At 53.9% G+C, this 56,405-nt stretch carries 55 protein-coding genes and 2 tRNA genes (2 of these 57 running past the window's edge); 33 read left to right on the top strand and 24 right to left on the bottom strand.

The features are described from left to right. Both EL29_RS06415 and EL29_RS06410 read right to left on the bottom strand, forming a co-directional pair. Positions 1-829: the 5' portion of a translesion error-prone DNA polymerase V subunit UmuC gene (locus tag EL29_RS06415; protein ID WP_015700390.1), read on the bottom strand. The gene continues 434 nt to the left of window position 1, outside the view; 829 of the gene's 1,263 nt are visible here — the first part of the coding sequence; its start codon is at positions 827-829; the stop codon falls past the left edge of the window. 2 nt (positions 830-831) lie between these two features. Further along, the gene (locus EL29_RS06410) at positions 832-1,251 is read right to left on the bottom strand and encodes a translesion error-prone DNA polymerase V autoproteolytic subunit (RefSeq protein WP_028715087.1); all 420 of its coding nucleotides are present in this window, start codon (positions 1,249-1,251) and stop codon (positions 832-834) included. Between the two features lie 97 nt (positions 1,252-1,348). On the opposite strand from EL29_RS06410, the gene EL29_RS06405 reads away from it, so the two are divergent. After that, positions 1,349-1,573: a hypothetical protein gene (locus EL29_RS06405; RefSeq protein WP_028715086.1), complete on the top strand. Its 225-nt coding sequence runs from the start codon at positions 1,349-1,351 to the stop codon at positions 1,571-1,573. Positions 1,574-2,142: 569 nt separating this feature from the next. Next, positions 2,143-2,421 (top strand): helix-turn-helix transcriptional regulator, encoded by a 279-nt coding sequence (locus EL29_RS06400; RefSeq protein WP_014605934.1) that lies wholly within the window; start codon positions 2,143-2,145, stop codon positions 2,419-2,421. Between the two features lie 146 nt (positions 2,422-2,567). On the opposite strand, the gene EL29_RS06395 is transcribed toward EL29_RS06400, so the two are convergent. Further along, entirely contained in the window at positions 2,568-3,455 is an 888-nt protein-coding gene (locus tag EL29_RS06395; RefSeq protein ID WP_196492566.1) for a LysR family transcriptional regulator, read from the bottom strand. Between the two features lie 278 nt (positions 3,456-3,733). On the opposite strand from EL29_RS06395, the gene bla reads away from it, so the two are divergent. Together bla and EL29_RS06385 are read left to right on the top strand one after the other, a co-directional pair. Then, positions 3,734-4,615: a class A beta-lactamase gene (bla, locus tag EL29_RS06390; RefSeq protein WP_024471830.1), complete on the top strand. Its 882-nt coding sequence runs from the start codon at positions 3,734-3,736 to the stop codon at positions 4,613-4,615. Between the two features lie 240 nt (positions 4,616-4,855). After that, positions 4,856-5,647, top strand: coding sequence for a BPL-N domain-containing protein (locus tag EL29_RS06385; protein WP_013025636.1), 792 nt, complete (start codon positions 4,856-4,858; stop codon positions 5,645-5,647). Positions 5,648-5,753: 106 nt separating this feature from the next. Here EL29_RS06385 and EL29_RS06380 read toward each other — a convergent pair whose 3' ends face one another. Next, positions 5,754-5,978, bottom strand: coding sequence for a hypothetical protein (locus tag EL29_RS06380; RefSeq protein ID WP_014605937.1), 225 nt, complete (start codon positions 5,976-5,978; stop codon positions 5,754-5,756). Positions 5,979-6,653: 675 nt separating this feature from the next. On the opposite strand from EL29_RS06380, the gene EL29_RS06375 reads away from it, so the two are divergent. Together EL29_RS06375 and EL29_RS06370 are read left to right on the top strand one after the other, a co-directional pair. After that, the gene (locus EL29_RS06375; protein ID WP_014605938.1) at positions 6,654-6,911 is read left to right on the top strand and encodes a biofilm development regulator YmgB/AriR family protein; all 258 of its coding nucleotides are present in this window, start codon (positions 6,654-6,656) and stop codon (positions 6,909-6,911) included. Positions 6,912-7,274: 363 nt separating this feature from the next. Next, on the top strand, positions 7,275-7,463 hold the full coding sequence (locus EL29_RS06370) for a ferritin family protein (RefSeq protein WP_022622461.1): 189 nt from the start codon (positions 7,275-7,277) through the stop codon (positions 7,461-7,463). 47 nt (positions 7,464-7,510) lie between these two features. Here EL29_RS06370 and EL29_RS06365 read toward each other — a convergent pair whose 3' ends face one another. Beyond that, positions 7,511-8,479 carry a UV damage endonuclease UvsE gene (locus EL29_RS06365; protein WP_028715085.1) on the bottom strand — a complete coding sequence of 323 codons (969 nt, stop codon included), beginning with the start codon at positions 8,477-8,479 and terminating at the stop codon, positions 7,511-7,513. Positions 8,480-8,808: 329 nt separating this feature from the next. Here EL29_RS06365 and EL29_RS06360 point away from each other — a divergent pair, with 329 nt between their 5' ends. From EL29_RS06360 to budC, 6 genes are all read left to right on the top strand, one after another. Beyond that, complete coding sequence (locus EL29_RS06360) at positions 8,809-8,985, top strand: con-10 family general stress protein (protein ID WP_014605940.1); 177 nt, start codon at positions 8,809-8,811, stop codon at positions 8,983-8,985. 520 nt (positions 8,986-9,505) lie between these two features. Further along, positions 9,506-11,770 (top strand): catalase HPII, encoded by a 2,265-nt coding sequence (gene katE, locus EL29_RS06355; RefSeq protein ID WP_028715084.1) that lies wholly within the window; start codon positions 9,506-9,508, stop codon positions 11,768-11,770. Between the two features lie 473 nt (positions 11,771-12,243). Further along, positions 12,244-14,031, top strand: coding sequence for a malto-oligosyltrehalose trehalohydrolase (gene treZ / locus EL29_RS06350; protein ID WP_028715083.1), 1,788 nt, complete (start codon positions 12,244-12,246; stop codon positions 14,029-14,031). Beyond that, complete coding sequence (gene treY / locus EL29_RS06345) at positions 14,028-16,559, top strand: malto-oligosyltrehalose synthase (protein ID WP_028715082.1); 2,532 nt, start codon at positions 14,028-14,030, stop codon at positions 16,557-16,559. Before treZ ends, treY begins: the two co-directional genes overlap by 4 nt. A gap of 59 nt (positions 16,560-16,618) precedes the next feature. Then, positions 16,619-18,691, top strand: a complete 2,073-nt coding sequence (gene glgX, locus EL29_RS06340) for a glycogen debranching protein GlgX (protein ID WP_013025627.1) — start codon at positions 16,619-16,621, stop codon at positions 18,689-18,691. A gap of 136 nt (positions 18,692-18,827) precedes the next feature. Beyond that, complete coding sequence (gene budC / locus EL29_RS06335) at positions 18,828-19,592, top strand: meso-2,3-butanediol dehydrogenase (RefSeq protein ID WP_013025626.1); 765 nt, start codon at positions 18,828-18,830, stop codon at positions 19,590-19,592. Positions 19,593-19,813: 221 nt separating this feature from the next. On the opposite strand, the gene EL29_RS06330 is transcribed toward budC, so the two are convergent. After that, a complete protein-coding gene (locus EL29_RS06330; protein ID WP_014605943.1) occupies positions 19,814-20,089 on the bottom strand; it encodes a hypothetical protein in 276 nt (91 codons plus the stop codon). A gap of 721 nt (positions 20,090-20,810) precedes the next feature. Between EL29_RS06330 and EL29_RS06325 the strand changes: the two genes are divergently transcribed. Continuing rightward, positions 20,811-22,022 (top strand): diguanylate phosphodiesterase, encoded by a 1,212-nt coding sequence (locus EL29_RS06325; protein WP_013025625.1) that lies wholly within the window; start codon positions 20,811-20,813, stop codon positions 22,020-22,022. A gap of 229 nt (positions 22,023-22,251) precedes the next feature. Further along, on the top strand, positions 22,252-22,485 hold the full coding sequence (locus tag EL29_RS06320; RefSeq protein ID WP_006119000.1) for a DUF4060 family protein: 234 nt from the start codon (positions 22,252-22,254) through the stop codon (positions 22,483-22,485). 32 nt (positions 22,486-22,517) lie between these two features. On the opposite strand, the gene anmK is transcribed toward EL29_RS06320, so the two are convergent. Continuing rightward, on the bottom strand, positions 22,518-23,654 hold the full coding sequence (gene anmK / locus EL29_RS06315; protein WP_028715081.1) for an anhydro-N-acetylmuramic acid kinase: 1,137 nt from the start codon (positions 23,652-23,654) through the stop codon (positions 22,518-22,520). A gap of 284 nt (positions 23,655-23,938) precedes the next feature. On the opposite strand from anmK, the gene EL29_RS06310 reads away from it, so the two are divergent. Beyond that, entirely contained in the window at positions 23,939-24,406 is a 468-nt protein-coding gene (locus EL29_RS06310; RefSeq protein ID WP_029571416.1) for an outer membrane lipoprotein, read from the top strand. Between the two features lie 44 nt (positions 24,407-24,450). Here EL29_RS06310 and slyA read toward each other — a convergent pair whose 3' ends face one another. Continuing rightward, a complete protein-coding gene (gene slyA, locus EL29_RS06305; RefSeq protein WP_013025622.1) occupies positions 24,451-24,888 on the bottom strand; it encodes a transcriptional regulator SlyA in 438 nt (145 codons plus the stop codon). Between the two features lie 141 nt (positions 24,889-25,029). On the opposite strand from slyA, the gene EL29_RS06300 reads away from it, so the two are divergent. From EL29_RS06300 to EL29_RS06290, 3 genes are read left to right on the top strand one after another with little or no spacing between them, the layout of a single operon-like run. Then, positions 25,030-25,272, top strand: a complete 243-nt coding sequence (locus EL29_RS06300) for a DUF1656 domain-containing protein (RefSeq protein ID WP_013025621.1) — start codon at positions 25,030-25,032, stop codon at positions 25,270-25,272. A gap of 5 nt (positions 25,273-25,277) precedes the next feature. Further along, positions 25,278-26,135, top strand: coding sequence for an HlyD family secretion protein (locus tag EL29_RS06295; RefSeq protein WP_197665913.1), 858 nt, complete (start codon positions 25,278-25,280; stop codon positions 26,133-26,135). Then, a complete protein-coding gene (locus tag EL29_RS06290) occupies positions 26,132-28,132 on the top strand; it encodes an FUSC family protein (protein ID WP_028715080.1) in 2,001 nt (666 codons plus the stop codon). Before EL29_RS06295 ends, EL29_RS06290 begins: the two co-directional genes overlap by 4 nt. Here the strand turns inward: EL29_RS06290 and EL29_RS06285 are convergent, their stop codons facing one another. From EL29_RS06285 to EL29_RS06270, 4 genes are all read right to left on the bottom strand, one after another. Then, positions 28,133-28,600 carry a hypothetical protein gene (locus EL29_RS06285; RefSeq protein WP_014593614.1) on the bottom strand — a complete coding sequence of 156 codons (468 nt, stop codon included), beginning with the start codon at positions 28,598-28,600 and terminating at the stop codon, positions 28,133-28,135. Between the two features lie 136 nt (positions 28,601-28,736). Continuing rightward, the gene (sodC, locus tag EL29_RS06280; protein WP_014605947.1) at positions 28,737-29,255 is read right to left on the bottom strand and encodes a superoxide dismutase family protein; all 519 of its coding nucleotides are present in this window, start codon (positions 29,253-29,255) and stop codon (positions 28,737-28,739) included. Between the two features lie 81 nt (positions 29,256-29,336). Beyond that, on the bottom strand, positions 29,337-30,233 hold the full coding sequence (locus EL29_RS06275) for an aldo/keto reductase (RefSeq protein WP_028715079.1): 897 nt from the start codon (positions 30,231-30,233) through the stop codon (positions 29,337-29,339). Positions 30,234-30,301: 68 nt separating this feature from the next. Beyond that, positions 30,302-30,541: a DUF1289 domain-containing protein gene (locus tag EL29_RS06270; protein ID WP_071785158.1), complete on the bottom strand. Its 240-nt coding sequence runs from the start codon at positions 30,539-30,541 to the stop codon at positions 30,302-30,304. Between the two features lie 175 nt (positions 30,542-30,716). Here EL29_RS06270 and EL29_RS06265 point away from each other — a divergent pair, with 175 nt between their 5' ends. The 4 genes from EL29_RS06265 (at position 30,717) to rnt (ending at position 33,772) form a co-directional block, all read left to right on the top strand. Further along, positions 30,717-31,319: a TetR/AcrR family transcriptional regulator gene (locus EL29_RS06265; protein ID WP_022622467.1), complete on the top strand. Its 603-nt coding sequence runs from the start codon at positions 30,717-30,719 to the stop codon at positions 31,317-31,319. A gap of 46 nt (positions 31,320-31,365) precedes the next feature. Beyond that, complete coding sequence (locus EL29_RS06260) at positions 31,366-32,463, top strand: alkene reductase (RefSeq protein ID WP_014605951.1); 1,098 nt, start codon at positions 31,366-31,368, stop codon at positions 32,461-32,463. 110 nt (positions 32,464-32,573) lie between these two features. Continuing rightward, positions 32,574-32,981 (top strand): lactoylglutathione lyase, encoded by a 408-nt coding sequence (gene gloA, locus EL29_RS06255; protein ID WP_013025612.1) that lies wholly within the window; start codon positions 32,574-32,576, stop codon positions 32,979-32,981. 119 nt (positions 32,982-33,100) lie between these two features. Next, positions 33,101-33,772 (top strand): ribonuclease T, encoded by a 672-nt coding sequence (gene rnt / locus EL29_RS06250; RefSeq protein ID WP_013025611.1) that lies wholly within the window; start codon positions 33,101-33,103, stop codon positions 33,770-33,772. Between the two features lie 45 nt (positions 33,773-33,817). On the opposite strand, the gene EL29_RS06245 is transcribed toward rnt, so the two are convergent. Then, complete coding sequence (locus EL29_RS06245) at positions 33,818-34,153, bottom strand: Grx4 family monothiol glutaredoxin (protein ID WP_170934913.1); 336 nt, start codon at positions 34,151-34,153, stop codon at positions 33,818-33,820. 364 nt (positions 34,154-34,517) lie between these two features. On the opposite strand from EL29_RS06245, the gene EL29_RS06240 reads away from it, so the two are divergent. Beyond that, positions 34,518-35,339, top strand: coding sequence for a C40 family peptidase (locus EL29_RS06240; protein WP_014593610.1), 822 nt, complete (start codon positions 34,518-34,520; stop codon positions 35,337-35,339). A gap of 64 nt (positions 35,340-35,403) precedes the next feature. Here the strand turns inward: EL29_RS06240 and cydH are convergent, their stop codons facing one another. Beyond that, positions 35,404-35,493, bottom strand: coding sequence for a cytochrome bd-I oxidase subunit CydH (cydH, locus tag EL29_RS06235; protein ID WP_019105306.1), 90 nt, complete (start codon positions 35,491-35,493; stop codon positions 35,404-35,406). Between the two features lie 280 nt (positions 35,494-35,773). Here cydH and purR point away from each other — a divergent pair, with 280 nt between their 5' ends. After that, positions 35,774-36,799, top strand: a complete 1,026-nt coding sequence (gene purR / locus EL29_RS06230; protein WP_014605954.1) for an HTH-type transcriptional repressor PurR — start codon at positions 35,774-35,776, stop codon at positions 36,797-36,799. On the opposite strand, the gene punR is transcribed toward purR, so the two are convergent. Continuing rightward, positions 36,796-37,701, bottom strand: a complete 906-nt coding sequence (gene punR / locus EL29_RS06225) for a DNA-binding transcriptional activator PunR (protein WP_014593608.1) — start codon at positions 37,699-37,701, stop codon at positions 36,796-36,798. The two genes, purR and punR, sit on opposite strands and share 4 nt — an antisense overlap. Before the next feature lie 108 nt (positions 37,702-37,809). Here punR and punC point away from each other — a divergent pair, with 108 nt between their 5' ends. Both punC and cfa read left to right on the top strand, forming a co-directional pair. After that, positions 37,810-39,012, top strand: a complete 1,203-nt coding sequence (punC, locus tag EL29_RS06220) for a purine nucleoside transporter PunC (protein ID WP_013025605.1) — start codon at positions 37,810-37,812, stop codon at positions 39,010-39,012. 286 nt (positions 39,013-39,298) lie between these two features. Further along, entirely contained in the window at positions 39,299-40,447 is a 1,149-nt protein-coding gene (cfa, locus tag EL29_RS06215; RefSeq protein ID WP_024471835.1) for a cyclopropane fatty acyl phospholipid synthase, read from the top strand. Between the two features lie 291 nt (positions 40,448-40,738). Here cfa and EL29_RS06210 read toward each other — a convergent pair whose 3' ends face one another. After that, entirely contained in the window at positions 40,739-41,410 is a 672-nt protein-coding gene (locus EL29_RS06210; RefSeq protein ID WP_014593605.1) for a riboflavin synthase, read from the bottom strand. A 204-nt stretch (positions 41,411-41,614) separates the two neighbouring features. On the opposite strand from EL29_RS06210, the gene EL29_RS06205 reads away from it, so the two are divergent. From EL29_RS06205 to EL29_RS06185, 5 genes are all read left to right on the top strand, one after another. Further along, the gene (locus tag EL29_RS06205; protein ID WP_014593604.1) at positions 41,615-42,988 is read left to right on the top strand and encodes an MATE family efflux transporter; all 1,374 of its coding nucleotides are present in this window, start codon (positions 41,615-41,617) and stop codon (positions 42,986-42,988) included. A gap of 153 nt (positions 42,989-43,141) precedes the next feature. Then, positions 43,142-43,218, top strand: a tRNA-Val gene (locus tag EL29_RS06200). Between the two features lie 10 nt (positions 43,219-43,228). After that, positions 43,229-43,305 (top strand) — tRNA-Val (locus EL29_RS06195). 346 nt (positions 43,306-43,651) lie between these two features. After that, positions 43,652-45,064, top strand: a complete 1,413-nt coding sequence (gene pykF, locus EL29_RS06190) for a pyruvate kinase PykF (protein WP_013025600.1) — start codon at positions 43,652-43,654, stop codon at positions 45,062-45,064. A 306-nt stretch (positions 45,065-45,370) separates the two neighbouring features. Then, positions 45,371-45,607: a major outer membrane lipoprotein gene (locus EL29_RS06185; RefSeq protein ID WP_006118977.1), complete on the top strand. Its 237-nt coding sequence runs from the start codon at positions 45,371-45,373 to the stop codon at positions 45,605-45,607. 74 nt (positions 45,608-45,681) lie between these two features. On the opposite strand, the gene EL29_RS06180 is transcribed toward EL29_RS06185, so the two are convergent. Genes EL29_RS06180 through sufA form a run of 7 tightly spaced genes read right to left on the bottom strand, consistent with a single transcriptional unit; the run spans position 45,682 to position 52,300 of the window. Further along, positions 45,682-46,662, bottom strand: a complete 981-nt coding sequence (locus tag EL29_RS06180) for a L,D-transpeptidase family protein (RefSeq protein WP_028715078.1) — start codon at positions 46,660-46,662, stop codon at positions 45,682-45,684. Positions 46,663-46,718: 56 nt separating this feature from the next. Then, positions 46,719-47,135: a cysteine desulfuration protein SufE gene (sufE, locus tag EL29_RS06175; protein WP_014593602.1), complete on the bottom strand. Its 417-nt coding sequence runs from the start codon at positions 47,133-47,135 to the stop codon at positions 46,719-46,721. Between the two features lie 21 nt (positions 47,136-47,156). Beyond that, positions 47,157-48,380 carry a cysteine desulfurase SufS gene (gene sufS, locus EL29_RS06170; RefSeq protein WP_028715077.1) on the bottom strand — a complete coding sequence of 408 codons (1,224 nt, stop codon included), beginning with the start codon at positions 48,378-48,380 and terminating at the stop codon, positions 47,157-47,159. Next, a complete protein-coding gene (sufD, locus tag EL29_RS06165; RefSeq protein WP_015700416.1) occupies positions 48,380-49,657 on the bottom strand; it encodes a Fe-S cluster assembly protein SufD in 1,278 nt (425 codons plus the stop codon). Before sufD ends, sufS begins: the two co-directional genes overlap by 1 nt. Beyond that, the gene (gene sufC / locus EL29_RS06160; RefSeq protein ID WP_013025595.1) at positions 49,632-50,378 is read right to left on the bottom strand and encodes a Fe-S cluster assembly ATPase SufC; all 747 of its coding nucleotides are present in this window, start codon (positions 50,376-50,378) and stop codon (positions 49,632-49,634) included. The genes sufD and sufC overlap by 26 nt, the downstream gene beginning before the upstream one ends. 46 nt (positions 50,379-50,424) lie before the next feature. Beyond that, entirely contained in the window at positions 50,425-51,918 is a 1,494-nt protein-coding gene (sufB, locus tag EL29_RS06155; RefSeq protein WP_013025594.1) for a Fe-S cluster assembly protein SufB, read from the bottom strand. A 7-nt stretch (positions 51,919-51,925) separates the two neighbouring features. Next, entirely contained in the window at positions 51,926-52,300 is a 375-nt protein-coding gene (gene sufA / locus EL29_RS06150; RefSeq protein ID WP_024471838.1) for a Fe-S cluster assembly scaffold SufA, read from the bottom strand. 388 nt (positions 52,301-52,688) lie between these two features. On the opposite strand from sufA, the gene EL29_RS06145 reads away from it, so the two are divergent. Continuing rightward, complete coding sequence (locus EL29_RS06145) at positions 52,689-53,093, top strand: hypothetical protein (protein ID WP_019105314.1); 405 nt, start codon at positions 52,689-52,691, stop codon at positions 53,091-53,093. 31 nt (positions 53,094-53,124) lie between these two features. Here EL29_RS06145 and ydiJ read toward each other — a convergent pair whose 3' ends face one another. Next, a complete protein-coding gene (gene ydiJ / locus EL29_RS06140; RefSeq protein ID WP_019105315.1) occupies positions 53,125-56,178 on the bottom strand; it encodes a D-2-hydroxyglutarate dehydrogenase YdiJ in 3,054 nt (1,017 codons plus the stop codon). 208 nt (positions 56,179-56,386) lie between these two features. Here ydiJ and ydiK point away from each other — a divergent pair, with 208 nt between their 5' ends. Then, positions 56,387-56,405, top strand: partial view of an AI-2E family transporter YdiK gene (gene ydiK, locus EL29_RS06135; protein WP_014605961.1) — the beginning only. 1,082 nt of this gene lie beyond the right edge of the window; only the first 19 of its 1,101 coding nucleotides appear in the window; it begins with the start codon at positions 56,387-56,389; its stop codon lies off the right edge, out of view.

Genomic DNA, 56,405 nt, shown 5'->3' with positions numbered 1-56,405 from the left:
GTTTTTCGGCCGCACGTTCGGCGTAGGTGCAGACGGCCTGCCGCACCTGCGTATAGTCTGACAGGCGACTGCTGAAGGAGCGTGAGCACATAATCTGTTGTTTGGTGGGTTCGAGCGCCTCCAGATCCTGACAGGGTTCGCCGCGCAACTCTCTTACGGTGCGCTCCAGCACCACGCTGAAATTTTTACGAATCAGGCTGGTGCTCTGGCAGGCTAAATCATCTGCCGTTTTAATCCCCATTTCCTCAAGTCGCTGGCTGAGCCGTCTGCCAACGCCCCATATATCGGCGACCGGCACAAGTGAAAGCAACTTTTTCTGTCGATCTCTGTTGGACAAATCCAGAACACCGCCTGTCTTACTCCACTTTTTTGCGGCATGGTTAGCCAGCTTTGCCAGCGTCTTGGTGGGGGCAATGCCGACGCACACATTGAGATGAACTTCTTTTTTTATTCGGGTTTTGATCTCGCGGCCGAAGGTGTCGAGCGACATACAGTGACTGACGCCCGTCAGATCCAGAAAGGCTTCGTCAATGGAATAAATCTCTACCGAGGGCGCCATTTCCTCCAGCAGCGTCATCACTCTGGTACTCATATCCGCATAAAGGGCGTAGTTGGAACTAAAAACCTGCACGTTGTGACGGGCAATAATCTCCCGCATTTTGAAAAAGGGCACGGCCATCGTAATGCCCAGGGCTTTTGCCTCCGCATTGCGTGCAATCACACAGCCATCGTTGTTAGATAACACAATAATGGGCTTTCCTTTTAGATCGGGCCGAAACACCGTTTCACAGGAGGCATAAAAGTTGTTCACGTCTACCAGCGCAAACATGATTAATAAACCGACTTGATCACATAGGTCACCACACCAAACACTTCCAGCGCATCCTCCGTGCTAATCGCAATCGGTTTAAACTGCCGGTTCATCGGCATCAGTTGCAGACAGGGCTGAAGCTGAAGACGCTTAACGGTAAATTCCCCCTCGACAGAGGCGACCACGATATCGCCATGCGAGGCTCTTAGCGCGCTGTCCACCACCAGCATATCGCCGTCATTAATGCCTGCGCCGGTCATCGACTCTCCACTTACCCGTACAAAGTAGGTCGAACTGGGGTGCTGAACGATCAGCTTGTTCAAATCAATACGTTGCTCTACGTAGTCCTGAGCCGGCGATGGAAAACCACATGGCACCCGCTCCATAAACAGCGGCAACGCGAGTAACTCACTGACGTTTGCTGGCCTGATAAGCTCCACATTTACCTCCCCTTTCAAAATAACTGTATATAATTACAGTAATCGCGATCAACGGGTTTGATCAAGTGAAATGGCAAGGGTTTATATGAAGCGGTTGATGTGGATACAGATTTTTTTGCAGCCGCGCCGGGCAGGTTTTACGCAACTGTTCAGCAATCCTGCATTCAGGTCATTCTTTCACCTGCAGCTTTCTCTGCGCCTGAACCTGTTTCGTTCGTGGCGCGCTTTTTGTCTGACGCCGTGGCTGCGTCATGTTCACGACCCTGAAACGGTCACACGCACGGTATTTCAGTGGGCCGTTCACCTGCATGTTTCCCGTTAATTAACGCGCTTTTCTGTCTGGTCCCGATGAACGGCAGCGTCAACATCGGCAGCATTTGTATTCTGGCGCTGACTGATTTAATTTTCTGCCAATAATAAACTGCAAATAATGATTGTCGTTATGCCTTATATTAATACCGACGTATCGCTATTCAGATAGCGATTTGATGAAAGACACAACATGAAAGACACAAGGCGCCGCCTGTTGCGTTAACCTCCGGCCGTTTTTATTATTCTTCCCGGCCTGATGCCAGGACAGGGTATTTATCCCCGCACGCACAGCACACCGTTCGATAAAGCGGAATCACAGAAACCTGGCCCGTCAGTGATAAGCCGTTTCAGCTGGCCCCCGGCGGGGCGCGCCCGGTATCGCGGTGCGGTAAGAGATGCTTTTCCTGACTGCTTCTGATCATGCCTGCGTAGATCAGATCTGATGAAGACATATAAACACCTGATTTAACTGTTAATATAATTATTAAGATAAGTAAAGAATACGTGAAGTGTTCTCACCGCCGCCCAGCGCTATGATGCGCCCTGACCTGACAGCCTTATAAGGGAAAGGAGCACAGCATGGAATTAAAAAACCGTCACGGACAGAAAGTATCTTTAACAACCGATGAAATTTCATTAACGTGGTTTTTTATGACGGGAATGGAAATGAATAAAATAGCAGACTGGATGGCGCTTCCCGTGCACGCTGCATATTATATTAAGCAACGTGTCATGAAAAAACTTGGCGTGAAAAATAACAGTGAGTTTATCATCTGGTTTCTTAATTACCGGGAAACCAGCGAAAATGAAAAAGCGGCGCAGAGCATTCCTGAACGCAGAGTGGGCATAATAAAATGAATCCCTGTTTTTTTACACCTGTGACGAAGGGGGCCAGTGAAAAAACCGCTGGCGGCTCACAGGCCGCCTTGCTCTCTTAATCCGGTTAACGCGGGTTACCTCGACCCGAGTAATGTTATTCACAACAGGCTGTCGGGCTTATCCGGCTATTCGCCTTCGCCTGTTGCCCGCCGCCCTATCCATTCACGGAATATTTCCATCGATGGCGTCATCTTCTTTGAACGGAGCCAGGTTAGCCAGTAGCTGCCGACATCAATCTCTAGCGCAAAAGGACGGGCCAGCGTACCGGCATCCAGTTCACGCTGGAACATGCACGCCGGCACCAGCGCAACGCCGCCCGTATGAAACGCGGCCTCAATCATCAGACGTGACGAGTCAAATACCGGGCCGGTGATCCTGGGCGGTGTGATCCCCGCTGCCGTAAACCAGCTGTCCCACTCATCAGCCCGGTAGGAACGTAACAGATTTTCCCGTAACAGGCAGGCGGGTTGTTGCAGGCGGCGGGCAACGTCGGGGCGACAAAGCACCGTAAGCGGAGCCGTAAACAGCCGTTCATTCTGCGTGGCGGGCCAGGCGCCAGAGCCAAACCGAATCGCATAGTCCACGCCCTCGCCCGCCAGGTTGACCACGTTATTGTTGGTGCGTACGTTCAGTTCCAGCGCCGGATGCTGCTGACGGAACGCCTCAAGCCGGGGTAACAGCCAGCCCAATGCAAAAGTCCCCACGCAGGCGACAGTCACTACCTCTCGGTACTCACCCCCTTCGAAACGACGCCAGGCGTTTTCAAGCTGCGTGAAGGCTTCTGACACTTCAGCAAACAGCAGCCTGGACTCATCCGTCATCTCCAGACCGCGCGGCAACCGGCGGAATAAGACGACGCCCAGTCGTTCTTCCAGCAGTCTGACCTGCTGACTGACGGCGGCCTGAGAGACAAACAGCTCCAGGCCCGCGCGGGTAAAATTCAGGTGGCGGGCGGAGGCTTCGAAAGCCCGAAGTGCGTTAAGCGGAACATCATGTTTCACATTTACCCCCAGAAATTCTTTTGGCTCCTCTCAAATTATCTCGCTTGTCGGAATTTTGAAATCCCCTACCATCTCCTCCGCTAACGCTTTTCTTCAGAAAAAACGTGCTATAGCAGGATGCAGGCCTCAGCGGACAGCTTCCCAGGCGCGAGACATCTTTTAAATCGACATAAGTTTAACGAGGGGCTGAAGGGCAACTTTTCGTTTAATCCTGACCGCGCAACGATGCGGCTAACCGTTATGCCTTGCCTCTGTTCAGCGAGGCGGGCATTCATCAGTGGAGATTGACTATGACTCATCTGTTCAGACGACGCGCCAGCACGGCCGTTACCCTGCTGGCACTCGCGATGCCGCTTGCCGCCCAGGCCGGCTTTGACGAGGCCGCACTGCAACGCGGCATCCAACAGCTGGAAAAAAACGCGGGCGGACGACTGGGTGTGGCGGTAACCGACACCACCGATGGCACCGTTTTCACCTACCGGGGAGATGCGCGCTTTCCGCTATGCAGCACCAGTAAAGTTTTCGCCGTTGCGGCCATCCTGAAAAAAAGCGAAAGCGCGGACGGCTTGATGAGTGAAAAAATCGCCATTCATAAAGCCGACCTGGTTAACTATAACCCCATCACTGAAAAACACGTCGGCGCCACCATGACGGTAGCAGAACTCAGCGCGGCGGCGCTGCAATACAGCGATAATACCGCTATGAACGCACTGCTGACCCGCCTGGGTGGCCCGCAGCAGGTCAATGCGTTTGCACGTAGCATTGGCGACAGCACCTTTCGGCTCGATCGCAAAGAACCGGAGCTGAATACCGCTATCCCGGGTGATAAGCGTGATACGACATCGCCTGATGCCATGATGCAAAGCCTGAAAAAGCTGGTGCTGGGCAAGGCGCTGGCACCCGCGCAACGTCAGCAACTGACCGACTGGATGAAAGGCAATACAACAGGTGCTAACAGCATACGCGCAGGCCTGCCCGCCAGCTGGACGGTTGCAGATAAAACCGGAAGCGGTGATTACGGCACCACCAATGATATTGCCGTCATCTGGCCACCGCATCATGCACCGCTGGTGCTGGTAACCTATTACACCCAGCCTGATAAGCACGCCGCTGCGCGTAAAGATGTGCTGGCGGGTGCAGCGAAAATTGTCGCCTCAGGGTACAACAAATAAGGGCGTTCAGCGCGCGACTGCGCACACCGCCACCCCGCTGGCGGCGGTGTGCTCAAGAGTCTCGTCGGCCAAAAGGGTTAGTGCGGGATAATCACCGCCCTGAATTGAGCAGTTGCTCAAGAACATCAGATTGCGGTATGTTGATGTCGGCCTGGCACGCTGCCTGAGCCAACCGGCTTTCCGTTGCGGCAGCGGCCGTTACGGAAATCTTCTCTTTCTTTGTCTGACAGGAAATGCAACATGCGCCTCGCTTCTGACGCATCACAACGTGTCCGCTATCGACGCGGGATTTTCACCGCGATGCTGTTTGCATTGAGCGTCGCATCCGGCGTTAGCCTGGCGGCACAAACTCCGCTAAACGTTGCCGTTTATCGCGGTGCGGCAGGCTGTGAGGGCTGTTCTGAAATGGTGGTGAAAGCGCTTCGTGGCGTCGCGATGCCACTCAGCATTGCCTATATCGGTGAGCACGAAAAACGAAAGCTGAATGCACAGAACCTGCGCCAGTTTGATCTTTATATCCAGCCCGGCGGCGGCCAGGACATCCCCGCTGCCTATGACGCGCTCGGTGATGAAGGGGCCCGTGCCGTGCGCGATTTTGTCCGCAGTGGCAAAGGCTATCTCGGTCTGTGCATGGGAGCCTACCTGGCGGACAGTAACTGGCTGGGGCTCATCGCCTCGCCCCTTGACTCTGAAGTGGGACGTCCGGGCTCACACATCGCGGATGAGGGTGATTACACGATCGCGGTGACCTGGGATCACAGACAAGAAACCTTTTATTATCAGGATGGCCCTTATCTTGTTGGTCAGACACAGCAGGACGGTTTTACACCTGTGGCTTTTTACCGTAATGGCGATGTGGCGATGGCGCGTTACGTCTACGGCAAAGGGACAGTTGTGTTAACCGGGCCGCATCCGGAAGCGGATGAGCGCTGGATGGGCGACGTCAGCGACAGTGGCGCAACTGACACCTCACCCCAGCAAAAGATGACGCGCCTGCTGGCTTATTTCTCCACACAACGCGCGGCGAAATAATGCGGATCGCCGTCAACGCCTGACGGGCTGCGCCGCCCGGACAACCTGAGCCCCGGCGGCTAATCCAGGGGCCGGACGCTGCCCTGACGACAGCGCACTGACACCGTTATACTTCGTTATCGGACTCCAGCGCGTCCTGAATCGCATCGGCCAGATTGGCGATTTCGTTTGCCACGGCCTGCAGATCCCACGCCGCTTTCGAGCCATTCGCAGACGTTGAAGCGCTGACGGACTCTTTTGCCACCGCCAGTGCCGCCGCAACCGCCACCGTACGTTTATGCTGTTCCTGTGTCATGCCTGCCGGCGGCAGCGAAAAATAGTCGTTAACCATTATCATTTCCTTCTGATTCGAGAGGCGTAAACCTTAACGCCCTGCGGGGGCAGAAGGAAGTGAATTATTGCAACGCCGCCCACAAAGCCAGCGTCAGGCCCCTGTAACGCACAAACAGGGTTGCTACTGCCCTCTTTCTGATTTCTGACGCGCATGCAACATGGACGTCATCTCTGACGCTATCTCGCCACCCGGCAGCGCAGCGCCATCCTGTCGCTTTGACAGATTATCGCACCTGCCAGCGGACAGGGATCGGGCTCAACGCGGCTTTATCAGCGTTATGTTGTACAGATTTTTCCTGGCGGGCAGCGTTTTGATGCCGTTTTATCCCAGGTTATACAGCTTGATCTGTACAACTTTGTACAGTCTTGTACAACAGCGAGGAGGAAACCGAAACGCGGAAAAATGAAAAAAACCCTTATAAATCAGAGTAAAATACCGAGCAGAGCCATTACACAGCGTTGCTGATGGTGAAAAAACTCCTCCGACCACCGATTTTTTTTCGCAAAAAATTGTACAAAGGTAATTTTTTTGTATAACTTTACGGCGTGATGTTAAGTCACTTGTAACGAAAGGTGCCTTGCACCGCATCTGAAGGTGAGTGGATTTCCACCTTCAGATGCAAAATTTTTCTCTGCCACGGGCAGAAACGGTTTCCACGATTTTGAGGCTACTATGCAAACGACAACCAATACCGAGTCTCAGATTTCTGAATATTTCATGAATGCGGGTGAGCATTTCACCAGTGAAAAAGATGTGATTGCAGAGACCTGGTCAGAACTCGCGGCCTTTAAAGCACACGTTTCTGAAAAAGATATGGTGCTGGGCTTAATCCATAAACTGGAAAGCGAAACCGACGCGACCAAACAGGATATCTATCGTCAGGCCCTGGAGATTGTGCTTCAGCGTACGCCGGGCGAGGCTCGTTTTTAATTTTGTTGTGATGACACGCTACTTAGCAAGGACGCTTTGCCTTCCCTAAAAATTTGCCCCTGATTCAGGGGCTTTTTTATGCCTGTCTGGCAATCTTTTCACGACAATAGTTGAGCAAGAGGGCGTGATAACCCTGCTCGTCGCGCGTTATCTTTCGCCCGTTTCTGTGAATTTTCCTGCCGTTGGGTTTAATTACGGCTGGGAGAAGCATGTTTCGTCACTCATCAAGCTGTACGAGGAGGAACCTCCCCCTTCGTTAGGCTGTCAGCAGGGAAACGCCAGCGAAGGACACACTCGCTGGCGGCAGAAACCCATCCCGGATCCTCTCATCGGCCCTGCCCGTCAAGGCGAACGGCAGGCCTTTTGATATGCGCCCTTAGCCAATGGGATCTGCTGGCAGAGGTTATCGCCGAAGCAACAGGTCAGGTGCTGGCTACGCGGCGTTATCCTCAGACAAAGGATACCGGCCTGAACGATTTTCTGGCATTCCCGATCGCGCTGCGACCGTCGCGATCAAAGCGCAACAGCCACTGCGGGCTGCTGGCCGGGTAAGCCGGTGCCCGCCGCTGACGTCACTTCAGACCCGCAACGGGCACGTCTCAGGTAATCAGGCTATTACGCCTGCCCCAGTCATACAGTTGTTCACGCGCCAGGTTTTTCATTTTTACCTCACACATGATATCGAAGTCGCCGAAGGACAAGGCCCAGCCGTTGAGCGTGGCATTGAAATAGTAATCAGAATGCGCACGCAGTTTGGTTTTCGGCACACTGAGATCCTGCTGGTCCGGAAAGCCTTCGGCCGGAATAATTCCCTCCTGCGAAATCGAGTAGTGCATCACCGGGCGTACGCCGCGCCAGGAGTCGATAATCTGCGCCATCCTTGCATCACTGGCCTGAATAAACTGATTCTCTTTAACCCAGTGATGATGAATATCCAGCACCACAGGGCAAAGCGACCGGGCCTGCAGCACATCATCCAGCGAACACGATATCTCATCGTTCTCCACCGTCAGCATCAACCGGGCTTCGGGGCTGAGCCGCTGAAATGCCTGCCTGAACCCTTCAAACCCGAGTTTGCCATTCATATGAATGTTGATTTTAAAATCCTGAAAGGTTTTGCCGTAGCCCATCAGGCAGGCACAGAGAGCATGATATTCCACATCCTCTAAGGCACGTGACACGACATCAGGATTATCCGACGCCAGCACGCTGTACTGTCCCGGGTGGAATGACAGCCGGATATGATGCGTCCGCGCCAGCTCGCCGCAGCGGGCGAACAGCGGATACAGCTCGGGTAAAAACGTTGCAAATAACGGCTTTGCCTGCGGCACCGTATACAGCGGCAGTAAATCACTGCCAATGCGCATCATCCTTAACGCCTCTGGCAGTGCCGCAATAGCTTCCAGCGTCAGATACAGGTTCTGCAAATTTGTCTTTGAAATCTCGTAAATCAGCGCGGTGCGCTGGGCCTCACCCAGACCGAGAAAACGGGTACGCGTGGTCGCGCGGAAGGGAAAATATTGCTTGCCCTGTTCGTTTAAGTACTTACATGCAAAGCCTAATTTCATAAACACTCCTGAACGGTATTCAGAAAGTGTAACAGCTAATTCAAATTTCGCCATTTAGAGCATAACTTTCAATAAGTTAATGCTTTATTTTACCAATAATTTCGCACTGACGGGCAGAGTGTAACGGATGACGTATAACAGCACATTGCGGCGCCCGACCTGTTTAGTCTGCGGGCAGAATTTATTCACTGATTTTACAAGTAAATACCCTTAGATTTCGACCAGGAACAAGGGATGACAAAGTGGCATAATTTCGTATCAGAACTAAACTTACCGCTGTGACTAGCTAGTCCTTCTTATCTAAGGAACCCTGATATGAGGTCTTGTCTATGACACAACAGAAATACAGAGGTGGTGCCGGTAATTTTGCCAACGATCCTGAGCGAGCCAGTGAAGCGGGCAGTGCAGGAGGCAAAGCCAGCGGAGGTAATTTCAAAAACGATCCTGAAAGAGCCAGGGAGGCCGGTCGGAAAGGAGGCAAAAACAGCCGTCGCACCTCTAAGTAGATCTGAGTAAGGCGCCTTAAGGAGGTAATACGCCATGGACTGGCGATTTTCACCCTTTCTCACCCCTGCCTGTTATTCCCGTTAAGGATAACGATCCCCATGTTTAAATACCGATTGCTCACGGATAATATCGGCTTCGCTTGCGCGTTAATAAGCGCAACGGAAAAAATAAAACTCAGCCGACTTTAGCGAAGCGTAACCGACTTAATCCCCGCATTTTCAGAAAAGGCCTGGTTTGATAAAACAGCTTCACGCCATCAATACACAATAACCTCCCCGACCAATAAATAACAAACCGATAAATATCAATATATTAAATCACCACCGCCACGCTTAAATAACCATTTGGTTTCATCATTAAATTATTTTCTCCTTTCTTAATATCTCCCTGATTTTGCGTTACGCCATCCGATAATTATTTTACCAGCACCATTAAACGCAATATTTATAAGCTTATTAATTAAGTTGTTCTATATTTACTGGCACCTCAAGTAGTAAAAAAAAGCTGGAGCAACGTGTCATGTCGAATGAGAAAAAGAATAATCCTCTGAATCACCCAGCCCCCACAACGGGTCCGGAATCCTCACAACCCGGACTGGGCTCGCTGGCACCTAAAGAGGGTTCACATCAACCCCCAGCCGAACCGACGCCGCCGGGTAAAAAACCCACCGCGCCGGGTAGCCTTAAAGCACCCGACACGCACAGCACGAAACTCGATCAACTGGAAGCGAACCGTAAAAACGGAACGGACAGCCCGCTGACGACCAATCAGGGCACCCGTATTGCAAATGATCAGAACACATTACGCGCCGGCTCACGTGGGCCGACGCTGCTTGAAGACTTCATCATGCGGGAGAAAATCACGCATTTTGACCATGAGCGCATTCCGGAGCGCATCGTGCATGCGCGCGGTTCAGCCGCCCACGGCTACTTTCAGCCCTACTGCTCACTAAAGGATGTAACTAAGGCGCACTTCCTGAGTGAGCCAGAGCAAATCACGCCGGTATTTGTGCGCTTCTCGACGGTCCAGGGCGGCGCGGGGTCAGCGGATACGGTGCGTGATATTCGCGGTTTTGCTACCAAGTTCTACACCGATGAAGGCGTTTTTGACCTGGTCGGTAACAACACACCGGTGTTCTTTATACAGGACGCCCACAAGTTTCCCGATTTTGTACATGCGGTAAAGCCTGAGCCGCATAATGAAATCCCTCAGGGACAGAGTGCTCACGACACGTTTTGGGACTATGTGTCGCTACAGCCTGAAACTCTGCACAACGTGATCTGGGCGATGTCTGACCGGGGTATTCCGCGCAGCTACCGCACGATGGAGGGGTTTGGTATTCACACCTTCCGCCTGATTAACGATGAAGGCAAAGCGACATTTGTTCGTTTCCACTGGAAACCGCTGGCAGGCAAAGCCTCGCTGCTGTGGGATGAATCCCAGAAGCTGACCGGTCGCGACCCCGACTTCCACCGCCGCGATCTGTGGGAAGCGATTGAAGCGGGAGATTTCCCGGAATTTGAGCTTGGCCTGCAGATGATCCCGGAAGAAGATGAGTTCCGGTTCGACTTCGATATTCTGGACGCCACCAAGCTGATTCCGGAAGCGCTGGTGCCCGTCGTGCGCGTCGGCAAAATGGTGCTGAACCGCAATCCGGATAACTTCTTTGCTGAAACGGAACAGGTTGCCTTTCATCCGGGGCATCTCGTACCGGGACTCGATTTTTCTAACGATCCGCTGTTACAGGGCCGTCTGTTCTCCTACACCGATACGCAAATCAGCCGCCTCGGTGGGCCAAACTTCCACGAAATCCCGATCAACCGCCCGGTTTGCCCGTACCACAATTTCCAGCGGCAGGGCATGCACCGGATGGATATTGATACGAATCCGGCCAACTACGAACCCAACTCTATCAACGACAACTGGCCACGGGAAACACCGCCTGCTGCAAAAGGGGGCGGTTTCGAAAGCTATCAGGAGCGCGTTGAAGGCCACAAAGTTCGCGAACGTAGCCCCTCGTTTGGTGAGTATTATGCCCAGCCGCGTTTGTTCTGGAACAGCCAGACTGACATTGAACAGCAGCACATCATTGCCGCCTACTCTTTTGAGCTGAGTAAGGTGGCCCGCCCTTACATCCGTGAACGCGTGGTGGACCATCTGTTGCGCATCAATGTCAAACTGGCCCAAGGGGTGGCCGCCAACCTCGGGATTGATCTCAGCGATGAGCAGCTCAACACCGCCCCGCCAAAAGACGTCAATGGCCTGCAGCGCGATGACAGCCTGAGCCTGTATGCCATTCCCGATGCCGACATCAAAGGCCGTCAGGTCGCGCTGCTGCTGAGCGAAGGCGTAAAAGCCGACGACGTATTGGCTATTCTGCAGCATCTCACCGCTGCTGGCGTGCACACCAAACTGCTGGCGGCGCATATGGGCCAGGTCAGCGCGGACGATGGTTCTTTGTTGCCGATCGATGCCACGTTTAACGGGCTACCTTCGCTGACCTTTGATGCGGTGATCGTCCCCGACGGTAACGTTGATGCCCTGCTGAAAAGCGGAGATGCACGCTACTTCCTGCTGGAGGCTTACAAACATTTGAAAGTCATTGGCCTGAGTGGTGAAGCACGCCGTTTCAAAGCGCAGTTTGATCTGGATGAAAATCAGCAGGAGGAAGGCATCGTGGAAGCCGATAATGCTGAAATCGCGCTGATGAATGATTTTACTGCTGCGATGGCAGAACACCGCGTCTGGTCGCGTAGCCAGAAGGCCGAATCCATTCCGGCCTGATGACAGTAGCAGCCCGCCCTGCCACGGGAGGGCTGACACCTTAAACGCACGCAGAATGGGCGTCCACCTGGTCTGTTTGCGTCAAAACCGCTGTTAAAGGCGGTTTTTTTCTGCCTGATGCCCGTGCTCTTTTTCTGATTTACCCTGTGCAGAGGCAAATGGAGGCCGGGCTCATCGGACAGCCCGGCCTCGCTGGGGGGAAAAGCCACAGGGTACATTGCGCGCGGCGGCAGTAAATGTTGGAACCTGGTCTATGATTATTTGTTGAGAGTGTTGTGTGAAGCAGGCACTGCCGGGTGCCTCATGCGGTATTACACATAACAATATCTGAATAATGGCACGGGGAAAGGCTGTTAAGGCGCACCGACCTCCCGGGCTCCTGATCTCGCTAACATCATTTTGCATTCGCATCATCGGCTTACCGATAGCGTGGTGGTGCTTATTGCGTACTTTCTGGTTAAAGAGGCAACGGAATGGTATCTACATCTTTTTTTAAGAGTTGGGGAAGCGAATATCTGGCCGATGGCAACGTGCGTTTCCGCGTCTGGGCAACGGGTCAACAGCAGGTTAGTTTACGACTTTCGGATAAAGATCTTGCCATGACGCCCGCCGGAGACGGCTGGTTTGAGCTGCAGGTCAGCGATGTACAGGCGGGGGCAACCTATAACTTTGTGCTGAACGATGGCACGGTGATTCCCGATCCCGCTTCACGCGCGCAACAGAATGACGTCAATGGCCCGTCTCTGGTCGTCGATCCTGCTCACTACCGCTGGCAGAACACCACCTGGCAAGGCCGCCCGTGGCAGGAAAGCGTGGTTTATGAAATGCATATGGGCACCTTCACCGAAGAAGGCACGCTCCAGGCTGCGATAAAGAAACTGCCTTATCTGGCGGAAACCGGCATTACCATGATTGAAGTCATGCCCGTTTCTCAGTTTGGCGGGCAGCGCGGTTGGGGCTACGATGGCGTGCTCCTGTACGCGCCACATGCCGCTTACGGAACGCCCGATGACTTTAAAGCGTTTATTGACGCGGCTCATGGCTATGGCATGGCGGTTGTTCTGGACATCGTGCTTAACCACTTCGGCCCGGAAGGGAATTATCTGCCCTTGCTGTCACCAGACTTCTTCCATAAAGACCGGATGACGCCATGGGGCGCCGGCATTGCCTATGATGTGGATGCGGTGCGACGTTATATTGTTGAAGCCCCGCTCTACTGGCTGCAGGAATACCACCTGGACGGCCTGCGCTTCGATGCCATCGACCAGATTGAAGACGTTTCCGACACGCCTGTTTTGATCGAAATCGCTGAACGCATTCGCGCAGATATTCCCGAGCGCCAGATCCATCTCACCACCGAAGACTGTCGCAACGTGATTTTCCTGCATCCCAGAGCGGAAGATGGCACCGCCCCACTGTTCACCGGCGAATGGAATGATGACTTTCATAATGCCGTTCATGTGTTTGCCACAGGTGAAACGCATGCCTATTACAAAGATTTTGCCGATCGGCCGGAAAAACGTGTGGCACGCGCGCTGGCTGAAGGGTTTGTCTACCAGGGCGAGGTCTCAGTGCAGTCTGGTGAAGCGCGCGGTGTTGACAGTACCGGACAGCCGCCGGTGGCCTTCGTGGACTTTATCCAGAACCACGATCAGACTGGCAACCGTGCGCAGGGAGAAAGGCTGATTTCTCTGGCCGGTGCCGAACGTACTCAGGTGCTGCTGGCAACGTTGCTGCTGTCGCCCCATATCCCTTTGTTGTTCATGGGGGAAGAGTACGGCGAAACCCATCCTTTCCTGTTCTTTACAGATTTCCATGGCGATCTGGCGAAAGCCGTGCGGGAAGGCCGGGCGAAAGAGTTTGAAGGACATGCCGGTCATGAGGGCGAGAGCGTTCCCGATCCTAACGATGAAGCGACCTTTACCCGTTCAAAACTGGACTGGAGCAAGCTGGAGAGCGAAGAAGGAAAACGCTGGCTGAAGCTGACCCGCTCACTGCTGGCACTCCGGCAGCAGCATATTGTGCCGCTGCTGGCGACGGCGGGTGGAAACAGCGGAAAGGTACTGGACACCGCAGAGGGATTTGTTGCCGTGAGCTGGCGTTTCCCGGCGGGCACGTTATCAATGGCATTCAACATCGGCGAACAGGATCGCGCCCTGCCGGCGATGCCGGGCGAGACAATCTTCGCCTGGCCAGAATCCACCGATGCGCTCCCTCAAAACGCGATCGTTGTTCGTCTGGCTGCCGGAGAACCTAAATGAGCATTCCAACCGCCACCTACCGTATTCAGTTCCGCAATGGCATGACCTTCGATCGCGCTGCAGCGCTGGTGCCCTATCTGAAAAAAATGGGGATCAGCCATCTCTATGCCTCACCGATCTTTACCGCCACCCGTGACTCCACTCACGGTTATGACGTGACCGATGTTAATGAAATCGACCCGGCGATTGGCGGACGCGCGGGGTTTGATCGTCTGGTCAGCACGTTAAAACAGGCCGGACTGGGGCTTATCATTGATATCGTCCCCAACCACATGGCGGCATCGCTGGAGAACGGCTGGTGGCACGACGTGCTTGAACACGGTAAAGACAGTCGCTATGCCGACTACTTCGACATCGACTGGTCACGCCGTCTGACGCTGCCGTTTCTGGGTGATGATATTGATACCGTTCTGGAGAATGGCGACCTTGCCGTTAAACGCGATCCCCAGACCGGCAAGCCTGCGCTGGCCTATTTTGAAAGTTACTATCCGCTTACGCCGGAAAGCTGGCAGGGACAGGAAGAAGCCGTGCTCCAGCTGCGCAGCAAAGCCGGGCTGGATGCATTGCATCAACAGCAGCCCTGGCGGCTGATGTCGTGGCGCGATGCCGCACGGGACCTCTCCTACCGCCGCTTTTTTGAGGTGACCGGGCTGGTTGGCGTACGGGTTGAAGATCCCACCGTCTTCAGGGATGCACACCGGCTTATTCTGGAACTGGTCCACAGCGGCGCGGTTGACGGCCTGCGCGTCGATCACGTTGACGGACTGGCCGATCCTAAAGGTTATCTGACGCAGTTGCGTCGCGAGGCCGGCGAGGCATGTTATATCACCGTTGAGAAAATCCTGGGTGAAGGCGAGCAGATCCCCAGCGACTGGCCAATTTCCGGCACCACAGGCTATGAGTTTATCGCCGCGCTGTCGCATGTGCTGGTTGATAATCACTCTCTCAACGCCCTCCGCCAGGCCTGTGAAAGCGTCAGCGGCCAGGTCGTGCAGATGGACGACGAACTTCGTAAGGCAAAATGCCTGATGGCAGATCGCAATTTTGCCGGGGAATTTTCGCGCCTGATGGACCTGGCCAGCGCCATTGCCGAGGGGGAACACATCGCGATTGATCCCGAGCGGCTCCGCAGCGCACTGCGCGAACTGCTGGTGGCGTTCCCGGTCTATCGAACCTACGGCAATGCGCACGGCCTGCCTGCCAACGACCAACAACGTCTTCAGGCCGTCGCTGACGGCGTCAGGGCGTCGGAACATGCACCTGACAGCCACATGCTCGATTTCCTGCTGCAGATCATGCAGGGCGACGTCGCCAGCCAGTCCACCGCGCTGGCGAACAGCTTCCGGACCCGCTTCCAGCAACTCACCGGTCCGCTGATGGCGAAATCCATCGAAGACACGCTGTTTTACCGACAGAACAGCGCGCTGGCGTTAAATGAGGTGGGCGCGGAACCCTTACAGACGCAGTTTTCCCCGCAGCAGTTTCACCATGAGATGGCAACGCGTCTTGCGCGTCAGCCGGACGCCCTTTCCGCCAGCTCGACGCATGATACCAAGCGAGGCGAAGACGCGCGCGCGCGGCTTTACACGTTGACGGAAGCCCCCCAGCGCTGGGCCGAGAACGTGGCGCGCTGGCGCGAACTCAATCGCCAGGCCGTGGGTGCCCTTGAGGACGGCCCTGCGCCGGAACCATCCGTGGAGTGGATGCTGTATCAGGCGCTCGCCGGTGTCTGGCCGCCCACCTTAGATCCCCGGGACAGTGCGGGGCTGGATGCCCTTGCCGAACGCTTCGCAGGCTATGTCGAAAAAGCCCTGCGTGAAGCCAAACTGCGCACTGACTGGACCGAGAACAACACCGCGTACGAGCAGGCCGTGCTGGGCTACGCGCGTCACCTGCTCTCACCTGCAAATCAGCCTTTCCTGCAGGATTTCGTTGAGGCGCTGCAACCCTTTATCCGTGCTGGCCTGGTGAACAGCCTGAGCCAGAGAGTCATTAAGCTGACCGCGCCCGGGGTGCCGGATGTGTATCAGGGAAGCGAAGCACTGGACTTCAGCCTGGTCGATCCTGATAACCGACGTGAACCGGATTATGCCGCCCTGGAAGCGATGTTACGTTCTGCGACGACGGCCCTGCCCGGTAGCCATGATAGCTGGCTCAGCGGTCAGGTTAACCAGCTTGCCACCCTGGCGCTGCTCAATTTACGCCGGGACAGGCCTGAACTCTTTGCCCGGGGCAGTTATCTGCCGCTTATGGCCGAGGGCGCGCAGTCCGACAGGCTGCTGGCGTTTGCGCGAACCCAGGGCAGTGAGGCCATTATTGTGGTGACATCCCGACTTGTGTTCGACGCGCAGCTCAAGCTGGAAGCGCCCCCAGCGACGCACTGGGCCGCCACCGAGATCGTGCTGCCGGATGAACTGGCACATCGCCGTTATCGCAATGTGCTGAGCGGCGAAACGATCAACCTGACCGACCGTATTTCGTTGGAAACGTTAAATAACTACTGGGCACTGGCATTGTTAGCTTGCTGAAAGCAGGTCAGTACATGGATTGAAACACCGTAACGGGGTTCGTTAATTGAGAGGGACAGATGTCAAATCATCGTTTTGAAATTACGTCGGGATCGGGCCAGCAACTTGGGGCGAACTTTGATGGCAAAGGCGTAAACTTTGCGCTGTTTTCTGCCCATGCAGAACGCGTGGAGCTGTGTCTTTATGACCCAAGCGGAAAAAATGAAATAGCCAGACTGGATTTGCCCGAGTTCACACATGAGATTTGGCACGGTTACGTGCCCGGCTTGCAGCCCGGCGCGCTCTATGGCTATCGCGTTTACGGTCCTTACGATCCGGAAAACGGCCATCGGTTTAACCCGAATAAACTCCTTGTCGATCCCTATGCCCGCGAACTGGCCGGGGACATCGCATGGAATGAGGCGCACTTCGCTTATGACCTGTATCACGAAGACAAAGATCTGACGTTCGACGATCGCGACAGCGCCCCCTTCACGCCAAAATGTCGCGTGATCGACCCCAACGAATTTGACTGGCAGGACCAAAACCGCCCGCAGGTTCCCTGGTCTGAAACGATCGTCTATGAAACGCATGTGAAAGGCTTTACCCAGTTGAACATGGCGCTGCCGCCTGAAATGCGCGGGACTTACGACGGCATGAGTCATCAGTCCACGGTGGGCTATATCAAGAGCCTGGGTATTACCTCCGTCGAACTGTTACCGGTGCACTGGTTTCCGGACGATCAGCACCTGCTGGATAAAGGACTGAAAAATTTCTGGGGTTATAACTCGCTGAACTTTTTTTCTCCGGCGACACGCTATTTTGGTCCGCGAGGCATTCAGGGTTTCCGGGATATGGTCCGCGCCTTCCACGACGCGGGCATTGAGGTGATCCTTGACGTGGTTTATAACCATACTGCGGAAGGCAATGAACTGGGGCCAACGCTGTCCTTTAAAGGTATTGATAACTTCTCTTATTACCGCACCTTACCCGATCAGCATCGCTATTACATTAACGATACCGGCACAGGAAACACCGTAAACACCTCTCATCCGCGTGTGTTACAGATGGTGACGGATTCACTGCGCTACTGGGCGGACTCCATGCATATCGATGGTTTCCGTTTCGATCTTGGCACCATTCTGGGCCGTGAACCAGAAGGCTTCGATCCCCGCGGCGGCTTCTTTGACGCCATTACGCAGGATCCCCTGCTTTCACGCTTAAAACTGATCGGTGAGCCCTGGGACATTGGCCCTGGTGGTTATCAGGTCGGCGGCTTTCCACCGGGCTGGGCGGAGTGGAACGATCAGTATCGCGATACCGTGCGCGATTACTGGAAAGGAAACAATGTCCCGACCGATTTTGCCGCCCGTCTGCTTGGCTCTGGCGATCTGTACGATCAGCGCGGACGTCGTCCCTGGGCCAGCGTTAACTTTATCACCGCGCACGATGGCTTTACGTTGAACGACCTGGTGTCTTACAACGAGAAGCACAACGCCGACAATGGTGAAGACAACAACGACGGTCACAACGATAACCGGTCTTATAACTATGGCGTGGAAGGCCCCACTGACGACGAAGGCATTAACGCCGTTCGCGAGCGCCAGAAACGTAACTTCCTGGCCACGCTGTTTTTCTCCCACGGAACCCCGATGCTGCTGGCAGGCGATGAGTTTGGCCGCAGCCAGATGGGAAATAACAACGGGTACTGCCAGGACAGTGAAATTTCATGGGTTCACTGGGATAACCTGCCCGCTTCGGCCGAAGCCCTGCGTGAATTCACCCGTCATGTGATTTCACTGCGCAAAACCCAGCCGCTGTTACGGCGTGAAAGCTGGCGCGACGGGATGGAAATCAAGTGGTTCAATGCCGGCGGCGGCCTGCAGCAGGCTGAGCAGTGGGACGAAGGTTCAACGCTCGGTGTCTACATCGGCCGACCCGATCTGCAACATCAGGATGGCGTCTGGTATGACGTGCTGATGCTCATCAACCCGTTTGAAGGTAATGTGCCCTTCCAGATCCCTCAGTTCGGTGAGGGCGGCTGGGTGCTGGAACTGACCACCAGCGATACCAGCAAACACGGGATGGTGATCACCAAAGAGAAGGACTTTGAACTGGAAGGCCGCAGTATGGCGCTGTTCAGAAGGCCTTAAGGACGCCCGGCGCGGCGCGAACCGGATGCGTAACGGTTAAACAATACGCATCCGGTACCGTTGCGCTTGACCTGGGCCGCAGGGCTGCCAGGCTGAACAGGGTTAAAACAGTAAGCGACGCCATTAAGGAGGCAAAATGTCCAGATTTACAGGTAAAATCGTTGTAGTGACAGGAGCCGGATCAGGAATTGGTGAAGCAAGCGCCAAACGCTTCGCACAAGAAGGCGCATCTGTCGTGTTGGTTGGCCGTAATCAGGATAAGCTGCAAAAAGTCCTGGCACAGTTGCCCGGCGATGGCCATATGGCAGCGGCCTGCGACGTGGCTGAGGCCGATCAGGTAAAAGCGCTGGCCGCCCGCGTTGAAGAAAAATATGGCCGCATGGACGTGCTGGTTAACAATGCCGGGATTATCGTTCAGGGACGCATCCACGAGATCGAACCCGCTGACTGGAAGAAGCTGATGAGCGTCGATCTCGACGGCGTATTCCACTGTGTGCACTTCTTTATGCCTGCCCTGCTGAAATCGAAAGGCAACGTAGTGAATATTTCGTCGGTATCAGGATTAGGTGGCGACTGGGGCATGAGCGTCTATAACGCGGCCAAAGGCGCCGTTACCAACTTCACCCGGTCACTGGCCATGGATTATGGCGCGGACGGCGTGAGAGTGAATGCGATTTGCCCGGGCTTTACCTTCACCGAGCTGACGGAAGCGGTGAAAAACGATCAGGCCCTGCTTGAGCGTTTCTATGACCGCATTCCGCTTAAACGCGCAGGTGAGCCTGAAGATATTGCTGATGCCATTGCCTTTATCGCCAGCGATGACGCACGTTATATTACCGGCGCAAATCTGCCGGTTGATGGCGGCCTGACCGCTTCGAACGGACAGCCTAAACAGGCGTAATCATCACAGCGCTGTAGTTTTCGGCGTTAAGCTGTAGTTTTCGGCGTTAATATTAACAGGCGTGAGCGTCACGCCTGTTAACCAGGTAATAATGTGCACCCTTCTTCGCGGTTATTATTATTTCACCTTCACACATTATTTCTTTATATCGCGCTCACGCCTCAGGCGCAGTAAACCGATATCTCCGCCGCGCGTAACGTCGGCGCTGACGTCCGTAATATTCAGGAAGACTTAGGTGTATGTCGCGTCGGCATGGCCCGATTGCGCGATGCCAGACTCCGCCCGGCAGTGGGACAGACGAAAGGGCTAAGGCAGGCGGTGCAGAGAATCGCATCCGGATGATGGATTTTCGCGACCGTTAAGGCCTGTTGCCGGGTGTAGAGTGAACCGATAAATTCACTTCCACGGCTGTTATCCAGCTGGCTACAACCTTCTTTATGAATTATCCATCCGCCTCGGGTAAAAGGACATACGTAATAGTAGCTTGATTTAAGCATAGGACTGCCCCTGCTGGTCGCTGTGTCAATCAGGACGATAAAAAGAGTGATGTAAGGTTTTATTTAATAATGTAGCGTTGTTAACCCTAGCTGAGAATTATCCCTAAAACCACAGGGATAATGACAAAACAGGGGTTTTGAGATTTATTCGCAGCGGGGTCACTGACTTACGTTAGCATCTTATCAGACTCTGGCTGCTGAAAAAGGCGCCAGGTGCAAGATCAGATTTGATACTTTAATCATTGTGTTTACCTCTCTTCTTCGACATTTTGGTTAAAAAAACATGCCAAATCAGGCTACTGCTGTTTTCTTTTCAAGGGCAGCAGTCAGGGAACCAGGATAATTTGATTACCCCAGGTAACCTGAGAATAATACTCATCGGTGTCATTTATTAACGGACCATAACCTGCAAAAAAGATACGTCTATTCAATACCTAACCACTGAAGTGCTGATATAATAGAAACAATGCGTAACACGCTGGTAATGAACAGAATAATAAAAAACCTGTTTGCCCCCGCCATGGTCTGTTATCCACCCCATGGATCGATCGTGTTAAACCTTCTGTGACAACGGAACATCACAGGTAAGCGCCCCCTGTGCCGTGCTGGAGAAATGCACGGCAAGGACACATTTTGCGATGGTAGTACAGCAGGATTAGGCTCCGCCTGATAAGCGATCTGGCAATGTGTGCGGTAAAAAAACAAGAATCTGGAAGACTTTATGTTGTCTACAATTATCTATCGCAGTCACATCGCTGACCATGTTCCGCTTAAGATGCTGGAGGGATTAGTCACCAAGGCTAACAAAATTAATGAATCATCCAGCGTCACCGGTATTTTATTGTTTAATGGCACCCACTTTTTTCAGCTCCTTGAAGGTCCTGAACGTGATGTGCTGGCGGTTTACGAACGTATTTGCCGCGATACCAGCCATCATAATATTGTGGAATTAATGCGCGATTATGCCCCTGCGCGACGTTTCGGCAACGTGGGCATGGAGCTGTTTGACCTGCGGCAATACGATAAAACCACGGTGCTTAATGCGGTGCTGGAAAAAGGCACCACCAAATACCAGCTGACCTATGAAGATCGGGCGCTTAAATTCTTGCGTACCTTTGTTGAAGCGCGCGAGAAAGAAAATTATTTTGAAATTCCCTCAGCAGACAGCTGGGATTTTATTCAGGATGAGGCCGAAACCCGCGAAGGTGATGTTGCCATGCTGAATCAGGAAGGCGTAAATTTTGCTTTTCAGGCCATTATTGATCCCTTTGCACGCAAAATTGTTTCCCTTGAAGCGCTGCTTCGCGGCAATCAGGGTGAAACGCAACAGCACTATTTTTCCCGCCTTGATCCGGATGATATCTACCGCAACGATTTGCACTCTAAACACACGGCCTTTGCACAGGCAAAGGCGCTCGGCCTGGATGATATGGTGCTGTCGATCAATCTGCTGCCGATGTCGCTGGTGCTTGTTCCCGACGCGGTCGACTTTCTGCTGACGGAAATTCATGCCCACCAGCTGGTGCCGGAGCAAATTGTCGTTGAGTTTACCGAGAATGAGATCATCTCTCGTCCTGACGAATTTGCCGCCGCGCTGAAACAGCTCAAAGCCGCCGGTATCAGCGTCGCGCTCGATGATTTTGGCGCGGGTTATGCCGGGTTATCACTGCTTACCCAGATCCAGCCCGATAAAATTAAAATCGACCGCAGTATTATTAGTAACGTGCACAAGAGTGGCCCGAAGCAGGCTATCGTCCACGCGATTTTAAAATGTTGTTCATCGCTGGAAATTACCGTGATTGCAGAAGGGATTGAACAGCCCGAAGAGTGGATGTGGCTGGAAGCCGCCGGCATTTCACAGTTTCAGGGATTCCTGTTTTCCTGGCCGAAATTAAATGGCGTATCTTCCGTTTCCTGGCCCGAGCTTAAATAAACCCTGGCTCCCGCAACACAATAAATTTTCATTCTCTCTTGCCGGACATAAAACGTGCTGCTAAATATTAGTAGCACGTTTCAGATTGTGTCATTGCGCTGCAATATTAGACGTGCACGCTGTTTTTTAAATTATCGATGATGTTAAGCAGTCAGATGTTCAGTGTTAAAGACCGACGCAACGCGCCCTGTTAAGGCGTGCCCCACAGGTATAGCATTTGAGGGACTGAATGAAGCAAATCATCCGCGGTGATAAAGAACCCGTCCATATCGTTGCCGCCTCGCGCGCGCTGGAAGCCCATATGTCTCGTTATGGTGAGGGAAATAAATACCATCCGGTTATCTATTCAATTGCCTATCGCAGCAAATACTACCAGGTTGAAGTCATTACCCGGCGTGAAACCATCGTGGCAACCGTCATCACGGGCGTGCGCAAGTTAACGCATCTGCCTGGCGTGGCCTGATTCGTTTTACGCTGTTCTAAAAGGGGACAGATTCAGTCCCCTTTCCCCTGTCGCATGAACAACGGATTGGCGGGATAAATGGCGCCAATCACGCTTTTTTCGCGTGCGCCGGTGACCGCAGGCAAATTTCCGGGCAGGCCGGACAGGGTGCGAAACGCCAGCCAGGCAAACGCCAGCGCTTCCATATCATCCCCGTTGATACCGATCGTGTCGGTTGTCGTCACTTCGGTACCCGCAAGATGCGAAGCCAGTCGCGCCATCAGTAACGGATTGCGGCTTCCCCCACCACAGGCCAGTAAACGATCGCATCCGTCATTGAGTTTCACCTGTTGCGCGATGCTGACGGCGGTAAATTCATTAAGCGTAGCCTGAACGTCCTGTGCGGCGATGCCAGGAAAATGACGCAGATGTTGTTCAAGCCAGCCCAGGTTAAACAGCTCCCGCCCGGTGCTTTTAGGCGGCGGCAACGCGAGCCAGGGCTCGCGCAGCAACGTATCAAGCAGGGCATGACTGACTTTGCCACTCAGCGCCCACTGGGCATCTTTATCGTAAGCTTTGCCCTGATTACGCCATATCCAGGCATCAAGCAGCATATTGCCAGGCCCGGTATCAAACCCGCGAACAGGCTGCCCCGGAATAAGTAAAGAGAGATTCGCAATCCCGCCTATGTTCAGCACCATGCGACGTTCGGTGGCATCCATCATCAAGGCCTGATGGAAGGCCGGCACCAGCGGTGCGCCCTGCCCGCCCAGCGCCATATCACGCCGCCTGAAATCCCCCACGACCGTAATGCCGGTCGCGGCAACTATCTGATTGTGATCGCCAATTTGCAGCGTATTCGGCGCTGCGCTCTGCGGCTCATGCCATACGGTTTGCCCGTGACAGCCGATCGCCGTGATATCGCCAACTTCAAGGGATTCACGGCGCATCAGGGTCAATACCGCCTCAGCAAACAGCTGCCCCAGCCGCGTATCAAGCTGCCCTAACTGCGACAGCGTCAGGGCCTGTCCCTGGCAAATGGCCAGAATAGCCTGACGCAAATCCGGTGGCATGGGATGACAGTAGCTGGCCTGCTGAGCCACCATATTTTCGTCAATGGCCGCCAGAACCACATCCACACCATCAAGACTGGTGCCCGACATCACGCCGATGTAGCGTCCTGATTTCATAGCCGTTCCTTTTCATTAAGGTGAAAATGGTGTTACGCGCGTTAAGCCTGACAAAAAATTGCGGTTAAATCCATGATTAATTTGTTTTTAATCAATAAATTGCCTGTGAGTTAACGCCTTAGAAATTTTTTTCTCATCGATTGAATCATTGTTAAAATTTAACGGTCTATGCTGGCGTCAGCCATGTTTTATACCGGCAAAGGTCAATTCTCCAGTTTTCTGTCTTATACTGTTTACAGGATTTCGCGAGAGATAGGCGCATTCTTGAATAAAGGAGTTTTCAAATGATTAAGCGTGTAATTGTGGTCGCTTTGACTGGAGTGATGCTTGCAGGTTGTAGCAATACCGATACGTTGTCGGGCGATACCTACAGCGCCAGTGAAGCCAAACAGGTCCAGAGCGTTTCATACGGTACCTTAGTGTCCGTACGTCCGGTTAAAATTCAGGGCGGCGATGACAGCAATATCATTGGCGCTATCGGTGGTGCCGTACTGGGTGGATTCCTGGGCAACACGATTGGCGGCGGTGCGGGACGCAGCCTGGCAGCAGCCGGCGGGGCCGTACTGGGTGGCGTTGCGGGCCAGGGCGTGCAAGGTGCGATGAACAAAACAGACGGTGTTGAACTGGAAATCCGCAAGGATGACGGCAACACCATTATGGTGGTGCAGAAACAGGCCGCCAGCCGTTACTCTGTAGGACAGCGCGTAGCGATGGCGACCGATGGCAGCCAGGTCACCGTTTCTCCACGCTAATACAGTCACCCACCGACGCCGGTGACGGGCACTGTGCGTCGGTATTACTTTTCTTTGTTCTGTAGTTCGAGAATATTCTTCTCAAGGCGCGCAATCAGCGACACCATCTGATTGATCTCATCGCGGCTGATACCGGTGAGAATATCGTCACGGGTAATGTCAATCACGTGTTCGACCTGCTGAATAACCGGCTCGGCCTGTTGTGTGAGCTTAATGCGTTTGGCTCGGCGGTCATGTGCGCAGGTGGTTCGGGTAATCAGCCCTTTTTCTTCAAGCTGATCTAAGGTTCTGACCAGCGAAGGTTGTTCGATACCGATGGCTTTGGCTAACTGAATTTGTGACTGCTCAGGCGGTAACTGATGGATATTGTGCAGCGTAACCCAATGCGTTTGGGTTAAATCGAGTGGCTTCAGGCGTTGATCGATCAGAGCCCGCCAGATGCGCACCAGTCTGGACAGGTCCGTTCCGAGTGGGGTATCCATGTTATCTCCTTATAATTAGTCGGCTAGCTATCAGGCTGCATTGTATAGTATTTTGCAAGCCGGAAGTTAAATTACTAATCACTAAGTAGACAGTTTCGGCTGAAAATATTTCACTAACCTGTTCCAGAGTGCATCCCCATAATGGATATCATCAGCAACGGATTTCTCAGTGTTCACCCACTTACGGAACTGATTTTCGGTGCGTCACTTTACTTTCCTCCCCTGTTTAAAGCGGTGCTGGCCGGTTTTTTTCTCTGGCTGCTGATTCACCCACTGCTGCGCGGCTGGCTCGCCTCTGGCGACGTCTGGCATCCCACACTGTTTGATCTTTCCTTATTTGTGCTGTGCGTGACGGCCTCACTCTGGCTGATGGATCACGGATGAAAACGATGAAATTTTCCGGATTAAAGTACTTTTCAACGCTGATTGTTTTTACCCTTGCGCTGCTCAGTGCCTGGTGGGCCTGGAATTACTACATGCAGTCGCCCTGGACACGAGATGGAAAAGTGCGTGCCGAGTTAGTGGATATCACGCCGCAGATTTCAGGACGCATTGTGGCATTGAAGGTGACAGATAATCAGTTTGTTCACAAAGGCGAAACGTTGTTGACGCTGGACCCCGTCCCCTGGCAAATCGATCTGAATAAAGCCGATGCGCAGCTTAGCCAGGCAAAAGCCGATCTCGCTAAAGCGCAAAACGAGTTCAGCAGGCGAAGCCGGCTGCCGCGCAATACCATTTCAGGTGAAGATCTGGATGTTGCCCGTCTGAACGCCGATGCCGCACTGGCCAGCGTGAAGGCGGCACAGGCACAGCGTGATCAGGCGCAATGGAACTTGCAGCAAACCACCCTCACCGCCCCCACGGACGGTTGGGTGAGTAATTTAACCCTGCGCCCTGGCAACTACGCCAGCGCCGGTACGCCGCTTTTTGCCCTGGTCGACAGCCACTCTTACTACGTCGTCGGCTACTTTGAAGAAACCAAGCTGCGCCACATTCATCCTGGCGCCGCTGCCAACGTGGTGCTTTACAGCAGCGGCGCGCAGTTGACCGGTCAGGTAGAAAGCATCGGGCGGGCTATCTACGATCAAAGCCTGGAGGCGGATAACGGTTTACTGCCGGATATTAAACCGAACGTGCCCTGGGTTCGTCTGGCGCAACGTGTCCCTGTCCGTATCCGCCTCACATCGCTTCCCGATCGCGCGCTGTTGATCGCCGGTACAACCTGCACGATTACGATAGCACCATGAATCTCAACGGGCTGGCCTGGGGAAACCTTCCCTGGGTAAAGGCGGATCGCAATCAATGGCGCTATGCGTTACGCAATGCAGGCGCGATGTGCCTTGCGCTGAGCATTGCCTATGGTTTGAACCTGGACGAGCCTTACTGGGCCATGACCTCAGCAGCAGTGGTAAGTTTTCCTACCCTTGGCGGCGTGATCAGTAAAAGCCTGGGCCGCATCGTGGGCAGCCTGTTGGGGGCGGCCGCTGCGCTGTTGATTGCCGGCCATACGTTAAACGAGCCTTGGCTGTTCACCCTGTATATTGCCGGCTGGCTGGCGCTGTGCACCTGGGTGGCAAACCACTATCAAAACAATGTGGCCTATGGTTTTTCGCTGGCGGGTTATACCGCAGCCATTATTGCCTTCAGCTGTGTCAACCTGACGGACATCACCAGCCTGTGGGAGATTGCTCAGGCGCGGGTATGTGAAGTGATTTCCGGGCTGCTGTGCGCGGGCTTTATGATGATGCTCTTACCCAGCACCTCTGACGGCGATGCACTCATCCACGCGCTAAAACAGATGCACGCCCGCCTGCTGGAACATGCCACGCGCCTGCTGCAGGACACCCGTAATGACGAGATACGCAGCGCCCATGAAACGGTGATTGGTCAGATCCTGACCATGAACTTATTACGCATCCAGGCCTTCTGGAGCCATTATCGCTTTCGCCGCCAGAATAACGTGCTGAATTACATCCTGCATCAGCAGCTGAGACTGACCAGCGTGCTGTCCAGTCTTCGTCGTATGCTGCTGAACTGGCCCGATGCACCTGAGGCGCTGTTTGAGGTACTGAAGGCTATCATGCAGGAACTGGCCAAACCCGACTGCAATAAGTATCGGCTCGCGGCGTTGTTGCGCACGATTACGCCTGCCAGCGAAGGGGATTATCGACAGCGGGCGTTCTGTCAGCGGCTGCGCTACTTCTGCTGGATGTACCTCAACGTATTGCGCTGGATACGACTGCTGGAGCACGCCGAGGCGGATACCCGCTTTCAACCACCGGCCGTATCGGCGCTGGCCAGTGAGAGCGATAGCGCAGAGGCAGGCTGGAGTGCACTGCGCACTTTTACTGTCGTGGTCGCGGGTTGCGCATTCTGGATTACGACGCAGTGGTCTTCGGGCGCATCGGCGCTCACCTTCACGGCGATCGCCTGCGTGCTTTACGCCTCGGCTCCCTCACCCACAGGCAGCATTACGTTATTACTGAAAACGCTGTTGTGGCTGTTTGCATTTAGCTTTGTGTTTAAATTCGGGCTGATGGTGCAGTTTAATCAACTATGGCAACTGCTGGCGGTGTTATTTCCGTTGTTGCTGACCCTGCAACTGTTCCGGGTGCAGCAGAAACAGCGGGCCGCCATGTGGGGACAGTTTATTGTTTTTCTGGGATCGTTTCTGGCCGTGACCAATCCACCAGACTGGGACTATCAAACGTTCTTTGACGGCAATATCGCCAAAATTTGCGGCGTACTGCTCGCCTGGCTGGCGTTTCAGCTGCTGCGCCCCAGTTCGGATAGCCGCCGCAGCCGACGCCATATTCAGTCTCTGCGCATGGCTTTTCTCGATCAGCTTCGCCCCCGGCCCCATTTGAGTCAAAACCGCTTCGAGTCGCTGATCTATCACAAGATCGGCCAGCTCAGCAGCAGTCGGGATGAAAAAGCGCGCGTCTGGCTACTGCGCTGGGGCGTGGTTTTGCTCAACTGCTCACACCTCGTCTGGCAGCTGCGCGACTGGCCCACCGAATCCGCAGTTCTGAATCAGTATCGCGAGCGTGCGATGCAGGATCTGCAACATGTGATGAGCCTTCGCGGTGTTCAGCACCGGCAACTTGATGCGGCACTGGATGCGCTACAGACGATGACAGATGAAACGATCAGGGAAAATACCCGGGAAGCCGAAACGCTTGCCGGATTGTTGTGGCGCTTACGTTGTTCGCTGGAACAGCTGAAACAGGCCATTCCCGACTGACTACTGACAGTACTGCTGATGCTGGCGGTTAAAATCATCCTGCAGTTGCTGTACCGTTTTTTGTCCTTCGAATCGCGTCTTATCCGCCTCAGAAACCGGCTCAATAACCAGCGCTTTTTCATCCGGGGAGAAAATAAAGCGCCGGGAAATGAAGGTGCCAGTGAAGCTTTTCCCCGTGATGCCGCCGCAAATCATCACCGTATTGTGGTGATAGATCGTGGTATCTGTGAAATTGGTTTCCGTGGCGCTACGCAGAACATTTTGGCAATGCGATGCTTCAAGTTTTTGCACCACGTCCCGACTCAGCCGCTCACGGCCTTTCGCGATATGTTCACACCGAATCCGTGCAGGATTGGTATCAATGGTACGCTGAAGCTCTCGCCCGGTTTCGGTTACCAACTGCGTATCATTGGGTTTATCACAGCCTGCCAGCAGCAGGCACAGTAACCATGCGCCCTTCCATTTCATTTACCCTGCTCCTCAGGTTGTCAGGCTTTATGACGGGAATCAGTATCATAGGGGGGAATGAAGGCATGATGCTACAACAAATCTTCAACGTACGAAAAGCCATGCTGGCGGCAACCGATGCCGCCAGACTATCTGATCAGATTACGCCGCAGGCAAAGCGTGCCCCGCCGCCGCCGAGCGGTTTCGGGTGATCCGCGTGATTATCGCCGCCCACGTGAACCATCAGTGCCTTGCCTTTTATCTCACTCAGGTTTTTGATCCGGGGTGCCAGCACGGGATAGCTGGCCTTGCCCTGGTCATCCACGTAGAGCGCTGGCAGGTCCCCTAAGTGACCTTCACCGTAGGGTCCGAGATGTTTACCGGTATTATCCGGGTCCAGATGACCACCCGCCGCGCCCGCGGCCACCGTTTTCCCCTCTGATTCACCTGGTTCACAGCTGCCTTTTGCATGGACATGGAAGCCGTGGATGCCCGGTTTTAGCCCCGCCAGCATGGGCGTAAACTGCAAACCATATTGCGTTTCTTCGATCTTCACCGTGCCAACAGATTTGCCGATACCCTGCGGCGACACCTCATGAATCGTCACCTCTTCACTGGCGGCCTGGGCTGCGCCGCAGGTTAACAGCGTCAACAACGCGATAGTTTTCACTTTCATTGTGGCTCCTTAGTGCTCTGGGTTCAGCTTAAGCCTGGCCTCAGTGCGCAAAGATTGCCGCAAATTGACGAATGTTTACGCTCAGGGTACGTCGTAGCCCAGCGCTGCTTTACGAATACGGAACCACTGTTGGCGACTGAGCGACAGATCCACGGCCCCCGCCGCCTCGGTGACGCGCTGGATTTTGCCGGAGCCGATGATAGGTAACGGCTTGCTCGGCAAGCGCATCACCCACGCGTAGACGACCTGTTCCAGACTGGATGCGCCTGTCTCCTCTCGGACCCGCGCCAGCTCGTCGCGCAACGGCTGGAAATGGGGATCGCTGAACAGACGTCCGCCCCCGAGACAGGACCATGCCATAGGGCGCAGGCGTTGCTGCTGGCAGTGATCCAGCGAACCATCCAGCAGCACGTTTTGCTGAACGGGAGAGATTTCAAGTTGATTAGTGACCAGGCTAAAAGGCAGACGCGACTGCAACAGGGCAAACTGCGCAGGTGTAAAATTGGACACGCCGAAATGAAGCACTTTACCGGCCTGATGCAGTTGAAGAAACGCCTCGGCAACGTCATCGGCGTCCATAAGGGGATCGGGCCGATGAATCAACAGGAGGTCGAGATAATCGGTGTGAAAAGCCTGCAGCGAACGCTCTGCGCTGGCAAGAATGTGTGCGGTATCGGTGATGTAATGGCCAATCTGATGTTCGGGTTTGGCGCGCGTCGCAATGCCGCATTTCGTGACAATCTGAAGCCGCTGGCGCAGCGAGGGTGCCTGTTTTAATGCTTCACCAAACGCCGCCTCGCAACGGTAATCACCATAAATATCGGCATGATCGACCGTGGAAATCCCCAGTGAAAGATGGTGTTCAATAAAGGCGACCCGTTGCTGTGGAGTCATGTCCCACTCCATCAGGCGCCAGTAGCCCATAATCAGCGGGGAAAAGTGAGGGCCCTGTGGCGCAATAGCTTGCGGTTGTAACATCGTGTTCTCCCTTTGACACAAAAGCGGCTGGTTGTCTGTCAGGGAGTATAACGGAAATCGTGCGGGGGTCAGAACAAGGTCGGTTGCTGGGGTTCCTGAGGCTCATCCTTATGCTGCTGACGCAGCATACGCAGGCGGCGCTGATGGCAAAGGCGCAGCACGTCACGTTTCTGGCTGTCGGTATAGCGCATCCAGTTAAAACGCTCGTCGCGGCTGCGCAGGCAACCGAGACAATAGCCACGTGAATCTGTCTGACAAATACTCCGGCATGGACTGGGAACCGGAAAAAACTCAAGCTGCTCTGCCACAACTGCCCCCGCTAAAACGTGCATCCCTCTATTGAAGACAGACTGGTGCGATTGTGCAAGAAATAATCACAACAAGGACGATTTATTCACTTTCAATACGTGATGATTTAACACTCTGTGCCTGTCCCGCGATTAAAATTTGCATTAGACCGATTGGTCTACCAGGATAAAGCCCATGAACAAGATGCCACAACGTCATGAAACACGTGAACACCTGCTGATAACGGGCGAGAAGCTTTGCCTGCAGCGCGGATTTACCGCCATGGGGCTGAGTCAGCTGCTGACACAGGCGGCCATTCCGAAAGGGTCGTTTTATTACTATTTCCCGTCAAAAGAAGCGTTTGGCGTTGCCCTGCTTGAGCGCTACTTTGTCCGCTACCTGCATGAGGTAGAGCAACAGTTGTCTCAGCCAGCGGGCACGGTGAGAGAACGATTGTTAGACCATTTCAGACATGCGCTTGCGGTGTTTGAACAACAGGGGCACATCGTCGGTTGTCTGAGTGTGAAACTGTCGGCTGAAGTTTGCGACCTGTCTGAACCCATGCGCGGTGCCCTGCAGCACGGTGCCAGTCATGTTATCGCGGCTTATAGCCGCGCCTTAACGACGGCACAGCAGGAAGAAGGACTGATATTGCCGCATCCGCCTGAACAGCTGGCAGAGCTACTCTATGTCTTGTGGCTCGGTGCCAGTTTGCAAAGCAAGCTTTCCCGTAAGGCACAGCCCCTGCGGCTGGCGTTTATTACCATCGAACAGTGGCTGAAAGCGCCACTGGTTTAAAAAAACCACAATTTGTAGACGACCGGTCTACTTAAAAGGAGTTGTTATGGCGAGTACTCAGCTGTTTCGTCCGCTAAAAGTTGGCGCAATTACCGTGCCTAATCGTGTCTTTATGGCCCCGCTGACGCGCTTGCGTAGCATTGAGCCAGGCGATATCCCGACGCCGTTGATGGCCGAATACTATCGTCAGCGCGCGGGGGCGGGCCTGATTATTACCGAAGCTACCCAGATTTCTTTCCAGGCCAAAGGTTATGCGGGTGCGCCGGGTTTACACACCCAGCCGCAAATCGCCGCGTGGAAAAATATTAACGAAGGTATCCACCAGGCAGGCGGACACAGTGCCGTACAGCTGTGGCACACCGGCCGTATTTCACATAACAGCGTCCAGCCGGAAGGTAAAGCGCCGGTTGCGCCTTCGGCGATTCCTGCAGGCACACGCACTTCCCTGCGTGCCGAAGACGGCAGCGTGTATCGCGAAGATACCTCAGTGCCGCGCGAACTGAGCATCAGTGAAATTCAGCAAATCGTTGCCGATTTTGGTCAGGCCGCTGCCAATGCGCGGGAAGCAGACTTCGACATGCTGGAACTGCACTCCGCTCACGGCTATCTGATGCACCAGTTCCTGTCACCGTCCTCGAATCAGCGTACCGATGAGTACGGCGGCAGCGTTGAGAAACGCGGACGTTTTGCGCTTGAAGTGGTCGATGCCGCGATTGCCAACTGGTCAGCGGATCGTGTTGGTATCCGTGTCTCTCCTGTCGGCAGCTTCCAGAACCTGGATAATGGCCCGAACGAAGAAGAAGATGCACTGTGGTACATCGCTGAACTGGCGAAACGCAAGATTGCCTATCTGCATATGTCAGAACCTGACTGGGCAGGCGGTACACCTTACAGCGACGCCTTCCGTCAGAAAGTCCGTGATACCTTCCCGGGCGTAATTATTGGCGCTGGCGCTTACACCGTTGAGAAAGCGGATGATCTTATCAGCCGCGGCTTGATCGATGCCGTTGCCTTTGGTCGGGATTACATCGCTAACCCGGATCTGGCCCAGCGTTTACAACAAGATGCACCACTGAATCCACAGCGTCCCGAATCCTTCTACGGTGGCGGCGCTGAAGGCTATACTGACTATCCTGCACTGTAAAACGCAGGCAGCCGTGAGTCTTTCACGGCTGCGGTTATTCTTTGGCGATTATCGTCGCTATACTGAGTGTTTGTGTCATCCGGGGATGACGTTTTTCAAAAGAGGAAGCTATGCGTTTACTTCATACCATGCTGCGCGTTGGCGATTTGCAACGCTCCATTGATTTTTACACTCGCGTGCTGGGCATGCGCCTGCTTCGCCAAAGCGAAAACGCTGAATATAAATATACCCTGGCGTTTGTGGGCTACACCGAAGAGAGCGAAGGTGCCGTTATTGAGCTGACCTACAACTGGGGCGTTGACAGCTACGATCTCGGTAACGCTTATGGTCACATCGCGTTGGGCGTTGATGATGTTGCCGCAACCTGCGAGCGCATCCGTAACGACGGCGGTAACGTGACGCGTGAAGCCGGCCCGGTCAAAGGTGGCACCACGATCATTGCCTTTGTTGAAGATCCAGACGGTTATAAAATCGAACTGATCGAAAATAAACATGCCGGACACGGCCTCGGCAGCTAAGCCGTCAACATCAGCCCGCGCAACGCGGGCTGATTCTCGCTTCCCTTACCTGTACCTGCTGCAGACGGGGCGCTTTTTTGGCATACTACGCGCTGCCCTTTTTCTGCAATGAGATCCTGATGTCTGAATCGTCTTCCCCCAACGCACTCAATCAACGCTTTCGTGGTTTCTATCCCGTGGTTATCGATGTGGAAACGGCGGGCTTCAATGCGCAAACCGATGCGCTGCTGGAAGTCGCGGCCATTACGCTGAAAATGGATGACGAGGGTTGGCTTCATCACGACCAGACACTGCATTTTCATGTTGAACCTTTTGTCGGCGCTCTGCTGCATCCGGAAGCCCTTGCCTTTACCGGCATCGATCCCAGCAATCCGTTACGGGGCGCGGTGAGCGAATACGAAGCCTTGCATGCCATTTTTAAACTGGTGCGCAAAGGCATTAAAGATACCGGGTGCAATCGAGCGATCATGGTGGCGCATAATGCGACCTTCGATCTTAATTTTATGAATGCCGCCGCCGAACGCGCCAGCCTGAAACGGAATCCGTTTCATCCTTTTGCCACTTTCGACACGGCCGCCCTGAGCGGGTTAGTGCTGGGTCAGACGGTACTGGCCAAAGCCTGCAAAGCGGCAGGGATGGAATTTGACAGCAGTCAGGCGCACTCTGCGCTGTATGACACGCAGCAAACGGCCACGCTGTTCTGCGAACTGGTCAATCGCTGGAAACGTCTGGGAGGCTGGCCGCTGGCTCTAGCGGAAGAGGCAACAGAATATCAGGGCGCGGCGGAGTAAACGCCCGTTAAACGAAGAAAAGGCCGACGATGTCGGCCTTTTTTATTATTCCGCTTCTTTAAACTTCTCTGCGGTTTCTTTGACCAGCGGTTGTAATTCGCCACGCTGGAACATCTCAACAATAATGTCGCAGCCGCCAACCAGTTCGCCATCGACCCACAGCTGAGGGAAGGTTGGCCAGTTAGCATACTTTGGCAGCTCTGCGCGAATATCCGGGTTCTGCAGAATATCCACGTAAGCGAAGCGCTCACCACAGGCAGACAGCGCCTGAACCGCCTGGGCAGAGAAACCGCAGCTTGGCAGTTTCGGCGAACCTTTCATGTACAGCAGGATCGGGTTTTCTGCGATCTGGCGCTGAATTTTTTCTACAGTACTCATTATTGCCTTCCTTAATTCGTCACTTCGTGTTTCTTTATTGTAGCGACTTCCCTTCAGGACTGAAAATGAGATTTTCTTCCCGTTAGGGCAAACCGCCATGTTTGTTAAGTCCGCTTGCGCGCTATCCACCCGCTCATCGGGACCCAAAAGGTGAATGCATTAATAATTTGCAATAATTTTGCTGAGTTAACCTGCTGAAATTACTTATTTATGCCTGCTTTTTACCCAAGTTATTAATTAATAAAAAAAGGACTTACTGTTTTAAAAAAAACTGGACTAGAATGTCTTCGGCGCTGATCGTTGATCAGATTTTTCTTAACCTTGTCAGATATCTGTTGAACCTGACAGCTTAACCAGTAAACGGACTATGCGTTCAATTATTACGCTTCTTATTCTGGCTTTTGCGCAACTGTTCTTTAACGTCGCCTCTGCATCACCGCAGGCGCCGGTTAAGGCCAGCTTGCATAAGGTAGAGAAAAAAAGTGCGCGCGAAGATGAGCGGCGCAAGCGACGCACGGTTAAAGCTTCGGCGAAAAAAAGCCGTTCCTCCGCAGAGCAGAAATCCAGCAAAACGCTTAAAACCAGTAAAAATCCCTCTCACGCGGTTGCCTCTCACAAAACCCTGACCAAAGCGACTGATTCACACAAGAAGCTCACAAAAAAAGTGGCGGCCAATGCCACCAGCAAGAAACGCTATGGTCATCAACGCGCGGTGAAGGTGGCGAAAGCGGACAGCAAGGATACCGGCACCATCAAAATGAGCAACGCACACCGTCAGCGCTATCAAAAAGCACGTGAAACGGCGATGGCGAAACTGATGGGACAGCTGGGCAAGCGCTACCAGTGGGGCGGAAAATCGCCGCATACCGGTTTCGACTGCAGCGGCCTGGTGTGGTACGCCTACAAAGATGTGGTGAAATTTAAAATTCCGCGTACTGCAAATGAAATGTATCACCTGCGGGATGCCGCGCCGGTGAATCGGGAAGCGCTGGAGAAAGGCGATCTGGTGTTTTTCCGCATCAACGGACGTGGCACGGCCGACCACGTGGGTGTTTACCTGGGTAACGGTAAATTTATTCAGTCACCGCGTACCGGAAAGGACATTCAAATCAGTGCGTTAAGCGAAGATTACTGGCAGCGCCACTATATTGGTGCGCGTCGCGTCATGACGCCAAAAACCGTTCGCTAAACGTCACTCCTCCGTCATACCGACGGAACGCAGCCGGGACAGGGAAACCTTCCCGGCTTTTTTATTAGTTCAGAATGGCGGTAAAGCTGAACGCAATAATCATCAACAGTGCAGCCGCCGTGGTCATCAATGACAGTTTCAGATCGGTACTCATCACAACTCCTTAGGCACAATTTTAGTAGGGGTTAAGCATTTTCCCACACGCGTGGGTAAAAATCTCGTTTTATCCGTGCAGCCTTGTTAGAATCCCCTCTTTGTTGCGCAACAGCGCGCAACATCGGTTGCGTCAGCACCCTTTTCAACCGTTATTTCCTGCCCCGATGCCCCATAACCGGTCAGAAAAACGATTTTTTTGCAGAAATAACCGTCCGCTGACGCAAACGTTTAACAACATGCTTATCAACAGGTTAGATAAGCCCGGGAGTTCGATTTTCATGGCAACAATTAAAGATGTGGCGAAACGTGCAGGCGTCTCTACCACAACCGTTTCTCACGTCATCAATAAGACGCGCTTTGTCGCAGAAGATACCCGCGAAGCGGTCTGGGAAGCGATTCGGGAATTACATTATTCACCCAGCGCCGTAGCACGCAGCCTGAAGGTGAATCACACCAAAACGCTGGGCCTTTTGGCCACCTCCAGCGAGGCGCCCTATTTCGCTGAAATTATTGAAGCCGTGGAGAATCACTGCTTTGATAAAGGCTACACCCTGATTTTAGGCAACGCGCATAACGACCTGCAAAAACAGCGTGCCTACCTCTCGATGATGGCGCAGAAGCGCGTCGATGGGCTGCTGGTCATGTGTTCTGAGTACCCGGATGATTTGCTGCAAATGCTGGAAGCCAACCGCAATATTCCCATGGTGGTCATGGACTGGGGCGAATCCCGTGCCGATTTTACTGACACGGTGCTGGATAATGCGTTTCAGGGCGGTTATCTGGCCGGCCGCTACCTCATCGAACGCGGGCATCGCGATATTGGCGCCATTCCAGGGCAAATGGAACGTAACACCGGTGGTGGCCGTCATGCCGGTTTCCTCAAGGCGCTGGAAGAAGCCGGTATTCAGCCGCGTTCAGAGTGGATTGTGCAGGGCGATTTCGAGCCTGAATCCGGGTATCAGGCTATGCAGCAAATTCTGTCGCAGAAGCAGCGCCCAAGCGCGGTGTTCTGCGGTGGCGATATTATGGCCATGGGCGCTATCTGTGCCGCCGATGAAATGGGCCTGCGCGTCCCGCAGGATATTTCGGTGATTGGCTACGATAATGTGCGCAACGCACGCTATTTCACGCCTGCACTCACTACCGTGCACCAGCCAAAAGCGCAACTGGGGGAGAAGGCTCTGGAGATGCTGCTGGACCGCATTACCAGCAAGCGTGAAGAGTCGCAAACCATCGAAGTGCATCCGACACTGATTGAGCGACGCTCTGTAGGCTACGGTCCCTATCGCGACTACCGTCGCTAATCCTCGCTCAACCACTCCTGATTGAGCGTTTGCGCATCACCCAGGTAATTGAGCAACCAGCCCAATGCCGGTGATGCGCGATCTTCCGCCCAACTGACGCAGCAGGGACTTTCTGGAAAAGGCTGGGGCAAGTTAAGTTCGGTCACTTCGCCGCTGTCCAGTAGCGGGCGGGCTAAGTGCCCCGGCACCATTGCGACGCACAGCCCGGACCGGACGCAGTCCAGCCCGGTCTGCCATTCAGGCACCACCAGTCGGCGTTGATTATCCAGAGCCCAGGTCATACGGCGCGGTAACGCACGCGAGGTGTCTTCCAGCACCAGCGAAGGCCAGTTGCGCAACGCCTCATCATCCAGCCGGGCGACCTGGGTTAACGGATGTTCCCGCGCGACGATGCAGCGCCAGTTCAGGGTTCCCATATCGCGGAAAGCAAACCGCCCGCCCACCGGAATCGCCTGAGTCGCGCCTATTGCGACCTCGACTCTTCCGTCAGCCAGCGCATCCCATACGCCGTTAAACACTTCATAACTGATGTGGAGCTCCATATCCGGAAAGTGGCGGTAGAAATCCCTGACGAACTGACGGGTTCGGTGCGGTTTCACAATGCAGTCCACCGCAATCGCGATTTGCCCTCGCCAGCCGTTGGCCAGTTGCTGGCACTGACGGCGCGTGGCATCCATTTTTTTGATGACGCTGCGGCCTTCTCGCACAAAATGTTCGCCCGCAGGTGTCAAAACAACCTCCCGGTGCTGCCGTTCAAACAGCGGTACCGCCAGCCAGGTTTCAAGCTGGCGAACGGTATAGCTGATGGCAGAAGGCACACGGTGCAACTCCTGGGCCGCAGCACTGAAACTGCCGCCACGCGCGACCGCATCAACCACTTCAAGCGCATATTCAGACCACATATCTTGCCTTTAAATTTTTTAACAGCAACAGGCAAATTTTACCGTTTCACAGTATGAAGTACAGCTTTTACACTGCCCCGCGTTTATCCTGCAAAAAATGAGAATCAGATGTCAGCTTCTAAAGGATTCATTCCCTATCTTGCCGTGCTAAGTATGCTGGGCTTTCTGGCCACCGATATGTACCTGCCCGCCTTCGGGGCCATGCAGCAAAGTTTTAACACCTCCGCCGGGATGATCAGCGCCAGTATGAGCCTGTTCCTGGCGGGTTTTGCCTGTGGTCAGCTGGTATGGGGACCGCTGTCAGATCGTATTGGCCGCAAACCGGTATTGCTGGCAGGACTGAGCCTGTTTGCGCTGGGTTGTGCGGGGATGCTGTGGGTGGACGACGTGGTACTGATGCTGGTGCTGCGCTTCATTCAGGCCATCGGCGTGTGCGCGGCTGCCGTGAGCTGGCAGGCCCTGGTGGTCGATCGCTATCCTCAGTCGCGCGCGAATAAAGTCTTTGCCACTATTATGCCGCTGGTCGCGCTGTCTCCTGCGCTGGCCCCGCTGCTGGGAGCCTGGCTGATTAGCCATTTTCACTGGCGCTCAATTTTTGTCGTTCTGACCGCGATTGCCGCAGCCCTGATCTTGATTACGCTGCGCCTGCCATCGGTACAAACAGCCCGCCGCCCGGCCCCGTCACAGCCCGGTTTTATGACGCTGCTGCGTTCACGCGTCTACAGCGGTAACGTCCTGATGTATTCTGCCTGCTCGGCCAGCTTTTTTGCCTGGTTGACCGGATCACCGTTTATTCTGGCAGCGATTGGCCTGTCGCCTGCTGATATCGGCTTAAGCTATATTCCGCAGACCATTGCTTTCTTAGTCGGCGGTTTTGGCTGCCGTGCGCTCCTTAACCGTTTCAAAGGGGCGCAGTTGCTGCCATGGCTGCTCATCGTCTATAGCCTTAGCGTACTGGCCCTGTTTGCCGTCGCCCTGTCAGGCTCGGTTTCACTCACCGCTTTGCTGGTGCCGTTTTGCGGCATGGCGCTGGCGAACGGGGCGATTTATCCCATCGTCGTATCCAGTGCACTTCTGCCCTTCCCCCATGCGACCGGCAGAGCCGCCGCCCTGCAGAACACGCTGCAGCTGGGCCTGTGCTTTGTCGCCAGCCTGGCCGTCTCGGCGGGCCTGACCCAGGCGCTGTTCACCACAACGCTCATCATGGCGGTGACGATTGTACTGGCGCTGGCAGGCTATCAGATGCAGCGCCGCACCGGCGCACAAACTGATATTGCCTCAACGGCACATCCCTGCCAGGATAATAACTGAGGCAACGACTTTTGTCGTCTGAGTGATCAACACGTGACGGGCCCGCCAGCGCCTCCTGTGCCGGGCCCTGATTCGCCGTACCATCATAATAACAATGTTTGACGCAGCCTCATCGCTGTGAAGGTGTCTTTGTGGGCAAATGCACTCTGCTGGCCCCTGCATTGCACCCTTTCTCTGTACGCTTAAGGTTGTCTGGCGCAAGGCGTCATCTGTGACTTTTCTCATAATCCTGAGAAACGGCTCCTGCTCTTTCTCAGGTTCTGACAGTTCTGGTGATGGAGTGGCTATGAGTTCAACATGTGTAGCAGAAGTGAATATCGAACGAAACCATTGGTACCGTATCGTTCATGAGTTATTGCAAAAAGCAGACATCGAAATCAACGGTTCCCGCCCATGGGACATTCAGGTTAAACATCCCGATTTTTTTAAACGCGTCCTGCAAAAGGGCTCCCTGGGGCTGGGCGAAAGTTATATGGACGGCTGGTGGGAGTGCGAAAGGCTGGATATGTTTTTTCATCGGGCGTTGAAACATAAGCTTGATGAGCAGCTTCCTCATCACGTGCAGGATATCGTGCGCATTGCGCTGGCCCGCCTGGTTAACCTGCAGTCGAAAAAACGGGCCTGGCAAGTCGGCAAAGCGCACTATGATCTGGGTAATGACCTTTTTACCCTGATGCTCGATCCTTACATGCAATACTCCTGTGGCTACTGGAAAGACGCCACTACGCTTGAGGCGGCACAGGAAGCCAAACTGGACATGATCTGTCGCAAGCTGCAACTGAAACCCGGTATGACCTTGCTGGATATTGGCTGTGGCTGGGGCGGTCTGGCGGCTTATGCAGCAAGAAACTATGGCGTCAGCGTACAAGGCGTGACGATCTCTGCAGAACAACAAAAGCTGGCGCAGCAACGCTGCGAAGGGCTGGATGTCACTATCCTGCTTCAGGATTATCGCGATCTGAATCAGCAGTTTGACCGCATCGTCTCGGTGGGGATGTTCGAACACGTGGGGCCGAAAAACTACCCAACCTACTTTGCCACGGTCAATCGCAACCTCAAGCCAGACGGAATTTTTCTGCTGCATACCATTGGCGCGCTCAAAACGGATATGCACGTCGATCCGTGGATCGGCAAGTATATTTTCCCGAATGGCTGCCTGCCTTCTTTACGCCATATTGCCGACGTCAGCGAACCGCATTTCATTATGGAAGACTGGCACAATTTCGGCGCTGACTACGACACCACGCTGATGGCCTGGCATGAGCGTTTCCAGCGAGCCTGGCCTGACCTGGCCGGACGTTACGAAGAACGTTTCCGACGCATGTTCTCCTACTACCTGAACGCCTGCGCCGGTGCGTTTCGCGCCCGTGAGATTCAGCTCTGGCAGGTTGTCTTCAGCCGTGGCGTTGAGGGGGGATTGCGGGTGGCGCGATGATTGCGCCCGTTTATGCGCCGTGGCAAGGTCAATACTGTCCGGACCGAACGCGGACGGCAGCCGGTAAGCCCGGTTGCCGCGTTATCTGCCTGCCCCCACCTTCGCAGACGGGAAAATGGCGATCTTAAACCGCAGTCCAGGGCAGCAGCACATTCACGCCGGGCGTTTTCGCCCGGGCAGTTGACACTGCACAGACGTCAGTCGTCCTGGAAAACAGCGGGCGACACGGCAACCTGCTGGCCTGTGGGCAACGCTTTGGTCACGGCTGGCGTTATTTACCGCTATTTACCGCTATTCATCCCGATCCGTTTCGGGCTGATCGGCCTGCTCTGCCAGTGCCCTGAGCGCGGCATCTTCACGCTGGGCGAGAACGCGCTCCACCGTGTCCACAATAGCCTGAGTATGGGGATCGATTTCGATGTTAACTCTGTCGCCGAAGGTTTTGGCGCCGAGAGTGGTTCGCTCCAGCGTCTCGGGGATAAGATAAACGCAGAATTTTGTTTTGGTCACGTCGCCTACGGTCAGACTGATACCGTCGATGCCCACAAATCCTTTGTGCAGGATATATTTCATCTGCAAAGGATCCTGAATTTTAAACCAGACTTCGCGGTTGTTTTCAGAGCGGACAATTTTGCAGATTTCAGCCGTGGTCATGATGTGGCCGGACATCAGGTGGCCGCCAATTTCATCGCTGAATTTTGCCGCCCGCTCGATATTCACCACATCGCCCTGCCTGAGATCACCAAGATTGGTCACGCGCAGAGTTTCTTTGATCAGGTCAAAACTCACCAGATCGCCGTTGATTTCGGTGACGGTCAGGCAGCAACCGTTATGGGCAACCGATGCGCCCAGCGCTAAACCCGGCAACAGGTCAGCAGGAAGCCTGGCCACATGGGTGCGAAACAGACCTTTATCTTCAATGGACACGATTTCTGCGGTGCCCTGCACAATACCGGTAAACATAGTCTTTGCCTCTACGAAATTTGTGCCAGTTTAACACAGCCATGCTTAAGTGTTAGGTTTCAACAGCCTGAGAGACAGGCGGCACAAGTCCAAAACGCATTGCGTGACAAAGATTGGAGAAATCGGTCGCGCCAGTTACACTAAGCCCTGCTTCGTCTGAAGCAGTCCTCATTTCTTTATTAATCAGATAAGTCAGGTGTTTACGTGCAGAAGTATTTAACAGAAGCGCGTCAATTGCTGGCCCTCGCGATCCCCGTTATCCTGGCTCAGGTGGCGCAAACCGCGATGGGATTTGTAGATACCATTATGGCCGGCGCCGTCAGCGCCACGGATATGGCCGCCGTTGCTGTTGGCACGTCCATTTGGCTTCCCGCCATCCTGTTTGGTCATGGTGTTTTACTGGCATTGACGCCCACCATTGCGCAACTTAATGGTTCAGGCCGCCGTGAGCGAATCGCTGAACAACTTCGTCAGGGCTTTTGGCTGGCGTTTTTCCTTTCTCTGCTCATCATGCTGGTGCTGTGGAATGCCGGGTATGTTATCCGCTCGATGCATGATATCGATCCGCTGCTGGCAGAAAAGGCCGAGGGCTATCTGCATGCCCTGCTGTTTGGCGCGCCAGGCTACCTGTTTTTTCAGGTTATGCGTAACCAGTGCGAGGGGCTCTCCAAAACCAAGCCCGCGATGGTGCTGGGTTTTCTTGGGCTGATGCTGAATATCCCGCTGAACTACATTTTTATCTACGGCCATTTCGGCATGCCGGCGCTGGGCGGCGTAGGCTGTGGCGTGGCGACGGCCTCGGTGTACTGGGCCATGTTCTTCTGCATGCGTTTTTGGGTACGACGAATGCGCAGTATGCGAGACATTCGCGTAGAGAGCCGCTGGTCAGCGCCTTCACGCGTTATCCTGCAACGTCTCACAGGGTTGGGTTTGCCGGTCGCGCTGGCGCTGTTTTTTGAAGTGACCCTGTTTGCCGTGGTGGCCCTGTTAGTCTCGCCGTTGGGGATTGTTAACGTCGCCGGGCACCAGATTGCCCTGAACTTCAGTTCGCTGATGTTTGTCCTGCCGCTGTCGATGGGCGTTGCCGCCACCATTCGCGTTGGCTATCGGCTGGGTCAGGGCTCGACAGAGCAGGCGCGGGTCGCCGCGTGGACCGCGCAGGGCGTTGGCGTAAGCATGGCGGTGATTACGGCCATTTTTACCGTGACCTTTCGCCATCAAATTGCCCAGCTTTATAACGACAATCCCGCGGTGGTCACGCTGGCTGCGCAACTGATGATGCTGGCTGCGATTTACCAGATTTCGGATTCTATTCAGGTGATCGGCAGCGGAATTTTGCGCGGTTATAAAGATACGCGATCGATTTTCTTCATTACCTTTATCGCTTACTGGTTGCTGGGTTTACCTTCTGGTTACATCCTGGCACTGACCGACTGGGTGGTGCCGCGCATGGGGCCTGCCGGCTTCTGGTGCGGTTTTATCGTTGGCCTGACGTCGGCCGCCGTCATGATGCTGTGGCGCGTGCGACGTTTGCAGCAGCTTCCTGCGGAATTAATTCTTACGCGCGCGTCTCGCTAACTCGCTGAACGGGCCCGAAAAGGCCCGTTACGTTCAAAAAAACGGCGCATCGCGCAGATGATGTTCATTGATTGGCAAATTTGCGTTTTTCCCCTTGCCAGCCTCTTACGCTGCCGTTAATATTCGTCCCCGCTGTCGCCCTGACAGCGTGTTGCGCTCTTAGCTCAGTTGGTTAGAGCACCACCTTGACATGGTGGGGGTCGGTGGTTCGAGTCCACTCGGACGCACCAAATTTGATATGCGCTCTTAGCTCAGTTGGTTAGAGCACCACCTTGACATGGTGGGGGTCGATGGTTCGAGTCCATTAGAGCGCACCACTCTTTTTACGTCCTTTCTTCTTTTGCGCAACAACCCTTTTCTTGATTTACATTACCTTTACGTACTGTTTTTCGATTGGTTTTCGCATACTTAGTGATTATACTGGCCGCGTTGTCCTACTTGAAAGGTTTCAGCGATTACGTGCTTATGACGATAATAAAGATTGTTTGCGCAACAACGTCCCGGTGGTTAACCAAGCTAACCACGCAACTTCCCTGCACGCCTGGCCTTCGTCACCTATTCTTATCCTGTACTGCCCTTTTCGATTTCAACCAGAGTTCTCATTTCGGTGCACTGTCATCGAAATCCTGTTTTTCATCCATCACAACTTACAGATAACCCGTCATGAAAAAGACTAAGATCGTTTGTACAATCGGCCCAAAAACCGAATCCGAAGAGATGCTGACTCAGCTGCTTGAAGCAGGCATGAACGTCATGCGTCTTAACTTCTCTCACGGTGACTATGCAGAACACGGTCAGCGTATTACCAACATGCGTGCCGTGACGAAAAAAACCGGCATTCCTGCGGCTATCCTGCTGGATACCAAAGGGCCGGAAATCCGCACCATGAAGCTGGAAGGTGGCAACGATGTGTCACTGAAAGCCGGTCAAACCTTTACCTTTACCACCGACCAGAGCGTGATTGGTAACAACGAGCGTGTTGCCGTGACCTACTCAGGCTTCGCGAACGATCTCAAAATTGGTAACACTGTACTGGTCGACGATGGTCTGATCGGCATGCAGGTCACCGAAGTCACTGAGAACAGCGTTGTGTGTGAAGTGCTGAACAACGGCGATCTGGGCGAAAACAAAGGCGTTAACCTGCCTGGCGTTTCCATTCAACTGCCTGCCCTGGCAGAGAAAGACAAGCGCGATCTGATTTTTGGTTGTGAGCAAGGCGTGGATTTTGTTGCAGCCTCGTTTATTCGTAAACGTTCAGACGTGCTGGAAATTCGTGAACACCTGAAGCAGCACGGTGGCGAAAACATTCAAATCATCTCCAAGATTGAAAACCAGGAAGGCCTGAATAACTTCGACGAAATCCTCGAAGCCTCGGACGGCATCATGGTTGCGCGTGGCGATCTGGGCGTTGAAATCCCGGTTGAAGAAGTGATCTTCGCGCAGAAGATGATGATTAAAAAATGTAATAAAGCCCGCAAAGTTGTCATCACCGCGACGCAGATGCTGGATTCCATGATCAAGAACCCGCGTCCAACCCGCGCTGAAGCTGGCGACGTGGCTAACGCCATTCTGGATGGAACAGATGCGGTGATGCTGTCTGGCGAGAGCGCGAAAGGCCGCTATCCGCTGGAGTCGGTCACCATCATGGCGACCATCTGTGAGCGTACCGACCGCGTGATGAAGCCACGCATCGACGGACAAAATGACAGCCGTAAGCTGCGCATTACCGAAGCCGTTTGCCGCGGTGCCGTTGAGACAGCCGAGAAACTGGAAGCACCACTGATTGTAGTCGCCACAGAAGGCGGTAAATCAGCCAAGGCCGTGCGTAAGTATTTCCCTAATGCAACCATCCTGGCACTGACCACCAACGCCACCACGGCGCGCCAGTTGATTCTGAGCAAAGGGATCGAGACCCGTATGGTCAGCGAAATCGCCTCTACCGATGATTTCTATCACCTGGGTAAAGAAGCGGCGCTGGAAAGCGGTTTTGCTCAGAAAGGTGATGTTGTTGTGCTGGTTTCAGGTGCGCTGGTACCCAGCGGAACGACCAATACGGCATCGGTACACGTTCTGTAATATCGCGTTTAACGCCTCTTTTTTAAAAAGCGCCTTCAAAGGCGCTTTTTTATTGTCTTCATAATACAGATTCAGGAAAAAGCCAGCGCGTAATGACAATAAAAATGCGCTGCAAATTAAGGTTAATCCGATTAAATCTCTCTGTTTTAGCTAAATTTTTTTATGTTGTTCTTCAATTCGCTGCTTCTTTGAGCGAACGATCATGTTTAAGCATGTTCTTATCAAAAAATTATTCTCAAGTTAAAAAGCTTTGTGTAATACTTGTAACGCTACATGGAGATTAACTCAATCTAGAGGGTATAAATAATGAATCGTACTAAACTGGTACTGGGCGCGGTAATCCTGGGTTCAACTCTGCTGGCTGGTTGCTCAAGCAACGCTAAAATCGACCAGCTGTCTTCAGACGTTCAGACTCTGAACGCTAAAGTTGACCAGCTGAGCAACGACGTGAACGCAGTGCGTTCTGACGTTCAGGCTGCTAAAGATGACGCAGCTCGCGCTAACCAGCGTCTGGACAACCAGGCTCACTCTTACCGTAAGTAAGAGTTCTGGTTTTAAAAATGGTGCCCTTGTGGCACCATTTTTTTTGTCTGCAGTTTGGGATAACGACGTCCGCCCTACTCGCCCACAGCGCGCTGGGATGACGCAGAGGCCGCAGCCTCATCCTGTATCGGCTCACCCGCACTGACCAGCACAGGCATGCCTGAGCGACGCGTCAGCGTGGCTTTAATCAACGCTCTGTCACTCTTCTCGCTCTTCATAAAGGATCTGAAGTCCGCACTGAGCGCTAACGGAGCCGTTTGCGGATCCTCCTTCTCATTACGTGACAGCGGCTGATGCACCTCAACGTAGCGCTTACCATCCGGTTCAACGCTGAACTTTACCGGTTGGTTAATAATCTGTACCCGCGTCCCTACCGGCACGCTATTGAACAGCGCTTCGATATCCTCGGTACGTAAACGAATACAGCCTGAACTGACGCGCATACCGATACCAAAATTGGCATTGGTGCCGTGGATAAGATACTGGCCTGTTCCACGCGCCATACGCAGCGCATGCAGCCCCATGGGGTTATCCGGGCCTGCTGGCACGACGGCGGGCAGCGTGATGCCCTCTTTGGCATAGCGCTTGCGGATATTCGCCGTGGGCGTCCACGTAGGATTGGGTATTTTCTGGCTGATGCTGGTCACCATGATGGGCGTGACGATCCCCATCTGACCAATGCCAATGGGATACACGATAACCTTGTCTTCGCCCTTTGGATAATAGTACAACCGCAGTTCGGCCAGGTTCACCACAATGCCTTCACGCGGCGTGTCCGGAAGAATCATCTGCAGAGGAATGGTCAACTGGGTGCCCGGTTTCGGTAACCAGGGATCGGTACCGGGATTCGCTTCCAACATGCCCAGCAGCCCGACCTGATAACGCGCAGCAATCTCTTCAAGAGGACGTTTGTTATCCGGTACCTGGGTCACCACATTCTCACCAATCAGGCGGCTGTCGGCGGTCGGTAACGGGTATTCCGTGGCAAAAACGGGTGCAGAGAGCCCAAAACAGGTCAGCAGCAATGCACCAGCTAAACGCAAAGCAGGTTTCATGCGGTTTTTCTCGTCAGAAAGTAAAAAGACGCCGGATGGCGTCTTTGAAGTGTATCTTAGCTGAGGTTCTGAGCGGTATGGCGAATTGACTTAATCATCGCTTCCAGCCCCTGCGAACGCGTTGGGGTGAGGTGCTGAACCAGGGCCAGTTCGCTGAACCAGTGGCGCACATCCAGCGCCACAATGTCAGCGGGCTGCAGGTTTTGATAGAGACTAAATACGATAGCTATCAATCCCTTAACAATGGCTGCATCACTGTCACCTTCAAAGCCGATGGTGCCATCTGCCTGCGGTGTCATCTTGATCCACACCTGGCTCTGGCAGCCCGTAATGGCATATTCGGGCTGATGCAGTGTTTCAGATGATTCCGGAAGTTTGGCACCCAATTCAATGATGTAGAGGTACTTCTCTTCCCAGTTGGCGCAACGGTTAAAGTTGCGCACCAGTTTCTCTTTTTCTGGCAACGTCGCCATTAATCACTCCGTTTACTCTGCTCAACCGCCCAGCAGACGATGAATACGCGTCAGCCCGGCCGCCAGGCGATCGACCTCTTCTTCACTGTTGTAGAAGGTGAAGGAAGCACGACACATCGCCGGCACCTGATAGTGGCGCAGTAACGGCATTGCGCAATGATGTCCGGTGCGAATCGCAATACCGTACTGATCAAGGAAGCTGCCGACGTCAAACGCGTGGTGTTTGCCAAGGTTAAAAGCAATCACGCCTGCGCGCTGCTGCGGACCGTAAATCTGAATATCAGGTACGGATGAGAGTTTATCAAGGGCATAGTTCATCAATGCGGTTTCACGCTGATGAATCGTATCCAGACCCAGCGCCTGCACATAGTCCAGCGCCGCACCCAGCCCAATAATGCCGCCCGTGTTTGGCGTACCGGCCTCAAAACGCCATGGCGCCGTATTCCAGGTGGTGCCGGTTGGCAGCAGGACCTCACCAATCATCGAGCCACCACCTTCCCACGGCGGCATGGCATCCAGAAGTGCCTTGCGGCCATAAAGCACGCCAATGCCGTTCGGGCCATAGAGCTTGTGGGCGGAGAAGACATAGAAGTCGCAGTCGATGTCCTGCACGTCAACGGTGTTATGCATCACAGCCTGAGCCCCGTCAATCAGCGTGACGACGCCAGCCGCTCTGGCCTGCGCGACGATCGCTTTCACCGGGTTAACCGTGCCCAGCACGTTTGAAACGTGCGTCACCGCCAGTAAGCGGGTCCGGCTGTCGATCAAACCAGCCAGTTGGTCCAGCGCCAGCTCACCGTTATCGGTCAGCGGCAGCACCCGGATCTCGGCACCGCAGCGCTCTGCCACCATCTGCCAGGGCACGATATTCGCATGGTGCTCCATCTGCGTGATAATCAGATTATCACCAGGCTGAAGCTGACTGCCGCCCCAGCTGTTGGCGACCAGATTGATCCCTTCCGTCGTACCCTTTACAAAAACAATCTCTTCCGACGACGATGCATTGAGAAAACGTGCCACCTGTTGGCGAACGTTTTCCATATCGCTGGTCGCCTGCTGGCTGAGCGTGTGAATACCGCGGTGCACGGCCGCGTAGCCGTGCTGGTAGAAATGACTTTCGGCATTGATGACCGACAGAGGACGCTGTGCGCTGGCGGCGCTGTCAAGGTAGGCCAGCGGATGACCGTTGACCTCACGCTTCAGGATGGGAAAATCCGCCCTGATACGCTCGAGATCGAAGTTCATCATGAGTCGCCTCCCGGGAAGCGCTGCGCGATGCGCTGCAGCACAGCCTGGCGCAGAATTGGGTTATCCAGCGTTTCGGTTAACTCGGCAGCAAAGGCATGGATGATCATGGTCTGCGCCGCGTCCTGTTCAATGCCGCGAGAACGCAGGTAGAACATCTGCTCGTCATCAATACGGCCTACGGTCGCCCCGTGGCTGCACTTCACGTCATCCGCGTAAATTTCCAGCTGCGGCTTGGTATCCACTTCCGCCAGACGGCCTAACAACAGGTTGTTATTGGTCATCTGTCCGTCAGTTTTGAGTGCGTGCTGCGCGACTTTGATGTGACCGTTAAACACCGCACGGCCTTTGTCACGCACAATGGTTTTATGCATCTGGCGACTCAGGCAGTGGCCTTTGTTGTGTTCAAGATAGGTGCGGGTATCCGCCACTTCCTGATTCACCGGCAGCACCAGGCTGTTCAGGGACAGCTGAGTATTTTCACCATTGAGCTGCGTACTGGTATTGTGACGGCTCAGGCCAGCACCCAGTAAGAAGCTGGTGCTGGTCACCTGCGCATCGCGGTTGATCACTATGTCGTTATGGGCAAAGTGATAGCTTTTGCTGCTCTCAAAAGCCAGCTTGGTGTGACGAAGCCTGGCATTGTCCGCAACGGCAAAGGTGAAACGGGCGCCGGTAAAATGCGCGCTGTCGTTTAGCGTGACAAAGTGCTCAATCACTTCCGCTTCTGCGCTTTCTTCCAGTTGCAGATGATGACGATGATGAACCGTGTTCATGCCGTCGTCTTTGCCGCTGGTGATATGCAGCAGATAAAGCGGACGTGCCGCCGCCTTGCCACGCGCCAGCCGAATATGCGTCACTTCTTCAGCCAGGCTTTCGGTCAGGTGCAGAAAAATCTCCGGCTGCACGGCGGCAGGCAGGTCGCGGCGCTCGGCCGCAACGCTGTGCTGAATCTCGAACAGTTCGGTATCGCTGCTACTCAGCGCAGGCTGGAATCTTCCGTCGACAAAAACCAGACGTACGGCATCCAGCGGGAGCGACAGTGCATCAACCTGCGTAGCGCTGAGCTCGTGCGCCTCAGGCAACACGAAGTGATGCGCCAGCAGGCCATCCAGCGGCGTGTATTTCCAGTTTTCATGTTTGCGGGTGGGCAAGCCCAAACGCATTAACTGCTGCCAGTGCTGCTGAGCCTGCATTGAACGCATTTCACCGCGTGATTCAAACAGGTGGTGCCACTGTTGCAGCGCGGTATCACTCTTCGTCGGTAAGCCAGCCATAGCCCTGCTCCTCCAACTGTTTCACCAGCGAGAAATCGCCTGATTTTACGATTTTACCCTGATACAGCACGTGTACGAAGTCTGGCTTGATGTAGTCCAGAATACGCTGATAGTGGGTTACGATGATAAATGCACGCTTTTCGTCACGCAGGCTGTTTACACCATTGGCGACGATTTTCAGGGCATCGATATCCAGACCGGAGTCGGTTTCATCCAGAATGCAGAGATCCGGCTCCAGCGCCGCCATCTGCAGAATATCGTTACGCTTCTTCTCACCACCGGAGAAGCCTACGTTAACGGAACGCGTCAGCAGATCTTCTGGCATCTTCAGCAGATCGATTTTTTCTTCAATGAAGTCCTGGAAATCAAAGCGATCCAGCTCGTCCTGCTGACGGTATTTGCGCACCGCATTCACGGAGGTCTGCAGGAAAAACTGGTTGCTGACGCCGGGGATTTCAACCGGGTACTGGAAAGCCATAAAGATGCCTTCGCCTGCACGTTCCTCAGGTTCCAGCTCCAGCAGATCCTTGCCCTTAAAGGTTACGGAACCGCCGGTGACTTCATAGTCTTCACGTCCGGCCAGGGTCGCAGACAGCGTACTCTTACCCGAACCGTTCGGTCCCATAATGGCATGAACTTCACCGGGCTTAATCTCAAGGTTCAGACCACGTAAAATCGCTTTGTCTTCAACGCTAACCTGTAAATCTTTAATACTTAACATGCTTATTCCTTCACATTGCTTCCGGCAACGCGTGTGACGGCGTCAATCAGCCCACACTGTGCTCAAGGCTGATGGCTAACAGTTTTTGCGCTTCCACTGCAAATTCCAGCGGCAGCTCAGAGAATACGTCTTTACAGAAACCGTTCACGATCATCGAAATCGCATCTTCTTCACTGATGCCGCGTTGCAGACAGTAGAACATCTGATCTTCGCCGATACGTGAGGTGGTGGCTTCGTGCTCCAGCTGAGCGGTATTGTTACGGGTTTCAACATACGGGAACGTATGCGCGCCACAATCCGGACCAATCAGCATGGAATCGCACTGCGTAAAGTTACGTGCGTTGGTGGCCGTGGGCATGATTTTTACCAGGCCACGGTAGGTATTCTGGCTTTTCCCGGCGGAAATACCTTTAGAGATAATCGTCGACTTCGTATTTTTGCCGATGTGGATCATCTTGGTACCGGTGTCCGCCTGCTGGCGTCCGCTGGTCAGTGCCACCGAGTAGAACTCGCCCACGGAGTGATCGCCACGCAGGATACAGCTTGGATATTTCCAGGTAATGGCCGAGCCGGTTTCCGACTGCGTCCACGACATTTTGCTGTAATCCCCTTCGCACAGGGCGCGCTTGGTGACGAAGTTGAGGATACCGCCCTCGCCTTCACCGCCCGGGAACCAGTTCTGAACGGTGGAATATTTCACTTCCGCGTTCTTATGAATGATGACCTCTACCACCGCAGCGTGCAGCTGGTAGGTGTCACGCACGGGCGCGGAACAGCCTTCGATGTAGCTCACGTAGCTGTCTTCATCTGCAATCAGAATCGTACGTTCGAACTGACCGGTTTTCGCAGCGTTAATGCGGAAATAGGTAGACAGCTCCATCGGGCAACGCACCCCTTTCGGGATGTAGACGAAAGTACCGTCGGAGGCTACCGCAGAGTTCAACGCGGCAAAAAAGTTATCATTGGGAGGCACCACGGTACCCAGGTACTTTTTCACCAGCTCTGGATGATCGTGGATCGCTTCGCCAAAGGAGCAAAAGATAATTCCCTGCTCGGCCAGCTTGCTGCGATAGGTCGTGGATACGGATACGGAGTCGAAGATGGCGTCAACGGCCACTTCTTTACCTTCACGTACCGGAACGCCCAACTGATTAAACGCGTTCTCAACTTCCTGCGTCAGATAATCACTGGCCGGGGCGCTGCCCGATGCCTGGGTCGCGCCCGGTTCAGACGCACAGGTGTCATCGCAGTTTCCGCACGATGGCGCGGAGTAGTAACTGTAGTCCTGATAATCCAGCTTTTCGTAATGCGCTTTCAGCCAGTGCGGCTCTTCCATTTCCAGCCAGGCACGAAAGGCTTTAAGACGAAACTCCAGCATCCACTCTGGCTCGTTACGCTTAGCCGAAATTGCCCGTACCACATCTTCATTGATGCCGTTGGCAAATTCTTCGGTTTGCAATTGGGTAAAGAAGCCCTCTTTGTAATTGAGCTTACCTTCCCACATTTGTACATCGTCAGATGTTTCGCTGTGTCGTGACATATTTCACTTACTCGACGCCAAAGCTTTCACCGCACCCGCAGGCGTGCTGAGCTTTAGGGTTATTGAATTTAAAAATCTGATTCAGGCCTTCGCGAACATAATCCACTTCGGTGCCATCGATAAACGGCATTGCCTGAAGCGGCACAAACAAGGTTGCGCCGTAGTAGCTAAACTGCAGATCATCGTCTTCTGGCTGCTTCACCAGATCCATTACATAACCAAAACCGGCACAGCCGGATTGTTTAATTGCTAAACGCAGGCCCTTGACTTCTGGGTTTTCTGCGGCCAGATTTAGAATTTGTTTCGCTGCGGTTTCAGTCAGCGTTAACCCTTTCCACACATACTCGTCGGGTGAGAAAGAGTCTGCATTCACGGATGACATGTTGATACCTCTTGAGTCCGGACCTTTTCAGGCTATCCCCCTATGGTAGTGATCTGACAAATCACTTCAACCTCTTGTTTTGCAGGGATAATCATAAGATGCTATTTTTACAGCTCATTTCTTAAGCATAGTCGCTGCAGCCAGGCTTGCATCGGCGAGCGTCCACTGAATTCGGGTTCTGTAACCTGTTAATAAATCGTAAATTTTTAAATGGCACCTTTACGATAATGCCTGTATTGATAGGTTACGCCTTTCTGGCATGTAAACAGATTGTTATTTCCGATTATACCGACAGGTGAGATAAATCGAAAAAAATTTCTTGCCGGGGAATTGCATTCCCGCTTCAGTTGAATATGATAATTATTATCATTCAACATTGAGGCGCGTTATGTCGTTATCGGTTTCAGCCTGGCTTCAACATAAACTCGATGAATACCGTTTTTCGGTTCGCGATCTCACCGTTGATTTTTACCTGGCACAGGCCAAACTCAACCGGGCTGAATGTACGATTCAGCAACTGCGTCAGTTTAACGATACCTGTTTAGACATGGCAGAGATCTGCCAGTTGAACGGCGATGACCTGAGTTATCTGCATGCCATGGGCAAACTTCACCACCGGCTGGTCGAGGAGATGCAAAACCCGGATCGTGACCGGCTGTTTCGCATCCAGGCTTACCAGTTGGCGCGACTCTCCCTGACTCAGCTGTGTCATCAACTCGCGATAACCGGTGAATGGGAACAAGCCACCGTATTGCAGAGTGAATTCGTCAGGCACGCAGGCTGGATATTCTAATCCAACCTGCGTCCGGCGTCGCCTCACCTTTTCAGATTAACTCAAGCAGTGCCTGAAGAGGATGACGCATGCCGTTGCCCTCCACGCGTTTGACCTGACTGCGGCAGGAAAAACCGGTTGCCAGGCAGCGCTGGCGCGGCAGTTTCTGCAATTGCGGATGCCATGACAGCGCATAAATTCCCAGGGAGTTCTCCAGGTTCTGGCTCTCATGACCGTACGTGCCGGCCATGCCGCAACAGCCCACATTGATATTTTCGAGCTTTGCGCCGAAGCGTGAGAAGATCGCCTGCCACTGACCGGGCGTGCCCGGCAGAGCGGTCACCTCGGTACAGTGAGCAAACAGATACCATGCTTCTCCGCTGGTGACCTGCACCTCACGTTCCTGCAGCGCCTGATGGAGCCACTCATGTACCAGAAGCACGTTGAAATCGCCACGGGCCTCGCCCAACATCTGGTGATACTCATCGCGGTAACAGAGCACCGTTGCCGGATCGATCCCCACCATCGGCATGCCCAGCTTTGCCACGCGATTCAGGAAATCGGCTGTTTTACTGGCCGTACGCGCAAAGCGTTGCAAAAAGCCTTTCACATGCTGCGCTTTGCCGTTGGGTGAGAACGGCAGCAGAACGGGCTGGTATCCCAGTTTCTCAATCAGTCGGATAAAATCATGTACCAGTTTGGCTTCATAGAAACTGGTAAAGGGATCCTGCACCACCAGCACTTTTTGGGCTCGCTGTGTTTCACTGAGCGCTTCGAGCTGCTCCAGCGTCATATTCATCGCCGGATGACCACTCAACTGCTGCTTGAGCGTAGGCGAGGACAATAAAGGCAGGTCGACCATGCCAATGTGTGTCTTACTGAATGAGGTCGCCCAGGGCTGTTTCAGGAAAAAGTTAAACACCCCCGGTGCTTTCGCCATCAGGGGCGCGTAGCTTTCTACGCCTGCCACCAGATGGTCGCTGAGCGGGCGCAAATAGCGTGTATGGTAAAGCTGTAAAAAACGCGAGCGGAAGGCCGGAACGTCAATTTTTATGGGGCACTGGGTCGAGCAGGCTTTACAGGCCAGGCAGCCGGACATCGCCTCTTTCACCTCATGCGAAAAATCATATTCCCCTTTATTGGCATACCAGGTATTGCGCATTCTGCTTATCAGCGCGCGAAGCGACAGGGAACTTTCCGGCAGCTTTTTCTCCAGCATCACCGGATCGGCGCCCTGCTCTGCCAGCAACCGAAGCCATTCCCGCGTTAAGGTCGCGCGCCCCTTCGGCGAGTGAATGCGGTTACGGGTGATTTTCATTGACGGGCACATCGGACTGCGGGCATCGAAGTTAAAGCACAATCCGTTACCGTTGCACTCAAGCGCACCGCGCCAGGTTTCTCGTACCTGAAGGGGGATCTGACGATCGTAGCTGCCCCGTTTCGTCGCATCTACCTGCATCATCGCCGCCTCGCTATCGAAAGGCGTACAAATCTTACCGGGATTGAGACGATTGTGGGGATCGAAGGCCGCTTTAATGCGGCGCAGCTCGTTAAACAGCGTTTCGCCAAAAAAGGCCGGACTGTACTGCGCGCGGAATCCCTTGCCATGTTCTCCCCACAGCAGGCCACCATAGCGTGCAGTTAAGGCAACCACCTCATCGGAAATTTGCTTCATCATCATTTCCTGATGGGGATCGCACATATCCAGGGCCGGACGGACATGCAGCACGCCGGCGTCCACGTGACCGAACATGCCATAACTCAGACCATGGCTGTCCAGAAGCGCGCGAAACTCAACAATATAGTCGGCAAGGTGTTCAGGTGGAACGGCGGTATCTTCAACAAAGGGGATCGGTTTGGCACGGCCTTTGGCATTACCGAGTAAGCCCACCGCCTTTTTACGCATGTTATAGATGCGTTCAATACCGTCCAGATCGTCACAGAGTTGATAGCCGATCACCCCGCCCTGCTGCTGCGTCATCAACGTATCCAGACGGGCGCAAAGCTGTGTGATCTGCCGATCGATTTGCCCGGCATCATCCCCGGCAAACTCAACGATATTCAGCCCTAACATTTCTTTATCCGGGATAGCCGTAATCAGCTCGCGCACGGAGTGCCAGACAATATCTTCCCGTGCCAGATTGAGCACTTTCGAGTCAACCGTTTCCACCGACAGCGCCTGCGCCTCGACCATCAGGGGGGCATTGCGAAGCGCAGAATCGAAGGCGTCATATTTAATATTAACCACGCGCCGGACTTTGGGCAGCGGCGTGATATCCAGACGAGCTTCGCTGATAAACGCCAGCGTTCCCTCTGCACCACACAGCAGCCGCGTCAGGTCAAAGGTCTGCATGTCATCGCTAAACACGTGGCGCAGGTCGTAACCGGTCAGGAAGCGGTTGAGCTTAGGAAACTTCTCCAGAATCAGTTCGCGATGCTCACGGCAGCGGGTGAGCACCTGCTGATAAATTCGGCCTTCAGGCGTGGGCGTTTGCGCCAGATTTTCAGCCAGCGCGGTAGGCACCGGTCGGGTATCCAGAATATCGCCGCCGAGCAGCACGGCCCTGAGCCCTAAAACATGGTCAGAGGTTTTACCGTAGACCAGCGAGCCCTGACCGGATGCATCCGTGTTAATCATGCCGCCCAGGGTGGCGCGGTTACTGGTGGAGAGCTCCGGTGAAAAGAAGAAACCAAAAGGTTTCAGGTACGCATTAAGTTGATCTTTGACTACCCCAGCCTCGACGCGCACCCAGCGTTGTTCGGTATTGATTTCCAGGATGCGGTTCATGTGGCGCGACATATCCACAATGATGCCTTGATTGAGCGACTGACCGTTGGTCCCGGTGCCGCCACCGCGCGGGGTGAAGACCAGACTGGAGAACGCCGCTTCACCCGCCAGTCGGGCTATCAGTGCCACGTCTGCCGTCGAGCGCGGGAAAAGCACCGCATCGGGCAGGAGTTGATAGATGCTGTTATCGGTTGAAAGCGAAAGTCTGTCGGCGTAGCTGGTGGCGGTATCGCCGGTGAAACCCTGCGCTTTGAGGGTTTCAAGAAACGTCAGCACCCGCTGGATAAGACCCGGTGCCTGAGAAATCTGTGGGATCATGGAGTATGTGACCAAAGATGTTGTGTAGGTTTGCGTCTGTATCTTGCTTTAATCCTCAGTTTTATCACATTTCCCACCGCGCTGTCGTTTTTTCAGGAAGGGCTGAAACCTTTTCTTTACAAGCCTGTTTAAACGCCCTGAAATAGCCCATGATTACGGGGCAGCGTCATCCCCTGAGTTGACGAATTCCAATGAGGTAACGCACAAGATGAAAAGCCTGGAACGGC

Source organism: Pantoea ananatis LMG 2665, assembly GCF_000710035.2.
GTDB classification, from domain to species: Bacteria; Pseudomonadota; Gammaproteobacteria; order Enterobacterales; family Enterobacteriaceae; genus Pantoea; species Pantoea ananatis.
This window is presented reverse-complemented; position numbering and strand designations above follow the sequence as displayed.

What these genes read in the sequence shown, in the direction of transcription:
- bla (WP_024471830.1), top strand. Translation starts at nt 3,734, where the DNA reads ATGACTCATCTGTTCAGACGACGCGCCAGCACGGCCGTTACCCTGCTG.
- treZ (WP_028715083.1), top strand. Translation starts at nt 12,244, where the DNA reads ATGGTATCTACATCTTTTTTTAAGAGTTGGGGAAGCGAATATCTGGCC.
- EL29_RS06360 (WP_014605940.1), top strand. Translation starts at nt 8,809, where the DNA reads ATGACACAACAGAAATACAGAGGTGGTGCCGGTAATTTTGCCAACGAT.
- EL29_RS06295 (WP_197665913.1), top strand. Translation starts at nt 25,278, where the DNA reads ATGAAATTTTCCGGATTAAAGTACTTTTCAACGCTGATTGTTTTTACC.
- EL29_RS06405 (WP_028715086.1), top strand. Translation starts at nt 1,349, where the DNA reads ATGTGGATACAGATTTTTTTGCAGCCGCGCCGGGCAGGTTTTACGCAA.
- ydiJ (WP_019105315.1), bottom strand. Translation starts at nt 56,178, where the DNA reads ATGATCCCACAGATTTCTCAGGCACCGGGTCTTATCCAGCGGGTGCTG.
- EL29_RS06265 (WP_022622467.1), top strand. Translation starts at nt 30,717, where the DNA reads ATGAACAAGATGCCACAACGTCATGAAACACGTGAACACCTGCTGATA.
- EL29_RS06320 (WP_006119000.1), top strand. Translation starts at nt 22,252, where the DNA reads ATGAAGCAAATCATCCGCGGTGATAAAGAACCCGTCCATATCGTTGCC.
- slyA (WP_013025622.1), bottom strand. Translation starts at nt 24,888, where the DNA reads ATGGATACCCCACTCGGAACGGACCTGTCCAGACTGGTGCGCATCTGG.
- pykF (WP_013025600.1), top strand. Translation starts at nt 43,652, where the DNA reads ATGAAAAAGACTAAGATCGTTTGTACAATCGGCCCAAAAACCGAATCC.
- EL29_RS06400 (WP_014605934.1), top strand. Translation starts at nt 2,143, where the DNA reads ATGGAATTAAAAAACCGTCACGGACAGAAAGTATCTTTAACAACCGAT.
- EL29_RS06300 (WP_013025621.1), top strand. Translation starts at nt 25,030, where the DNA reads ATGGATATCATCAGCAACGGATTTCTCAGTGTTCACCCACTTACGGAA.
- EL29_RS06310 (WP_029571416.1), top strand. Translation starts at nt 23,939, where the DNA reads ATGATTAAGCGTGTAATTGTGGTCGCTTTGACTGGAGTGATGCTTGCA.
- treY (WP_028715082.1), top strand. Translation starts at nt 14,028, where the DNA reads ATGAGCATTCCAACCGCCACCTACCGTATTCAGTTCCGCAATGGCATG.
- sufC (WP_013025595.1), bottom strand. Translation starts at nt 50,378, where the DNA reads ATGTTAAGTATTAAAGATTTACAGGTTAGCGTTGAAGACAAAGCGATT.
- EL29_RS06375 (WP_014605938.1), top strand. Translation starts at nt 6,654, where the DNA reads ATGCAAACGACAACCAATACCGAGTCTCAGATTTCTGAATATTTCATG.
- EL29_RS06365 (WP_028715085.1), bottom strand. Translation starts at nt 8,479, where the DNA reads ATGAAATTAGGCTTTGCATGTAAGTACTTAAACGAACAGGGCAAGCAA.
- sufD (WP_015700416.1), bottom strand. Translation starts at nt 49,657, where the DNA reads ATGGCTGGCTTACCGACGAAGAGTGATACCGCGCTGCAACAGTGGCAC.
- EL29_RS06385 (WP_013025636.1), top strand. Translation starts at nt 4,856, where the DNA reads ATGCGCCTCGCTTCTGACGCATCACAACGTGTCCGCTATCGACGCGGG.
- EL29_RS06180 (WP_028715078.1), bottom strand. Translation starts at nt 46,662, where the DNA reads ATGAAACCTGCTTTGCGTTTAGCTGGTGCATTGCTGCTGACCTGTTTT.
- glgX (WP_013025627.1), top strand. Translation starts at nt 16,619, where the DNA reads ATGTCAAATCATCGTTTTGAAATTACGTCGGGATCGGGCCAGCAACTT.
- EL29_RS06290 (WP_028715080.1), top strand. Translation starts at nt 26,132, where the DNA reads ATGAATCTCAACGGGCTGGCCTGGGGAAACCTTCCCTGGGTAAAGGCG.
- punC (WP_013025605.1), top strand. Translation starts at nt 37,810, where the DNA reads ATGTCAGCTTCTAAAGGATTCATTCCCTATCTTGCCGTGCTAAGTATG.
- budC (WP_013025626.1), top strand. Translation starts at nt 18,828, where the DNA reads ATGTCCAGATTTACAGGTAAAATCGTTGTAGTGACAGGAGCCGGATCA.
- sodC (WP_014605947.1), bottom strand. Translation starts at nt 29,255, where the DNA reads ATGAAAGTGAAAACTATCGCGTTGTTGACGCTGTTAACCTGCGGCGCA.
- EL29_RS06380 (WP_014605937.1), bottom strand. Translation starts at nt 5,978, where the DNA reads ATGGTTAACGACTATTTTTCGCTGCCGCCGGCAGGCATGACACAGGAA.
- EL29_RS06325 (WP_013025625.1), top strand. Translation starts at nt 20,811, where the DNA reads ATGTTGTCTACAATTATCTATCGCAGTCACATCGCTGACCATGTTCCG.
- EL29_RS06145 (WP_019105314.1), top strand. Translation starts at nt 52,689, where the DNA reads ATGTCGTTATCGGTTTCAGCCTGGCTTCAACATAAACTCGATGAATAC.
- rnt (WP_013025611.1), top strand. Translation starts at nt 33,101, where the DNA reads ATGTCTGAATCGTCTTCCCCCAACGCACTCAATCAACGCTTTCGTGGT.
- cfa (WP_024471835.1), top strand. Translation starts at nt 39,299, where the DNA reads ATGAGTTCAACATGTGTAGCAGAAGTGAATATCGAACGAAACCATTGG.
- EL29_RS06240 (WP_014593610.1), top strand. Translation starts at nt 34,518, where the DNA reads ATGCGTTCAATTATTACGCTTCTTATTCTGGCTTTTGCGCAACTGTTC.
- gloA (WP_013025612.1), top strand. Translation starts at nt 32,574, where the DNA reads ATGCGTTTACTTCATACCATGCTGCGCGTTGGCGATTTGCAACGCTCC.
- EL29_RS06210 (WP_014593605.1), bottom strand. Translation starts at nt 41,410, where the DNA reads ATGTTTACCGGTATTGTGCAGGGCACCGCAGAAATCGTGTCCATTGAA.
- sufA (WP_024471838.1), bottom strand. Translation starts at nt 52,300, where the DNA reads ATGTCATCCGTGAATGCAGACTCTTTCTCACCCGACGAGTATGTGTGG.
- purR (WP_014605954.1), top strand. Translation starts at nt 35,774, where the DNA reads ATGGCAACAATTAAAGATGTGGCGAAACGTGCAGGCGTCTCTACCACA.
- sufS (WP_028715077.1), bottom strand. Translation starts at nt 48,380, where the DNA reads ATGAACTTCGATCTCGAGCGTATCAGGGCGGATTTTCCCATCCTGAAG.
- sufE (WP_014593602.1), bottom strand. Translation starts at nt 47,135, where the DNA reads ATGGCGACGTTGCCAGAAAAAGAGAAACTGGTGCGCAACTTTAACCGT.
- EL29_RS06330 (WP_014605943.1), bottom strand. Translation starts at nt 20,089, where the DNA reads ATGCTTAAATCAAGCTACTATTACGTATGTCCTTTTACCCGAGGCGGA.
- EL29_RS06260 (WP_014605951.1), top strand. Translation starts at nt 31,366, where the DNA reads ATGGCGAGTACTCAGCTGTTTCGTCCGCTAAAAGTTGGCGCAATTACC.
- anmK (WP_028715081.1), bottom strand. Translation starts at nt 23,654, where the DNA reads ATGAAATCAGGACGCTACATCGGCGTGATGTCGGGCACCAGTCTTGAT.
- EL29_RS06185 (WP_006118977.1), top strand. Translation starts at nt 45,371, where the DNA reads ATGAATCGTACTAAACTGGTACTGGGCGCGGTAATCCTGGGTTCAACT.
- EL29_RS06285 (WP_014593614.1), bottom strand. Translation starts at nt 28,600, where the DNA reads ATGAAATGGAAGGGCGCATGGTTACTGTGCCTGCTGCTGGCAGGCTGT.
- EL29_RS06275 (WP_028715079.1), bottom strand. Translation starts at nt 30,233, where the DNA reads ATGTTACAACCGCAAGCTATTGCGCCACAGGGCCCTCACTTTTCCCCG.
- cydH (WP_019105306.1), bottom strand. Translation starts at nt 35,493, where the DNA reads ATGAGTACCGATCTGAAACTGTCATTGATGACCACGGCGGCTGCACTG.
- katE (WP_028715084.1), top strand. Translation starts at nt 9,506, where the DNA reads ATGTCGAATGAGAAAAAGAATAATCCTCTGAATCACCCAGCCCCCACA.
- sufB (WP_013025594.1), bottom strand. Translation starts at nt 51,918, where the DNA reads ATGTCACGACACAGCGAAACATCTGACGATGTACAAATGTGGGAAGGT.
- punR (WP_014593608.1), bottom strand. Translation starts at nt 37,701, where the DNA reads ATGTGGTCTGAATATGCGCTTGAAGTGGTTGATGCGGTCGCGCGTGGC.